The sequence below is a fragment of the Shewanella psychrophila genome, assembly GCF_002005305.1.
GTDB lineage: Bacteria > Pseudomonadota > Gammaproteobacteria > Enterobacterales > Shewanellaceae > Shewanella > Shewanella psychrophila.
On record NZ_CP014782.1, the window covers coordinates 1,557,130 to 1,614,800 of the forward strand.

The 57,671-nt window shown below is 42.8% G+C and carries 50 protein-coding genes and 3 pseudogenes (1 of these 53 running past the window's edge); 20 read left to right on the forward strand and 33 right to left on the reverse strand.

The annotated features are described in order from the left end of the window. On the reverse strand, window positions 1–603 hold the beginning of the coding sequence (ushA, locus tag sps_RS06950) for a bifunctional UDP-sugar hydrolase/5'-nucleotidase UshA (protein WP_077751873.1). The gene continues 1,134 nt to the left of window position 1, outside the view; only the first 603 of its 1,737 coding nucleotides appear in the window; the start codon lies at window positions 601–603; its stop codon lies off the left edge, out of view. Window positions 604–952: 349 nt separating this feature from the next. Beyond that, the gene (locus tag sps_RS06955; RefSeq protein ID WP_077751874.1) at window positions 953–1,624 is read right to left on the reverse strand and encodes an alpha/beta hydrolase; all 672 of its coding nucleotides are present in this window, start codon (window positions 1,622–1,624) and stop codon (window positions 953–955) included. Window positions 1,625–1,836: 212 nt separating this feature from the next. Here sps_RS06955 and sps_RS06960 point away from each other — a divergent pair, with 212 nt between their 5' ends. Next, window positions 1,837–2,847, forward strand: a complete 1,011-nt coding sequence (locus sps_RS06960) for a glutathione S-transferase family protein (RefSeq protein ID WP_077751875.1) — start codon at window positions 1,837–1,839, stop codon at window positions 2,845–2,847. Window positions 2,848–2,876: 29 nt separating this feature from the next. On the opposite strand, the gene sps_RS06965 is transcribed toward sps_RS06960, so the two are convergent. From sps_RS06965 to sps_RS06980, 4 genes are all read right to left on the reverse strand, one after another. Then, the gene (locus tag sps_RS06965) at window positions 2,877–3,095 is read right to left on the reverse strand and encodes a DUF3389 domain-containing protein (RefSeq protein ID WP_077751876.1); all 219 of its coding nucleotides are present in this window, start codon (window positions 3,093–3,095) and stop codon (window positions 2,877–2,879) included. Between the two features lie 122 nt (window positions 3,096–3,217). Further along, complete coding sequence (locus sps_RS06970) at window positions 3,218–3,700, reverse strand: FKBP-type peptidyl-prolyl cis-trans isomerase (protein WP_077751877.1); 483 nt, start codon at window positions 3,698–3,700, stop codon at window positions 3,218–3,220. A 183-nt stretch (window positions 3,701–3,883) separates the two neighbouring features. Continuing rightward, complete coding sequence (locus sps_RS06975; protein ID WP_077751878.1) at window positions 3,884–4,759, reverse strand: WYL domain-containing protein; 876 nt, start codon at window positions 4,757–4,759, stop codon at window positions 3,884–3,886. Between the two features lie 176 nt (window positions 4,760–4,935). Continuing rightward, a complete protein-coding gene (locus tag sps_RS06980; RefSeq protein WP_077751879.1) occupies window positions 4,936–6,123 on the reverse strand; it encodes a lytic murein transglycosylase in 1,188 nt (395 codons plus the stop codon). A 263-nt stretch (window positions 6,124–6,386) separates the two neighbouring features. Between sps_RS06980 and sps_RS06985 the strand changes: the two genes are divergently transcribed. Then, on the forward strand, window positions 6,387–6,746 hold the full coding sequence (locus sps_RS06985) for a DUF2750 domain-containing protein (protein WP_077751880.1): 360 nt from the start codon (window positions 6,387–6,389) through the stop codon (window positions 6,744–6,746). Window positions 6,747–6,824: 78 nt separating this feature from the next. Then, window positions 6,825–7,493 (forward strand): hypothetical protein, encoded by a 669-nt coding sequence (locus tag sps_RS06990; protein WP_077751881.1) that lies wholly within the window; start codon window positions 6,825–6,827, stop codon window positions 7,491–7,493. A gap of 8 nt (window positions 7,494–7,501) precedes the next feature. On the opposite strand, the gene sps_RS06995 is transcribed toward sps_RS06990, so the two are convergent. Both sps_RS06995 and sps_RS07000 read right to left on the reverse strand, forming a co-directional pair. Continuing rightward, a complete protein-coding gene (locus sps_RS06995) occupies window positions 7,502–8,443 on the reverse strand; it encodes a chemotaxis protein CheV (RefSeq protein WP_077751882.1) in 942 nt (313 codons plus the stop codon). Between the two features lie 160 nt (window positions 8,444–8,603). Continuing rightward, window positions 8,604–10,217: a mechanosensitive ion channel family protein gene (locus tag sps_RS07000; RefSeq protein ID WP_077751883.1), complete on the reverse strand. Its 1,614-nt coding sequence runs from the start codon at window positions 10,215–10,217 to the stop codon at window positions 8,604–8,606. A 488-nt stretch (window positions 10,218–10,705) separates the two neighbouring features. Between sps_RS07000 and sps_RS28035 the strand changes: the two genes are divergently transcribed. Then, a complete protein-coding gene (locus sps_RS28035) occupies window positions 10,706–10,879 on the forward strand; it encodes a hypothetical protein (RefSeq protein WP_144046954.1) in 174 nt (57 codons plus the stop codon). Window positions 10,880–11,150: 271 nt separating this feature from the next. Here sps_RS28035 and sps_RS07005 read toward each other — a convergent pair whose 3' ends face one another. After that, a complete protein-coding gene (locus tag sps_RS07005) occupies window positions 11,151–12,092 on the reverse strand; it encodes a pyridoxal-phosphate dependent enzyme (RefSeq protein WP_077751884.1) in 942 nt (313 codons plus the stop codon). A 214-nt stretch (window positions 12,093–12,306) separates the two neighbouring features. Here sps_RS07005 and sps_RS07010 point away from each other — a divergent pair, with 214 nt between their 5' ends. Next, entirely contained in the window at window positions 12,307–12,714 is a 408-nt protein-coding gene (locus tag sps_RS07010) for a YccF domain-containing protein (RefSeq protein ID WP_077751885.1), read from the forward strand. A gap of 69 nt (window positions 12,715–12,783) precedes the next feature. On the opposite strand, the gene sps_RS07015 is transcribed toward sps_RS07010, so the two are convergent. Beyond that, window positions 12,784–13,515: a substrate-binding periplasmic protein gene (locus tag sps_RS07015; protein WP_077751886.1), complete on the reverse strand. Its 732-nt coding sequence runs from the start codon at window positions 13,513–13,515 to the stop codon at window positions 12,784–12,786. Window positions 13,516–13,746: 231 nt separating this feature from the next. On the opposite strand from sps_RS07015, the gene sps_RS07020 reads away from it, so the two are divergent. Together sps_RS07020 and sps_RS07025 are read left to right on the forward strand one after the other, a co-directional pair. Continuing rightward, entirely contained in the window at window positions 13,747–13,977 is a 231-nt protein-coding gene (locus tag sps_RS07020; RefSeq protein WP_077751887.1) for a PGPGW domain-containing protein, read from the forward strand. A 250-nt stretch (window positions 13,978–14,227) separates the two neighbouring features. Next, window positions 14,228–15,217: a cytochrome-c peroxidase gene (locus sps_RS07025; protein WP_077751888.1), complete on the forward strand. Its 990-nt coding sequence runs from the start codon at window positions 14,228–14,230 to the stop codon at window positions 15,215–15,217. A 197-nt stretch (window positions 15,218–15,414) separates the two neighbouring features. Here sps_RS07025 and sps_RS07030 read toward each other — a convergent pair whose 3' ends face one another. Further along, complete coding sequence (locus tag sps_RS07030; protein WP_077751889.1) at window positions 15,415–15,771, reverse strand: DUF6508 domain-containing protein; 357 nt, start codon at window positions 15,769–15,771, stop codon at window positions 15,415–15,417. Between the two features lie 617 nt (window positions 15,772–16,388). Next, a complete protein-coding gene (locus sps_RS07035) occupies window positions 16,389–17,282 on the reverse strand; it encodes a LysR family transcriptional regulator (protein WP_077751890.1) in 894 nt (297 codons plus the stop codon). A gap of 218 nt (window positions 17,283–17,500) precedes the next feature. Here sps_RS07035 and hppD point away from each other — a divergent pair, with 218 nt between their 5' ends. Together hppD and sps_RS07045 are read left to right on the forward strand one after the other, a co-directional pair. Then, complete coding sequence (gene hppD, locus sps_RS07040) at window positions 17,501–18,541, forward strand: 4-hydroxyphenylpyruvate dioxygenase (RefSeq protein ID WP_077751891.1); 1,041 nt, start codon at window positions 17,501–17,503, stop codon at window positions 18,539–18,541. A 145-nt stretch (window positions 18,542–18,686) separates the two neighbouring features. Further along, window positions 18,687–19,304: a LysE family translocator gene (locus sps_RS07045; protein ID WP_077751892.1), complete on the forward strand. Its 618-nt coding sequence runs from the start codon at window positions 18,687–18,689 to the stop codon at window positions 19,302–19,304. A gap of 49 nt (window positions 19,305–19,353) precedes the next feature. Here the strand turns inward: sps_RS07045 and sps_RS07050 are convergent, their stop codons facing one another. Then, window positions 19,354–20,697 carry a GNAT family N-acetyltransferase gene (locus tag sps_RS07050; RefSeq protein ID WP_077755579.1) on the reverse strand — a complete coding sequence of 448 codons (1,344 nt, stop codon included), beginning with the start codon at window positions 20,695–20,697 and terminating at the stop codon, window positions 19,354–19,356. A gap of 102 nt (window positions 20,698–20,799) precedes the next feature. Here sps_RS07050 and ggt point away from each other — a divergent pair, with 102 nt between their 5' ends. The 3 genes and pseudogenes from ggt to sps_RS29295 form a co-directional block, all read left to right on the forward strand. Further along, the gene (gene ggt / locus sps_RS07055; RefSeq protein ID WP_077751893.1) at window positions 20,800–22,548 is read left to right on the forward strand and encodes a gamma-glutamyltransferase; all 1,749 of its coding nucleotides are present in this window, start codon (window positions 20,800–20,802) and stop codon (window positions 22,546–22,548) included. Between the two features lie 465 nt (window positions 22,549–23,013). After that, window positions 23,014–25,194 (forward strand): M3 family metallopeptidase, encoded by a 2,181-nt coding sequence (locus sps_RS07060; protein WP_077751894.1) that lies wholly within the window; start codon window positions 23,014–23,016, stop codon window positions 25,192–25,194. A gap of 459 nt (window positions 25,195–25,653) precedes the next feature. After that, window positions 25,654–26,069, forward strand: a pseudogene (locus tag sps_RS29295) (transposase family protein); the annotation flags it as partial. 554 nt (window positions 26,070–26,623) lie between these two features. On the opposite strand, the gene sps_RS07070 reads toward sps_RS29295, so the two are convergent. The 4 genes from sps_RS07070 to ospF form a co-directional block, all read right to left on the reverse strand. Next, window positions 26,624–27,832 (reverse strand): IS256 family transposase, encoded by a 1,209-nt coding sequence (locus sps_RS07070; RefSeq protein ID WP_077751464.1) that lies wholly within the window; start codon window positions 27,830–27,832, stop codon window positions 26,624–26,626. 207 nt (window positions 27,833–28,039) lie between these two features. Further along, the gene (locus sps_RS07075; RefSeq protein WP_077751896.1) at window positions 28,040–28,474 is read right to left on the reverse strand and encodes a hypothetical protein; all 435 of its coding nucleotides are present in this window, start codon (window positions 28,472–28,474) and stop codon (window positions 28,040–28,042) included. A 623-nt stretch (window positions 28,475–29,097) separates the two neighbouring features. Next, window positions 29,098–29,298: a transposase gene (locus sps_RS07080; RefSeq protein ID WP_077751897.1), complete on the reverse strand. Its 201-nt coding sequence runs from the start codon at window positions 29,296–29,298 to the stop codon at window positions 29,098–29,100. Between the two features lie 161 nt (window positions 29,299–29,459). Next, window positions 29,460–30,314 (reverse strand): type III secretion system effector phosphothreonine lyase, encoded by an 855-nt coding sequence (gene ospF / locus sps_RS07085; protein ID WP_237158011.1) that lies wholly within the window; start codon window positions 30,312–30,314, stop codon window positions 29,460–29,462. Window positions 30,315–30,331: 17 nt separating this feature from the next. Here ospF and sps_RS28765 point away from each other — a divergent pair, with 17 nt between their 5' ends. Next, window positions 30,332–30,769: a site-specific integrase gene (locus sps_RS28765; protein ID WP_077751898.1), complete on the forward strand. Its 438-nt coding sequence runs from the start codon at window positions 30,332–30,334 to the stop codon at window positions 30,767–30,769. A gap of 612 nt (window positions 30,770–31,381) precedes the next feature. Here sps_RS28765 and sps_RS28435 read toward each other — a convergent pair. The 7 genes from sps_RS28435 to sps_RS07125 all read right to left on the reverse strand — a co-directional run bounded on the left by sps_RS28435 (window position 31,382) and on the right by sps_RS07125 (window position 34,931). Further along, entirely contained in the window at window positions 31,382–31,528 is a 147-nt protein-coding gene (locus sps_RS28435; RefSeq protein WP_169915696.1) for a hypothetical protein, read from the reverse strand. Between the two features lie 24 nt (window positions 31,529–31,552). Beyond that, window positions 31,553–31,852 carry a DUF2913 family protein gene (locus tag sps_RS07095; protein ID WP_077751899.1) on the reverse strand — a complete coding sequence of 100 codons (300 nt, stop codon included), beginning with the start codon at window positions 31,850–31,852 and terminating at the stop codon, window positions 31,553–31,555. A 911-nt stretch (window positions 31,853–32,763) separates the two neighbouring features. Further along, window positions 32,764–33,081 carry a hypothetical protein gene (locus sps_RS07105; RefSeq protein WP_077751901.1) on the reverse strand — a complete coding sequence of 106 codons (318 nt, stop codon included), beginning with the start codon at window positions 33,079–33,081 and terminating at the stop codon, window positions 32,764–32,766. A gap of 63 nt (window positions 33,082–33,144) precedes the next feature. Then, window positions 33,145–33,627 carry a M15 family metallopeptidase domain-containing protein gene (locus sps_RS07110; RefSeq protein WP_149027235.1) on the reverse strand — a complete coding sequence of 161 codons (483 nt, stop codon included), beginning with the start codon at window positions 33,625–33,627 and terminating at the stop codon, window positions 33,145–33,147. Continuing rightward, window positions 33,587–33,811 carry a hypothetical protein gene (locus tag sps_RS07115; protein ID WP_077751903.1) on the reverse strand — a complete coding sequence of 75 codons (225 nt, stop codon included), beginning with the start codon at window positions 33,809–33,811 and terminating at the stop codon, window positions 33,587–33,589. Before sps_RS07115 ends, sps_RS07110 begins: the two co-directional genes overlap by 41 nt. A 3-nt stretch (window positions 33,812–33,814) precedes the next feature. After that, window positions 33,815–34,000, reverse strand: coding sequence for a hypothetical protein (locus sps_RS07120; RefSeq protein ID WP_077751904.1), 186 nt, complete (start codon window positions 33,998–34,000; stop codon window positions 33,815–33,817). A gap of 529 nt (window positions 34,001–34,529) precedes the next feature. Continuing rightward, window positions 34,530–34,931: a transposase gene (locus sps_RS07125; RefSeq protein WP_077751905.1), complete on the reverse strand. Its 402-nt coding sequence runs from the start codon at window positions 34,929–34,931 to the stop codon at window positions 34,530–34,532. A 318-nt stretch (window positions 34,932–35,249) separates the two neighbouring features. Between sps_RS07125 and tnpA the strand changes: the two genes are divergently transcribed. Further along, window positions 35,250–35,420 (forward strand): IS66 family insertion sequence element accessory protein TnpA, encoded by a 171-nt coding sequence (gene tnpA, locus sps_RS07130; RefSeq protein ID WP_237158012.1) that lies wholly within the window; start codon window positions 35,250–35,252, stop codon window positions 35,418–35,420. A 234-nt stretch (window positions 35,421–35,654) separates the two neighbouring features. Here tnpA and sps_RS07135 read toward each other — a convergent pair whose 3' ends face one another. Continuing rightward, window positions 35,655–36,344, reverse strand: a complete 690-nt coding sequence (locus sps_RS07135) for a hypothetical protein (protein ID WP_218919634.1) — start codon at window positions 36,342–36,344, stop codon at window positions 35,655–35,657. A gap of 27 nt (window positions 36,345–36,371) precedes the next feature. Between sps_RS07135 and sps_RS07140 the strand changes: the two genes are divergently transcribed. Then, window positions 36,372–37,514: an IS4 family transposase gene (locus sps_RS07140; RefSeq protein ID WP_077751384.1), complete on the forward strand. Its 1,143-nt coding sequence runs from the start codon at window positions 36,372–36,374 to the stop codon at window positions 37,512–37,514. A 1,032-nt stretch (window positions 37,515–38,546) separates the two neighbouring features. Here sps_RS07140 and sps_RS28440 read toward each other — a convergent pair. Continuing rightward, complete coding sequence (locus sps_RS28440; protein WP_077751906.1) at window positions 38,547–41,240, reverse strand: hypothetical protein; 2,694 nt, start codon at window positions 41,238–41,240, stop codon at window positions 38,547–38,549. A 271-nt stretch (window positions 41,241–41,511) separates the two neighbouring features. Between sps_RS28440 and tnpC the strand changes: the two genes are divergently transcribed. Next, the gene (tnpC, locus tag sps_RS28665) at window positions 41,512–42,258 is read left to right on the forward strand and encodes an IS66 family transposase (RefSeq protein WP_335695448.1); all 747 of its coding nucleotides are present in this window, start codon (window positions 41,512–41,514) and stop codon (window positions 42,256–42,258) included. Window positions 42,259–42,455: 197 nt separating this feature from the next. On the opposite strand, the pseudogene sps_RS07155 reads toward tnpC, so the two are convergent. Further along, window positions 42,456–43,211 (reverse strand): annotated as a pseudogene (locus sps_RS07155) (IS110 family RNA-guided transposase); the annotation flags it as partial. Window positions 43,212–43,469: 258 nt separating this feature from the next. Next, the gene (locus sps_RS07160; protein WP_149027236.1) at window positions 43,470–47,825 is read right to left on the reverse strand and encodes a hypothetical protein; all 4,356 of its coding nucleotides are present in this window, start codon (window positions 47,823–47,825) and stop codon (window positions 43,470–43,472) included. A 267-nt stretch (window positions 47,826–48,092) separates the two neighbouring features. Here sps_RS07160 and sps_RS07165 point away from each other — a divergent pair, with 267 nt between their 5' ends. From sps_RS07165 to sps_RS07175, 3 genes are all read left to right on the forward strand, one after another. Next, window positions 48,093–48,452 (forward strand): hypothetical protein, encoded by a 360-nt coding sequence (locus sps_RS07165; RefSeq protein WP_077751909.1) that lies wholly within the window; start codon window positions 48,093–48,095, stop codon window positions 48,450–48,452. Continuing rightward, window positions 48,449–48,778, forward strand: a complete 330-nt coding sequence (gene tnpB, locus sps_RS07170; RefSeq protein WP_077751910.1) for an IS66 family insertion sequence element accessory protein TnpB — start codon at window positions 48,449–48,451, stop codon at window positions 48,776–48,778. The genes sps_RS07165 and tnpB overlap by 4 nt, the downstream gene beginning before the upstream one ends. A gap of 83 nt (window positions 48,779–48,861) precedes the next feature. Then, entirely contained in the window at window positions 48,862–50,466 is a 1,605-nt protein-coding gene (locus sps_RS07175; RefSeq protein WP_077751911.1) for an IS66 family transposase, read from the forward strand. A gap of 214 nt (window positions 50,467–50,680) precedes the next feature. Here sps_RS07175 and sps_RS07180 read toward each other — a convergent pair whose 3' ends face one another. Next, entirely contained in the window at window positions 50,681–51,982 is a 1,302-nt protein-coding gene (locus sps_RS07180; RefSeq protein ID WP_077751912.1) for an IS4 family transposase, read from the reverse strand. 431 nt (window positions 51,983–52,413) lie between these two features. After that, complete coding sequence (locus sps_RS07190; RefSeq protein ID WP_077751914.1) at window positions 52,414–54,771, reverse strand: glycosyl hydrolase family 18 protein; 2,358 nt, start codon at window positions 54,769–54,771, stop codon at window positions 52,414–52,416. A gap of 658 nt (window positions 54,772–55,429) precedes the next feature. Here sps_RS07190 and sps_RS28050 point away from each other — a divergent pair. After that, window positions 55,430–55,534, forward strand: a pseudogene (locus sps_RS28050) (IS5/IS1182 family transposase); the annotation flags it as partial. Between the two features lie 483 nt (window positions 55,535–56,017). Here the strand turns inward: sps_RS28050 and sps_RS07200 are convergent. The 3 genes from sps_RS07200 to sps_RS07210 are packed head-to-tail and all read right to left on the reverse strand — an operon-like array spanning window position 56,018 to window position 57,332. Further along, a complete protein-coding gene (locus sps_RS07200) occupies window positions 56,018–56,587 on the reverse strand; it encodes a hypothetical protein (RefSeq protein WP_077751916.1) in 570 nt (189 codons plus the stop codon). Continuing rightward, window positions 56,584–57,138 (reverse strand): pesticin C-terminus-like muramidase, encoded by a 555-nt coding sequence (locus tag sps_RS07205; protein ID WP_077751917.1) that lies wholly within the window; start codon window positions 57,136–57,138, stop codon window positions 56,584–56,586. Before sps_RS07205 ends, sps_RS07200 begins: the two co-directional genes overlap by 4 nt. Beyond that, window positions 57,135–57,332: a TraR/DksA C4-type zinc finger protein gene (locus sps_RS07210; RefSeq protein ID WP_077751918.1), complete on the reverse strand. Its 198-nt coding sequence runs from the start codon at window positions 57,330–57,332 to the stop codon at window positions 57,135–57,137. The genes sps_RS07205 and sps_RS07210 overlap by 4 nt, the downstream gene beginning before the upstream one ends. Window positions 57,333–57,671: the final 339 nt, after the last annotated feature.

Genomic DNA, 57,671 nt, shown 5'->3' on the forward strand with positions numbered 1-57,671 from the left:
AGGGTCGGTGAAATCCAGACTGGCCACATTATCAGGGCTAACCACTTTAGGTGTATCGACCGTGGTGAAGCCTATGATAGCCACTTTTAAACCATTAATATCGAATACACGATATGGCTGGAAATAACGCTCATCACTGTCCTTGTGGTATATGTTAGCCGCTAGCATAGGAAATTGAGCAATATTGGCCTGCATATCGAGTACAGTTAACGAGTTATCAAACTCATGATTCCCCACAGCCATGGCGTCATAACGTAAAATATTCATTCCCATAAAGTCAGGTACGGCATTTTGCATATCAGATTCCGGCACACCTGTGTTGATATCACCACCAGATAACAAAATAGTTTCTCCCCCCCAGCCCTCGACTTCAGAGCGGATCTGATCGATCACAGTCTTACGCGCCGCCATACCATACTCGCCGTCACTGTTTTGCCAGAAACGACCATGGTTATCATTGGTGTGGATCACGGTAAACCTAGTACAGGCATCACCTGCAGCTTCACACGCTGTCAGTGGTGTATCGTCATCACTAGAATTACAGCCTGCCAATGCAGCTAAAACTGCAGTTGCTACTAGGCCTTTTATTAACTTATTTGTCATTACATCAACCCCTAGGTTTTAATTATTAATACTCGGACTCTTTGATCCAGAGGCTGCAATGATATCAAAGCAAGGGCGATACCTGTGTTACCCAGATAGTAAACTTGTTAGCAAATATCAATATTTACAGTGACTTATTGATGAATCTCGTTTGCTATAAAGGAAGATGAACGTCTGTTAGAGGGGGGAATAGAACCAGTATTTCATTTCTAGACTTAGGGAGTGCTTGTATCAAGTTATTTTTCAACAGCTTAACCTTTCTTGTCGTAACCTCTGACTTTGCTAAATACAAAACAAACCTCAGAGGTGACAACTTGTACCCTTGTGAATTAATTCACAAAAGATTCATCTAGATCAATCTGCTGACTAGCCATGTTCCAATATCTTGCAGTTGATGTGGTAACACACTGTGTCCCATGGCATAGGTTTTCCATTCGGTTTGATAATCGGCTTGCAGCAACAGAGCATTAGCCATCTTACCGGCAAACAGTGGCACCACATCATCTTGCTCACCATGGTGCTGAAGTATGCTCGTCTGCTTATTTGCTTCACTTAATTGAGCTGGCAATTCATCAGCCGTAGGTAAGTAGCAAGACAGCGCCATTATGCCAGCTAAGGTTTGTGGATATCTTAACCCGCTAAACAGACTCATGACTCCACCTTGGCTAAAACCTGCCAGTACGATTTTATCTGCAGGTATTCCTGAATCGATCTGCTCCTGTATCAGTGCAATGACTGATTGCTCTGAGTCCATGACCCCTGGCATATCAGCACGATTATGCAGATCCATGCTCTTAATGTCGTACCAGCTTCGCATCACATAACCTTGGTTGATCGTCACCGCTTGCTCGGGAGCATGAGGGAAGATAAAACGAATGCTGTGATCATCTGGCAGACCTAGCACCGGTACTACAGGGGCAAATCCGGCTCCGGAATCACCTAAGCCGTGTAACCAGATCACACATGCTGTTGCACTGGTGTTTGGCTCTATGGTTATTCGCTCTAATGCTGCTACTGACATCTATTTCCCTTTATGTTTAATGAACTTTTACCGCCGACATCATATCAGGATCATCATAACCTAAGCTAGCTAGCATATAGATGCGTAAACATTCGATTAAATTGGATATTAAGAGCCAAATTATGGCCTTTTAATCCATTTAATTGAGAGTTAAATTGGATAATAGACATTCATAGTGCAGACACAGTACAGAAACAGTGCAGAGGAATAAAATGGGCTTACTTCAAGATGGAAAATGGGTCGACCAATGGTACTCGACCAAAGAGAATGGCGGTAAATTTGTACGTGAGGATGCACGTTTCAGAAATTGGATCACCACCGACGGGCAAGCTTACCCCGAAAAAACCAATAAACAAGGGTTCAAGGCTGAAGCGAACAGGTATCATCTATACGTCTCTCTTGCTTGTCCTTGGGCACACAGGACACTAATTTTCCGTGAACTTAAGTCATTACAAAATATTATCGATGTCACTGTCGTCGAACCTCACATGCTGCACAATGGCTGGGAGTTTGCGGGAGCTAGCCAAAGCCAAGATGCTGTCCATATAACAGGGGCTGATGAAGACGCTCTGAACAATAAAGCATTCCTCTATCAAATATATCAACTGGCAGCCCACGACTACAGCGGACGCGTCACAGTGCCTGTACTCTGGGATAAGCAAACTCAAACCATAGTCAGTAATGAGTCAGCTGAGATCATTCGTATGTTTAATTCAGCGTTCAATCACCTGACCGATAATCAGATGAATTTTTATCCTAAAGCCTTACGAGAAGAGATTGATACGCTCAATGAATATATCTATTCAAGCATCAATAACGGTGTTTATCGAGCGGGCTTCGCCACTTCCCAAGCTGCATACAGCGAAGCGTTTAATGAGATTTTTACGGCACTAGATAAACTGGAATCAACACTAACCAAGAAGCGATATCTCACAGGAAACAAGATAACAGAAGCCGATTGGAGGCTGTTTACTACCTTAATTCGTTTCGATGCCGTCTATGTCGGCCACTTCAAGACCAATAAGCAACGCATTCAGGATTACCCAGCAATATCCGGCTATCTAAGAGAGCTGTATCAGGTCGAAGGGATTGCAGCCACAGTGAGTTTTGAACACATTAAGCAGCACTATTACTTCAGCCATGCCAATATCAATCCAAGCAGAATTGTGCCAAATGGCCCGATATTGGATTATTTAGCCCCCCATAACAGACAAGACTTATAACCACAATTGGTATAAACCAGAGGCGTCTGCTAGACGCCTAACTCCTCGCGGATGGCCGCTAATTGCTCAGCAGAATCTAATTTTAAGCTCCACCTTACGGCCCCAGCGTCGGCGTGCATAATGAGAGCATCATCGATGAATTTAATGTCTTCAACCATGGCATACATGGTTATACCTGAGGTACTAAATCGTACTTGCACCTCAAACTGAGACAAGATCACCTTCCCCTGAGAAAAATCGATAACCATATGCTTGCTAACTATTCCTAATATCAGTTCAATTAAATTTGGCAAAAAACCAAATAAGAGACCAAAATAAAAAACCAGCAATAATGCTGGTTTTATCTGCCTCTAGCTAATCGCTAAAGCGATTAGTGGTGATGTCCGCCTTTACCGTGGGCATGACCGTGGGCAACCTCTTCATCAGTTGCATCACGCGCTTCGATTATCTCGATATCGAATGTGAGCTCACGACCCGCCAAAGGGTGATTGACATCAACTGTTGCCATAAACTTACCCATCTTGACAATAGTGACCTGACGTTGGCCTTGATCTGTATCGATCAATGCGCGCATGCCCGCTTTCCATTTTTTAGCACCTTGTAGGTGCTTAACAGAAACACGTTGAATCGCATCTTCATTTCTAACACCGTAGGTAGTTTCCGGCGCCAGTGTGACAGAGAAGCTTGCGCCAACCTCTTTACCTTCAATTGAATCTTCAACACCAGGCATCATGTTGTTATGGCCGTGCAGATACGCGATAGGGTCCAGATCTTTATTTGTCTCTAACACTTCACCCTGCTCATCGCGCAGTGTGTATTTAAACTGAACAACCATATCATTTTTAATGCTCATCAAATGTCCTTAACTCTATACCTGACTGTATTTTGGTGACGAAGTTTAACAAAAGTCCCTGACGCACTCTAGTGTTAATAGTCGTCGGCAGAAATAGCCACCAATTCAGGATTGACGATTATACCCAACAGGGAAAATAACGAGTTGTTCAATCTGCTCTAGCATCTCTAATTCTTGCTGTTATCAGCGATTGGAGGCACCAGGAATAATCGCTAATTGTTCAATGTGCTTGAGTATCTCGTGATTAGCCAAGGCAAGCTGACACACGCCAGTGGTGATCTGGTGCTTAGCAGAACAATCGACGCTCCACTGTCTTAACAGATATCCGGCTAAAGCTGCTCGAGTCTGAACTTCTATTTTATTGTCCTGCATCTGATAATCCAGTGCGATGGCCTCCGGGTGTTTCAGACTTGGATGTGGGATTAAGCGTAAGGTGATCATCAGATCCCAATGGGTATCTTTAACCTGTGTTTCATTAAAAGCTGGCACGCTAGTGGCACCAGAGATCATCTTAATTCGGGTGACAACAAAGTCGGTAAACACTTGGTGATCACGATCAAAAGCTCGCACATGCCAACGCTGACCATTATTGACTAAGGCATGGGGCACGATTTCACGTTCTTTCTCTCCTGATGAGACAGACACATATTTTATTTTAATTGCCAGCTTATTTTGAATCGCACGCATTAAGGCGGCAATGATCTCCGTGTCTGGGTGAATGAGTTGCACCGCATCGATACAAACTTCGCTCGGGGAGATGGGATGAGACAGTCCATCACCGAAGCCTTTGGCTAAACCGTGCAATATTCCTTCCGGCTCATGCTGGAATAGGGCTCTAAACTCAGGGTTTCTATGATAGCTTTTAGTCTGGTGTACCAAGGTCATGTTATCTGGAGCCAAGCCACGGTAACTGGAAAAATCACGGGTCGCAGCCGCCAAGCCGGTAGCAAATTTTTTAATCAGATCCTGACGGGAGACTTGACCGAAATATTGTAGGCTGAAATCGATAAAAGCGAGTCGCTGCTTTTGAGCATGTGAAAGGTTATCCATAATATTCATACACTTTTATCTCTTTTATTGATACAGCATGTAGAAACTACCGGACTCACACCGAGTTTCAGGAATAGGTAATCTAAAGGATAAAAACAAAAGGTGCAATCAATGTGATTACACCTTTAAAGGGAAATGAATAATAATTAGCAGTGCTTATACCAATCGGTATTAGGAGTAACTGACTAGTTAACCCCGATTGCCTTAAACGTCGCTTCATCGGGAAATCCATCGGCAACTAGGCCAGCACTTTGCTGATAGGCACGTAAGCCAGCCTTAGAGTTTCTTCCCATCACACCGTCAGGTTTGCCCACATCGAAACCCTTATCATTTAACTTAGCTTGTAAGGCTTTCACCCGTGCACGGCTTAAATTATCTTGCTTAGGTGGCGCAATGACTAATCCAACGCCGCCATTAATTCTATCGGCTAGATGGCCGACGGCGATGGCATAAAACTCAGAACGGTTCCAGCGCATGATCACATCGAAATTCTTATAACCTAAGAATGCCGGGCCAGTATGCCCCGCGGGAAGATAGAGCTTGGCATTCATGTCGGGGGTCGATAGAGCAGCGCCATTGCTCTGGGTCAATCCAAGCTTTTTCCACTCGACTAAAGCTTGAGCCTTGGGCTGACCGAGATAATCATAATTGAAATTAGCAGGTAATTTCACTTCCCTGCCCCAACGCTCGTCTCTCTGCCAACCGAGTTGATTGAGGAAATTCGCCGCCGATGACAAAGCATCAGCTGTGCTATTCCATAGGTCTGCTTTGCCATCACCGTCACCGTCGACGGCGTAGTGAGTATATGCACTCGGCATAAACTGGGTATGTCCCATGGCTCCAGCCCAAGAGCCCACCATGGTAGAGGGATCAAAATTATACTTCTCTTTAAGCTTTAGTGCTTTCATCAACTCGCCGGTAAAATACTGACTACGACGAGGGTCACAGGCCAAAGTAGCTAATGAGTCTAGTACTGGCATCTTGCCCTTATATGAGCCAAAATTGGTTTCGAGCCCCCAAAATGCCATCAGATATTGCGGTGGAATACCATAGGTTTCTTGTAATTTCTCTAATAAAACCTTGTGCTCTCGCAGCATCTTCCGGCCTTGATTTACACGCCAGTCTGTCACCCGTTTACTAAAATAATTATCGAAGGTCTGACTAAACTCTGGTTGCTTCTTATCGAGTTCAATCACTCTGGGGACATATTTAACATTGGCTAACGCGTTATCGATTGTCTCCTTCGAAAGACCCTCTTGTTGGGCTTTTTCCTGCAGATTAACGACACAAGCAGCGAAATCATCAGCGCTAGCTGGCAACGCCCAGAGAGAGGATACAAAGAGTACTGATGCTAATGGGACATTTTTAATCAAAACGACAACTCCAAGAATGCAAAAAAATATTTTGACTAGAATGATAAAAGAAAATTCTCAAGGCCGTAAAAACGACATAGATCTGAGCCATAATAACTATAGGAACAAGATAGTTTAAGTCTTAATCCCACTTTTTCGACAGAAAAAAGGTTATTTTTACTTAATGTTTCATCCAACAGGCGTTAATCCGCAAGATTTCCTTGGAGAAAACGTCACCTGGCGTATAATGACCCGGTTTAAATTACACACTTAAGAGATCTATCATGAGCGAAATTACCCCTGAACTAGCCAGCTTTATCGAGAATGTAAAACAACATCAAGTTGTCTGGGGATTACAAGATGAAACCGGTGAAGGCTGGGTTGTATGCGATTCATCTGAATACGAACATACTGACGTAATGCCACTGTGGTCTTCTGAAGCAAATGCCAAGGTTCACTGCAGCGAAGAGTGGTCTGATTATCAACCTGTGTCTATCACCTTAGTTGAGTTCCTTGAATTTTGGGTATCGGACCTAAATGATGATGGCGTACTTGTTGGTACCGATTGGTTAGCCGATCATGAATGTTTAGAGACCGACCCTATCGAACTTGCAAAATCTTTAGTCAATGTGGAAGAAGAATAGATAGTTATTCCAATTAGCTGAACATTATTTGATGAATATCAGCAAGCTGTATTGCGTCACGCCTATTTTGGAGGCGAAATGACGCAATCCGCTTTCCTCATCGATGTCCCTTTCGAATTTCGTCATACTTGTTGGTTCTGTAATGAGCCCAGTAACTGCGTGTTCGAGTATCATGCAACTGTGCACACCCCACATCCCAGCCTAGGGATCCCAGCCTGTAAAGAATGCCTGAAACTAGCAAAGAAAAGCCCACTCACTTCGATTTGGGATTGCCAGCTCGCAGTCAAAGATGAATTGATGCGTATCTATGCGAAACATCTTGCCATAGGGGTCAATTGGACTGAGCAGGAATTAATCGACTCTGAGTTTTCCTGTAAAGTGTTCGAGGGCTTCAAGAAAAGCGCCTGGATGATGTACCTAATTGCCAGAGACAGAGTCAATGCCACTGGCTGGCCGCTGAGTTTAGATGGCATAGACATAGATAATAGCGATTTTGTCGTAGGGTTTGAATTTGACGGAGTGAAATATAGTTCATTGTCAAAAGCTGTGTCTCATTACAGTCAAGCCTTGGGCTTAGATAGACTTTTTTTCGAAGCGATCTTGTCCCAGGTTGGCCGCCAAAGGTTTAGCTACGCAGTCAGAATAGCCCGTATCAACATAGCCTCACCCAAACGGGTAAAACAAGAGGTGGTAAAAGACATAGCTATTGAACAAGGCACTCCTCTAGCCGATAAAACCTGGTTCTGAGCCTACTCCTATTTAACTATTTCTCTTAGCCTCTGCTGCACCACATCGACTAACAAGTCAGGCTGAAACTTAGAGATGAAACGATCACATCCGACCTTCTCTACCATGGCCTTATTAAAGCTACCACTTAATGAAGTGTTCAATGTGATATAGAGATCATTCATTCGCTTATCGCTACGGATTTCATGGGTTAACTTATAACCATCCATCTCAGGCATTTCCGCATCGGTGATCAACATTAAAATCTCATCCTGCACAGATTTACCTTCATCACACCAACGCTGTAGCGTCCTCAGAGCCTGTAATCCATCTGAGACTTCTAAGATCTCAATACCTAATGGTTCCAGCGTTTCTTTTATCTGTCTTCGCGCCGTTGAAGAATCATCGGCAATTAAAATCTTACGCCCCTGCATCTCATTAACCAGTGTCTCATCGAGTACACCTTCAGACAAAGTGATGTCGTAATGAATAATCTCTGCCAGCACCTTTTCCACATCGATAATAGAAACGAGTTGGCCCACGCCATCAATTTCTATGCGAGTGATCGCCGTTAAATAGTTATGACTGCCTGCTGTTTTAGGTGGAGGTAAGATATCTCCCCAAGTCATATTGACGATATGCTCGACTTTACCCACCTTGAAACCCTGAACACTGCGATTGTATTCAGTGATAATCATATTTGCTTCATGATCGCCTGTGATGGATTTATAGCCAATAGCACCACGAAGATCGATCACCGGAATGGAAGTTCCACGAATATTGGCCACACCGCTGATATGGGGGTGGCTACCCGGAACTGCACTCAATTGAGGCAGTTTAACCACCTCTTTCACTTTAAACACATTTATGGCAAAAAGCTGAGTGGCATTGATTCGAAACAATAACAATTCAAGCCGGTTTTCTCCTACAAGCTTCGTGCGTTGGTCAACCGAGTCGAGTACTTTTGCCATTATGCTGCTCTCAAAATAAAAAATCTCAAAATAAAGGAACAAAAATAATAAAGGACATCCCGATAATATTTTTCTTAATTATAGACTTTATCGCTCTCTTCGAACTGATAGAAATCAAGTTAATCTCAAAATAATAACTTATGTTCGAGATTAATTATGCCTATAATTTTGCCGCTATAGGAGCTACAGGAATGATGCGTGACCCATGATTCACCACAATATCCATGATGCCGAGATGCAACTCTTCCGCTACCAGTTGATAGGTCGGAAAACTGGTGGTCCCCACATAAGCAAACACGTTAACTTGCAAACCGTGTAAACCAAACCCTTGAAACGTTACCCGCAGTGGACTCTCATCCACCTCTTTATGGTGCTCAAGCATAGCCGTGATATCGGCGATAATGCCTTTCAACTGCTCGGAAGAGGTCTCATAATCCAATCTGATATCGGCCTTGAAGCGGATTTTCTCACGCTCGGAAATATTTTCTATCTCCATCTCAGCTAATTTTGCATTGGGCACATGGATCAAAGTTCTGTCTAAGGTTCTTATCTGAGTACACCTTAAACCAATCTGCTCCACTGTCCCTTTAATAGCACCAAACTGACAAAGCTGACCCACCCGAATCGGAGCTGCTGAGTATAAGGTAATTGTACCGATGAAGTTTTCTATGGATTGTTTAGAAGCCAAGGCTATGGCGACGCCACCGATCCCCATTCCCGCCAGAATGGCACTGGCACTGAACCCCAAATGTTCTAACCATACAAGGCCTGCAAGGGCAACAAAGATAACTCTAACAAAATTAGTTAAGGGTCCTAACAGAGAAGCCCCTTGTTGGTTGTCTTGTGCAAGCCAACGCCGTTTAAGACTCGCTTGAAAAATACCTAACGAAGACCAGACTAACCATACGACAGCGATAAACAACAAAAAACCAGTGTTAACCATCTCCAGCGCCATGGCTGAAATACTACTGTGAGCCATCCAAGCTCTGTCTAACAGCACAGCGATAAAGAAACGTAATGGCCCGGCAACGATATAGCCTAACTCCTCTTTAAGCGCATAATTACTTTTCAAAATTATGAATTTAATTATCCAGGTAATTGGGATAACAACGATAAAAGCGGCAACCAGGTACACTAAGAGTAAAGTTAGCTCCCAAAGATTCACTTTGAACAAACGCCCTTCAGGTATGTTATCAACAAACCACTCCACCACAGGCCCGTAGCCTAACTGCTCATAAAGCGATGGGATCTTGGCCACGGTGGCATTAGATATCTTCCAAATTGAGCCCTGTTTCCCAGGAACACGCTGTAATAATAAGGAGACTTCACTACTTTCAAGCTTTATTCGCCCAAAAGCATCTCTGTAGGCCGGCAACATATCATTGTCTTTACCACGGGGAGAGTCATTGATCTGATCGAGATCGACCCAGACATTGCGGTCAATAATCGCTTGAAGCTTTGAGGCATATTCAGCCCCCTTATCTTTCACCATTCCCTCAGGAAGATAACGAAGATCTAAGTATTTCGCTGCCAAGACGTAATCTTGTTCATAGGCCGCTTGGGTAAATCCTTCCAGCGTCCCCCTAGGAGTATCGCGTTTGAATTCATCCTTATACTGATACTTTTGATGCACAGAAAGTGAAGCCGCGTCAGCTTGTTCATTTGACGCACCTTTGAGCACTCCCACCATGCTTGGCACGCCTGCAGCATTGGCATTTGAAAATAAAATAAGTGAACATAAGAAAAGAAGGAAAAAACGATTACTCAAACGCATACTTACCGACCATCAGCTAACAAAACACCCACAAATTCTATCACTTATTATCATAAACAACAGTTTTACAACTTAATTATATCGACAACGAAAAAGCGGATAATAATGTTAGAAGAGTATTGACAAGTCCATGTTCGTCGATATAATGACCGTTAGATTTGAGACACCTTTATTTAATTTTCTTTGTTAGTCCGACTCCATATCGTCACTGCCTCGCAAAAATATTATATCTCCGGTTCAACTACTCAACTATAGTCATCTAGCTGTCATACATCTGTGTTTAACTCGAAGCCAATCGGTTTAGTGGTTATCTCACAGATTACAAATATTAACATTTATTGATAACTAGTTTACTTGATTAAACCGTCGAAGGTGGGTAATCTCAAAGCGAACTTAATGCTCATCTTTTGCTAATTGCTAAGGATTTTATTATTAAATACAAACTGCTACCGATTAATGCTAGCAGTAAAACATAAGGAGTATGACCTATGTCGTACAATGTAAATGGTCACCAGATCACAGTTAATTTTCCAGTAGATTCTATTTCAGTTAATAAATCTTCTATCGCTTTCACCGATAGCCAAGGAAAAAACCGACAGACTTTCTCAAAGCGCACCGAAGCGTTAAAATTTATGAACTGGCTATTATCTGGCAGTAAATAAATTTAAGTTAGCTCTCGTCAAACCTCTCACTAGGCTGCTAGTTAGAGTTAGTTAAAACAATCAACAGATGCTAATCGATACACTCCTCTCACTGGTATCGAATGTTTCCCCGCTAATAACAGGAAACAGATAGGACCGGCACCATAAGTCGGCTATTAAGCAATAAAGCAACCTCCTACCTTTGGTTCAGGCTGTATCACTTTCACAGATACTTAGCCTGACCAAACGGTAAATACACTCCTCCACTTACTCTCTTCCCCAATACTCACTTTTAGTTCGAACAATTAACCATTTCATCACCGTATTTTCTCGTGTATCTCGGCAACATAGTTTCATTACCTAATAATCCCCCTTGATGAAGGTACAAGATAGGCACATCTTCTGCGCTCAAGTTTAGATAGTGCTCCAGTGCCAGCCAACCCAGAGGGTCATAAAGTAACTCAAAAGCGATACCGCTGAGTGAGAGCGTTTTCCACATCTCATAAAACTCAGGGTACAACTTCCCGAAGTGATATTTTTTTTCAAGAGTCACAATCTCAGGATGATGTTTGGGATTGTCAGACAGCTCGGTAAATTGCTGAGTTAAGTAAGCACTTCCCCCAACCGCAGCGCAGGTAAGTACCCGAATACTTATCCCCTGCTCAACAAAGTACTTATTAATATATAGAGCTGTTGTGCCGGTACCCGACGGCAGGAAAACGACAAGATGATGTAATTCATTCTCATCTGCCCACTGCACTATTTCCTCAGCCAGTTTAGATACCCCGAACTCGGCATACTCACAGCGCCCTCCTTCAGGCACAAAAACCACATTTGCCTCATGGGGCTGCACGACTTCTTGTATATAGGTATATGTGTCCCGTCCTTCGCTATTATCCAGAGTGTCTAGTGATATGACACGTGCACCATTAGCTAATGCCGCGCCGTAGTTACCGCTGGGATTTTTTTTGATGTGAGAAGCGATGTGATCCACATAAAACTCTAAACTCCACCCCTTAAGTTTAGCTAGCGCCGACATAGAATAAAGTGAGTTTGCCTGGGGTGAGCCATAGCCGATGAGCTTACATACTCCCGGAAAATCATGCTCGAGGAAATAGGCAAATTTTCGCGCCTTATTACCCGAAAATTCGGGGTGGAGCAGATCATCTCGCTTCACAAAAATGTCTCTGTTAAACATCTCTATGGTATCGACAGGGGTGTGGCTTAACTTCATTTCAAGACAATAAACTGGAATAGACAGAGAGTGATGTTACCACCGGATACACCTTACAATCGACTAAAAGAACTAAAAGCTGATTAATCTCACTAACTTCCGCCCCACCACCACCGACAAGCAATTGAAACTAAAGGGTTTAAACAATTGGCACGGTACCTGCTTAATAGCATTAAGAATAAACATAAAAGACGCAGTTCCACTGGAGGCCTAAATGGCAGTATTACGGTTAATTTTTAACATAGCTTGGTTTGTGCTTGGCGGCTTCATCATGGGGTTAGCATGGTGGCTAGCTGGCCTACTTTGCTTCATCAGTATCATAGGGATCCCATTCGGACGCGCCTGTTTTGTCATAGGTGAAATGACATTTTGGCCATTCGGTCAAGAACAGATGAATAGAAGACATCTCTCAGGGCAAGAAGATATGGGAACAGGCGCTTTTGGCACAGTAGGTAACATTATCTGGTTCTTATTATTCGGGATCTGGCTCGCCATCGGACATATCACACATGCCTTAGCCTGTTTTGTAACGATTATTGGTATCCCTTTTGGCATTCAACATCTCAAGCTGGCCATGTTAAGCCTAACCCCAATCGGCCAAAGTGTCGTGTCGAAAGCCTAAAGTGATCATTAGGTAACGGTATACAGGTGGCTTAATCAAAGCGTTAAGCCATCGTGAAAGGTTTTGCCATTATTGACTAGCCGCCGTAACAGAAGCCATATAATCATCTAAAATAGATTTAGCATCTATTCTGGTTAAACCATGATTAACAATACTTCGCCACTTGTGGCCATCTGGCGTGTTTTTAAAGGCAACATAGAGTTGCTTCTCTTCGAGCAGCTTTTGATTCATCTGTAACTTATCGGCTAATGGCTTCAAATCTTCTCTCGCCAATATAAACCTGAGGACATGAACATCAATCACGGCGCCATCAACACGACCCGTTGCCACCTTCTTGATATTATGTTCATCAGAACTGACGACTTCTACAGGTTGAGCCCCCTGCTTAATCATAATATCCAGATCGGCAGTATTCACATAATCCCTGACCACACCTAATGTATACTCATTTAGATTGATAAGCTTTGGCCAGCGAATAGGATTAACTTGTCTCTCTACCAGGCCCAATGGGCTTACACCTAGTGATTCAGAAAAAATAAAAGCCTGTGTCGGATAAGAGTATTCGGGCAGGTATCCAAGATACATAGAATCATCCCGGCTAGCCAGCCTCACAGCTCGGCTCCATGGATAAAAATCGACCAAGAGTTCATGACCCATGGCATTGAGAGCTGCTCGAGTAATAGCAATCAATGCCCCTTGATCGACCAGAGTTTTTCCGGAATAAGGTGGCCAATGTAAAGACGTCAGCTTAAGGGTATCAGCTTTAGCGGACGAGCTTATCAATAGGGTTAAAAGTAACACAAACCTCAATCCGCACTTCACTGATGAGTGACTCAACCCAGAAAACGCCAATATAATTCTTAATCGGTTAATGAAGTTATCCTATCTAAAATTGATTTTACATAAGTATAGACAGTTTATACTTGCTGGTTATCCGGTATTCTAGTCAGCCTTTGTTACAATTGTCGACTAGCATGTATGGCCTTAATAATGAGACATTGGCTAACATATTATGATTAAGTAGGAACAGTTATGATCCGTAAAGTGCTTATCTCCATTATCGGAGGATTACTGACACTCGCCGGAATCGCTCTGTTGGCGCTGCCCGGTCCCGCTTGGCTTCTATTGCCAATAGGGCTTGCCATCTTAAGTCTGGAATACCCTTGGGCAAAGATTTGGCTGCGAAAGAGTCAGCGCCAGTTTTCAGCTTCAGCAGCTTGGCTAGATAGAAAGATCTTATTGAGAAAGATGAAGCGCTCATAGCAATTCTTAACCTCCTATCCCCTGAGACACTTAGAGCGCAAACATGGATCACAAACATAATCAGAACGTGACCTGAATGACCCTCCCTGCCTGAATCCCTAATGAGTATCTGAGATCTGCTTCACGATTACTTAATCCAAACATACGATAGACTCAATCTAAACAAAGTGTTACCCCATTTATTTGTGAAATATTAAGATGACCCCATTAAGTACCCACACAAAAAACAAGTATTAATGTGAGGTCAAGTATGAAGCGATTTTCTTCTGTTTCTCTCGCGATTATCACAATATTCAGCACAGCTGCCATGGCTCAGGAACCTATCGAGATTATTGAACCCGCAAAAATCACTGCACCGGAAAAAGTTGAATTAGGTAAGATGCTCTTTTTCGAACCAAGACTCTCCAAATCAGGCTTTATCTCATGTAACTCATGCCACAACCTGTCATTAGGTGGTGTCGATGCACTACCCACATCCATAGGTCACAACTGGCAAGAAGGTCCAATTAATTCGCCAACCGTACTCAATGCAGAATACGGTTTAGCCCAATTCTGGGATGGGCGAGCCAAAGATCTGAAAGAACAAGCAGGCGGTCCAATAGCTAACCCGGGGGAAATGGGATTTACCCATGAACTCGCCGTTACAACAGTCAACTCAATGCCTGATTATCAAGCCAGATTCGCAGCTATTTATGGCAAAGACTCAGTGAATATCGAAAATATTACCGATGCTATTGCTGAATTTGAAAAAACCTTGGTGACACCGAATAGCCCGTTTGACCAGTTCCTTAAAGGCGACAAATCAGCAATCAGTGCACAAGCAAAGTCAGGTTATCAACTGTTTAAAGACAAAGGTTGTACTAGCTGTCACAACGGACCAGCTGTTGGTGGCACCATGTATATGAAGATGGGCTTGGTCAAACCTTTCCACACCGATAACCCAGCTAAGGGGCGTATTGCTGTAACAGGTAATTCAGCAGATAAGTTTGTATTTAAGGTACCGACACTTAGAAATATCGAGTTAACCTATCCCTACTTCCATGACGGCGCAACTTGGACACTGGAAGAAGCTGTGAATACCATGGCAGATATTCAGCTCGGCCAGCAACTGTCAGAGACTGAAGTCAAAGAGATGGTTGCTTTCCTTAAGTCACTCACCGGCGATCAACCACAGATAGTTTTACCTATCTTACCGCCATCGAATGCGAACACACCGAGACCAGTACCATTTGGGGGCTAGACCAATCGGTAAAAGCTTCGGATACAAGAACGCCAGCTTAATGCTGGCGTTCTTGTATCCGGAACATTTATGCAAGCTTGCCATGGAAGGCTTGAAACTTGCTTTATGTCTGGCTTCTCTTAAATAAAGAGTATGCGCTCTTACTTACTATAAGAAGCTCATAAATAAACTAACGAGCTCTAGCCGTCTATCGGCGACTAGCAGGCAAGTTGCATAGAAACATTATTATAACGTTCTAGGATTGCAAGCAAGACACCTTGACGCCTCATATTATCCATTACGCCCGGGCTAAAGCGTTCGAGACGCGTCATGGCCGTGAGCAATAGCTGGCAATCATGCAAGCTAGCATCGGCAATGTACTCGGGCCTGTCAACTAAATGGCTATTTTGATACCAATCATCCCAGTTAAAGTCTGACAATAACAAGTGACTCTTGGCAAGATCATCCGTAAATTCCTGTATTTTACATACAGAGATGGGTTTATCACCACAGGCTAAAATACTCACATACTTAGCATAAAGATTCGATGTCTGATGGCTAAATGACTGTTTCATCTGATACCTCCTATCAACGGGGATAGAGTGAAGTGAATAACAGATAAACCTGTAAAACCACTTTATACATATGCTCGCTGAAATTGCTATTTCGACTTCTCAATAATCGACTTTCTCTAGTAAAGAATGTCTGCATATGTCGTACCACTCATTTAATATCCACATCATAGGATAAATCAACTGAACCTAAGCTTAACGGTATGCTATATCTTAAATATCGGCAGCTAAACAGATTTACTTTATAGATAAACAGGATATGGCAGGCTGCTATACACTCTTCAGATGGCTGAGAGACCTACCTTCCTCATTTGAGAGCTTACAGCTAAACATAATACCCTTTGGTTCTGATTCCTAATATGCAATGCCGCCATTGCCGATTGGTTATAGACAAGCCATGAATAACCAATATGCTATAAATAGGTAAGTCCAGCTCGAAAGTTTTAGCCAGCAGTGTAGCCAGAGCCTTAGATGAACTTCGGGATATTTATAAACATTTTTGTAAAGGTAGCTTTGGTTTCAAGAATTGGTTTCGGTAATTGGTTTTTGCACCGTCCACGCCCCATTTGATGCAAACGCTAAAAATGAGAAGAAAGATAAGAGTGAAAAGCACCACAAGATTAAAGCTCTGCACGATCGAACTCTTCCATAATGAGCTCAGTAAACAGACGTCCCGCCTTACCCAATGGACGCTCCATGGTCGACACTAGCTTAGGTGTGAAGCTGTGACGGCTACCACCACTAAATTCCACCTCTACTAGATCCCCACGCTTGAGTTCATCATGGATAAGAAAGTCAGGCATCCAACCAAAACCCAGACCCATCTCTAAGGCATTCTTCTTCATGATGAACCCCGACAGATAAAATACCTTATCACCACCAAATTGAAGCTCATCCTGATAGTTTATCTCGGGAGAGGAGTCCTCGATAGTGAGTTCAACATGCCTTTGCAACTCAAATAACGAGATGTTCTCTTCCACAGCCAAGGGATGGCTTGCCGCTACCACTAATATACTGGTGATGTCCGGCAGGGACTGAGGTCGATAATTGGGGCCAGTTCGATAGTCTTTCACAAGCATCAGATCGGCATTATCCCGCTCAAACCTATCTTGTACGCCTCCCAAAAACTCCATATTTAGCTGTATTTTGGTCGGGATCTGATGAGCGGCCATGCGTTTTAGTGCCTTCATGATCGGCTCCATCGGCAAGGCGCCGTCAATCACCAACTCTAATTTTGGCTCCCAGCCCTCACTGAACCTGCTCGCTAAATGTTCAATGTTTGCAAGGTACTGCAACAGTCTCTGGCCTTCGGCAAGTATAACTTTACCTTCTGGAGTTAATTCAGCTCGGTACTGCTCCCGACAAAAAAGATTTACACCTAAGTGTTGCTCTAGCTTCTTGACCTGATAGCTAACCGCAGACTGAGCCTTATGCAAACGCTCTGCAGCCTTAGCAAAGCTGCCTTCTTCGACCAAAACCTCAAGCACTTTAAATGCATCAACATCTATACGCATACATGCCTCATTAGTGTAAACATTAACATACCATCTAATTTATAGATTAACTCACGCCAATTATTATTCTTTTTTTTGTTCATCCTAGCAACTAAATTGATATTAAGATCACAATTAAAGTGAAACTGGCGTCTGGATCAAAACAAAAAGACATCACTTCGCCAAGTAGATAAAAAGCACATATCAAGGTGCATGAAAAATTGAACGAGGATAGAACAATGGCAAGCGAACAAAATCCACTGGGTTTATTGGGCATAGAATTCACTGAATTTTCCACCCCAGATCTTGAATTCATGCATAAAGTATTTATCGATTTCGGTTTCTCAAAACTGAAAAAGAGCAAGAACAAAGATATCAGTTACTACAAGCAAAATGACATCAACTTCCTGCTGAACAACGAGCGAAGTGGTTTCTCAGCCGAGTTTGCTAAGAGTCACGGTCCTGCTATCTGTTCTATGGGCTGGCGTGTAGAAGATGCACAGTTTGCCTTCGACGGTGCGGTAGCACGCGGTGCTAAGCCTGCCGATGATGCTAACAAAGATCATCCTTATCCGGCTATTTATGGCATAGGTGACAGCTTAATTTACTTTATCGACATTTTTGGCGAAGAGAAGAATATCTACCAAGATGATTTCGTCGATCTTGAAGAGCAAGTTATCACTCAGGAAAAAGGCTTTATCGAAGTCGATCATCTCACCAACAATGTCTACCAAGGCACTATGGAGTTCTGGTCTAACTTCTATAAAGATATCTTTGGTTTCACCGAAGTGCGCTATTTCGATATTAAAGGGGCTCAAACGGCCTTGATCTCTTACGCCCTACGCTCACCGGATGGAAGCTTCTGTATTCCTATCAACGAAGGTAAAGGCAGCGACAAGAATCAGATCGATGAATACCTGAAAGAGTATGATGGCCCAGGCGTACAACATCTGGCATTCAGAAGCCGTGATATCGTTGCTTCTCTCGATGCAATGGAAGGCTCATCGATTCAGACATTAGACATTATCCCTGAATACTACGATACCATCTTCGATAAGCTGCCTCAGGTCACCGAAGACAGAGCACGTATCAAGCATCATCAGATATTGATCGACGGCGATGACGATGGCTACCTGCTACAGATTTTCACTAAAAATCTGTTCGGCCCTATCTTTATCGAGATCATTCAACGTAAGAATAATCAGGGCTTCGGCGAAGGTAACTTTACCGCCCTATTTCAGTCAATCGAGCGTGATCAACAACGTCGCGGCGTACTCTAGCCTCCAGTCTCTAACGTTAACAAATTTGCCAATTTAGGTTAGCCCGATGTAAAACCAGCCTTAAAGGCTGGTTTTTTGTTTTCAGTGAGCAAAATATTCTCTAGACTGAGCCTCCTTATAACAAAAACTAAGAAGCTTATTACAGATGCCAGATATCGCCCTACTCGCTGTTTTTTTACCCACCTTCTTTTTTGTCGCAATCACACCCGGCATGTGCATGACGCTCGCCATGACTTTAGGCATGAGCATAGGTGTGCGTCGCACCCTATGGATGATGGGAGGGGAATTGATTGGCGTGGCTATCGTTGCTATTGCAGCCGTCATGGGCGTTGCAAGCATCATGCTCAACTATCCTCAGGCCTTCTCGGTGATCAAGTATGCCGGTGGTGCTTACCTTATCTATATAGGTATCCAAATGTGGTTATCTAAAGGGAAAATGACCATAACCACAGAGGCACAGACAGAAGTAAGTCGCATGACACTGTTCAACCAAGGCCTACTAACAGCCCTATCAAATCCTAAGAGTTGGGCTTTCATGATATCCCTGTTACCGCCATTCATCAGCGCTGATAAAGCGGTGGTGCCTCAGCTCTTCTGGTTATTGTCTATCATCTTGTTCTCTGAAGCCGTTGCTATGCTCGCCTATGCCACAGGCGGGAAAAGCTTAAGGGTGTTTTTGTCTAAGGGTGACAACATTAAACTAATGAATCGTATCGCAGGTTCCTTGATGATAGGCGTCGGTTTCTGGCTGGCATTAGGTTAAATGTGATTCCTAGGCTCTAGCTCTTAGCTTCTACAAGCTAGAGCCTCATTTATTCCATCGCTTTAAACGGCAGTAACTTCGCTGCCTCTATCATGTAAAGCCGATTTTGTTCGGCTTCCTGCAAAGTGAAATTCTCAATGGCGTCTCTAAAAGCGGGATGAGCTATCTCGTGGTTTGAGTAGGTCTCCACTGGCTCAAATCCCCTGGAAATCTTATGCTCCCCCTGAGCCCCCGCATCGAATGTCTCTAAACCATGCTTGATGCAGAATTCAATTCCCTGGTAATAACATGCCTCGAAATGTAATGCATCGGCCTCTTCCAAACAGCCCCAGTATCGGCCATAGAGATGAGTATCGCTATTGAAATAGAGCGCTGCAGCGACGATCCGGGATTCGCCGTTCTCCTCTTTTGAGTCTATATGGTCATCTAAGCTCTCTGGAGTATCCGAACTATCGGGCTGTAGTAAGGGCTTTTCGACAACCAGCAACTGCACTTGGCCCGCCATGGTTTTTCCAATTAACTTAAAAAAATCTAAATTGAGATAGCCGTAATGTCCCGAGCGTTTGGCATAAGTAATTTGGTAACAGTAATAGAAAGATTGCCACTGAACCTCTGTCACATCAACACCCGCAATAAACCTACATGTATACCCTTTACTTTGAGCCTTACTCCTCTCTTTGAGGATATTTTTGCGTTTACGGGAACTCATAACAGACAAAAAATCATCAAATCCTTGATAATCTTGGTTACGCCAATGAAACTGAGTGCCCGTTCTCTTAAGGGGCCTTGGCGCTACATTTAGAGCTGCTGGTGCTGATGATGCTGAGCCTAGCTCTAACAGTGGATCTAAATGGGACTCTTGTGATTGTGATTGGGAAATAAGCCTATGTTGCCCCTCGGGCATAAATAGGCAATGCCAACTGGAATAGCTCCCACGTCTCATCTCATGATTTAAAGCTTCCATCATCAAGGAGACAACAGACTGAGACTCTTGCTCACTTAATTGCCTATCTATGCCTAACCTATTACCTGTGACTGGCGTAAAAGGCACAGCGCTCAATAACTTAGGATAATACTCAATATTGTTCCTTTCATAAGCCTCGGCCCAGGCCCAATCAAACACATATTCTCCATAGGAATGACTTTTACTATACAGGGGCATTACCGCAATCCGCTTGCCTTGGCGCAATACCGACATATGCATAGGAGTCCAGCCGGATTTCGGGCACACACATCCGCTTTGCTCTAACGCCAATAAATATTCATAACGAGTAAAGGGGTTTCCTCCCTTACCGCTCTCCTTAACATTTCCCTGCATCAAGCTATTCCATTCATCGGCCCGTATCGCGGAAATGGATGGCGAAAACTCAAACTTTATCTCAGCTCCGAACAAGTACTTCTCCCATTTTTTGTCTTGCAATTTTATATGATTAACGTCACATTGCAGCATCAAATATATAACTATAACTTTCTAGTATAAGAAAAGGGGATCTCAATGCGCTCGCTGAAACGCTTATTCGTCGCCATGTCTGTGGCCGTACCTTTACTGGGTTTATCCTCGGCATTTCATGTTGCCCCCGTACACGCCGCCGAGTCTTCAATATACAGCCACATGGCAACCGTGCAACCCGTTTGGGCTAAGCATGGCATGGTGTCGAGTCAAGAAACATTGGCGACTAAAGCTGGTGTAGAGATTTTAAAGCAAGGCGGTAACGCCGTCGATGCAGCCGTTGCAGTTGGCTTTGCACTGGCAGTCACCTTGCCTCGTGCAGGCAACATAGGCGGCGGTGGCTTTATGTTGGTTCATCTCGCCGAGCCCAACAAGACTATCGCTATCGATTACCGCGAGATGGCGCCATCGAAAGCCCATAGAGACATGTACCTCAATGAGCATGGAGACGCCGTTGCTAAGCTGAGCCGCGAACACGGCTTGGCAGTCGGTGTGCCAGGCACAGTGATGGGCATGGAACTGGCCCTCGAGAAATATGGCACCATGACCATGAAGCAAGTGATGGCCGCATCGATAAAAATGGCGGGTGAAGGCATAACTGTCACACCAGATCTCTCTACCTCATTAATTGGCCTAAAAAGACGTATCGCCCAATGGCCAAGCTCTGCCGAGATATTTTATAAAGCAGATGGCAGTAATTATCAAGTCGGTGAAGTGCTAAAACAACCTGAGCTTGCCCATTCTTTATCCTTAATCGCCAAGCAAGGCAGCAAGGGCTTCTACCAAGGTGAAACGGCCCAAAAGCTAGTAGCTGCGGTTCAAGGGGCTGGCGGGATCATGACATTGGATGATCTAAAACACTATAAAGTTGTCGAGCGTAAGCCAGTAACTGGTGATTATCGTGGTTATAAAGTCGTGTCTATGCCACCACCATCATCAGGCGGTGTCCACATCGTCGAAATGCTCAACATATTAGAAAACTTTCCAATCGACAAGCTTGGCCATAATACCGCTGCGACCCTACACCTGATGACCGAGGCCATGCAACGCGCTTATGCAGATCGCAGTGAATACCTCGGCGATCCAGATTTCTATAAAGTACCGGTACAGGCCTTGACCAGTAAAGATTATGCCAAAAAGTTAGCCAGTCAAATCACAATTAACAAAGCGACGCCAAGTAGCGAAATTAAGCCAGGTAAGCTTGCACCTTATGAGAGTAACCAAACCACTCACTACTCTGTAGTCGACAAATGGGGCAACGCGGTATCAAATACCTACACCCTCAATTTCAGCTATGGATCTGGCTTAGTGGCAAAAGGCACTGGCATCTTACTCAACAATGAAATGGATGACTTTTCCGCAAAACCCGGTACTCCCAATGGTTATGGACTGGTAGGCGGTGAAGCAAACTCAGTAGAGGGCCATAAACGCCCACTCAGCTCCATGAGCCCAACCATAGTAATGAAAGATGGCAAACCGTTTATCGTCACTGGCAGCCCGGGTGGATCACGCATCATCACCACCACGATGCAGATCATCATGAATGTCATTGACCATGATCTTAATATCGCCGAAGCGACTGCAGCGCCTCGCATACATCATCAGTGGTTACCCGATGTACTGCGTGTCGAGCAAAGCTTAAATCGTGACACCATTGAGTTGCTCGAAGCTAAGGGACATAAAGTCAGTGTCGGCAATGCCATCGGCTCGACTCAATCGATAATGGTCACAGAGCAAGGCGTATTTGGTTCATCAGATCCTCGCCGAGCCGGAGCACTGACCTTAGGTTATTAATTCCGGATACACCTCTTTGGATTCAATGCCCAAAAGGGAAGCCAGTGGCTTCCCTTTGTTAAATGCTTCCCCCCTTCCCCTCCCCGAAAAAGTCGTCAGAAAGAAACTAAAACGAGCCTGAAACAAATTAACTCATTTCTAACAACTTAAGCGCTGCAGGCACTAGCCTTACCGATATTTGAATTCACCTATAATCAAGCTTGTGGTTAATAACCTATCAAAAAGTGCCAGGTAATGTATAAAAACAGGGCACTCAAAACATTTGTTACAAACAAAACATTATTTTGATAGATTTAACACCTTTAAGCATGATACTTAAAAGCTCTTAACGTCAGTTTAAGGCTTTTGACGTATAAATTGTCATGATAACTTTTTGTCTCACTTAAACTGCACGCGTTCGCTCGTAATGGGCTGGACGATAATATTTTCAACACAAGCAAATAAAAATAAATCGGGGATATAAATATGAAGGGATTAACCCTCAAACCACTGGTAACCGCTATGGCACTCACCTTTGCATTAGGTGCTTGTAGCTCATCTACTACAGGAAGCAGCGACACGAACGTGGCACCAAACGTCGTAGCGCAGCAGATCATCGACAACAATGCAGGTAACCCTTTCTTTAAGCCTTACGATACTTACCTAGGTATTCCTGATTTCGATAAGATTAAACCTGAACACTACCTACCTGCATTCAAGGCGGGCATTGCTCAACATCAAGCCGAAATGCAAGCCATCATAGATAACCCGGAAGCACCTAACTTCGCTAATACTATCGAAGCTATGGAGTTTTCAGGTGAGTTAACTTCAAAGGTTGCCAGTGTTTTCTATAACCTAACGGGCGCCGACACTAACGATGCACTACAGAAGATCTCAAAAGAGGTCTCACCTATGCTTTCATCTGCCAGCGATGATGTATTGCTCAATGACCAATTGTTCCAGAAAGTAAAAGCAGTTTATGACTCACGTGATAGCCTGAATCTAAATACCGCTCAGTCTAAGCTACTCGATGACACTTATAAGTCTTTCACTCGTGGCGGCGCTAACCTAAACGAAGCAGACAAGACTAAGCTTCGTGGTCTTAACGATCAGATTGGCAAGCTCAGTTTAGAATTTGGTGACAACCTACTGGCCGAAACTAACGCATTTGAACTCGTGATCGATAGCAAGGCCGATCTTTCAGGTCTGCCGCAAGATGTGATTAACACAGCAGCAGAAACTGCAGCAAAGCGTGGTCATGAAGGTAAGTGGGTGTTCACCACTTCACGTCCCTCTATCACGCCATTTTTGACCTATGCCGACAGTCGCGAACTACGCGAAAAAATCTACAACGGCTATATCATGCGTGGTAATAACGACAACGCTAATGATAACAAGCAGATTTTGGCTAAGATGTCGGCGCTACGTGCAGAGCGCGCCCAGCTGATGGGTTACAAGACCCACGCTCACTTCGTACTGGAAGAGCGCACCGCTAAGACACCTGAAAATGTCTATGAGTTACTCAACAAGGTTTGGCCTGCAGCCCTCGCTCAGGCAGAGGCCGAAGTGGATGTGATGCAAGAGCTTATCGATTCTGAAGGCGGCGACTTCAAACTTGCTGGCTGGGATTGGTGGTACTACTCAGACAAGATCCGCGTGGCTAAGTACAGCTTTAATGAGCAACAGACTCGCCCATACTTTTCACTTGAAAATACCCTTAAAGGTGTATTCTATACGGCAAATCGTTTATTTGGCATCACAGTCAAGGAACGTACCGACCTGCCTAAGTACAACGATGAAGTGCGTACCTGGGAAGTCTATGACAAAGACGGCTCTCTGATGGCCATCTTCATGGGTGACTACTACGTACGCGACAGCAAGCGTGGTGGTGCATGGATGAACTCATACCGTCAGCAGTACAATATGAATGGCGTCGACTCTAAGCCTATTATCGTTAACGTACTTAACTACCCTCGCCCAGCAGCAGGTGAGCCTTCACTACTGACCTTTGATGAAGCCAGCACTCTGTTCCATGAGTTTGGTCACGCCCTTCATGGCATGTTGTCAGATGTTCAGTATCGCTCTCAAGCTGGGACTTCAGTACCACGTGATTACGTCGAGTTCCCATCACAGGTGATGGAAAACTGGATGACTCAACCAGAAGTATTGGCTCAGTTCGCTAAGCACTACAAGACAGGTGAAGTGATCCCTCAGGCGCTGGTAAAGAAAATTCAGGCTGCAAGCAAGTTCAACCAAGGCTTTGCCACCGTTGAATACATGGCGGCGACTAAGCTAGATCTTGATTGGCACACAGTAACCGACTTTACCCCGAAAGATGCGGCTAAGTTTGAAGCTGAGTCACTTAACAAGATGGGGCTTATCAATGAGATAGCACCTCGTTACCGCAGTACTTACTTCTCCCACATTTTCTCTGGTGGATACTCAGCAGGTTACTACAGCTACCTTTGGTCTGATATCTTAGGCGCCGATGCTTTCGAAGCCTTCAAAGAAAACGGTATTTTCGACCAAACTACAGCAGAAGCCTTCAGAAACAACATCTTGTCTCAGGGGGGCAGTGAAGATCCTATGCTACTTTACAAGCAGTTCCGTGGCAAAGAAGCGGGTATCGACCCACTACTTCGCAGTCGTGGTTTGCTTGCAAAATAACTGCGCCCACAAACATAAAGTTTGTCCATGCTTAGATTAAAATAAATAAGAGCCCTTTTTAGGGTAATGCCGATCACTTAGTCACTATTTTGCATACATAATCACTTTTTATTCACTTTCTGAATTAACGGAATTTGTGTAGCAATCATTGACTAACAGCAGAACGAGTAAGGGCTACAGCCAGATTTAGATTAAATCCCCTGTAGCCCTTATTTTATCAATATTTTTTCTTAACTTACCGGCATTACCCTTTTTAGGGCTCTTATTATTTACTCGCCCTTTTAAATCCCTCTTCTTATTTTTATGCAGACTTAGTTCAATGCATACGTATTCAACTCTTCCCTCAATGACCCAGTATTATTTTTGAGCAATGATGAATCAGTTCTTGAGGTGTAATACCAATCAAGAAAATGGAATTTAAAATGAACATTGGAAAAAAGAATATTGTAGGTGCGATATAGTAATCGACGGTTTCCTTCAGATTTTAGAGAAAACGTACTTCAAATAGTCAAAGAAAAGTATGCTGACCTCAAGCCCACCCTCACTTGTGAAAAACTCGCTGAGCTCCACGCATTCGCCTTTCGTGTGAAACGCTTCGACAATGGATGATTGCAGCTCGCCAGTGGACAGTCCGTAAACGTCAAAAGATACAGGTTTACCAACCCCGATATCATCATGATTATGTTGGTAAGCTGATCCAGATAGATGGCTCTCACCATGACTGGTTCGAAGGACGCTCAGAGAAATGCTGCCTATTGATATTTATCGATGATGCAACAAGCCAGCTTATATCTCTTTATTCCTGCGAGCCAGAGAATACCTTTGACGATATGAAGGCAACCCGCAAGTACGTTGAAAACCCTGGTGAAGTGGTTAACCATAAGCGATGAGGAGCAGCGCTAGCGGCTGTCAAGTCAGGATGAAAGAGCCTGCGAACCTCATAGGAATAGGAGAGTGGCAAGCCGTAAGACGTCTAGGCGAACAATGAGTCCTATTTATCTCTCTGAGGTAGAGTTTAAACCGAGTTCTTCCAGAGACTAAATCAGTCCCAAATACCTTAAAACTGGTACTGGAGATCCGAGTGTAATAAATAAAGAGGCTCTGGATAAAGAGTTTAAAACGACATAGTCAGCGACACCGCATGGCATGGGAGCGCTTCAAGTACTACATCGAATATTGGTTACCGAAGCAGAGCAGCGCTTTTACGCCAAACACCCGTGGTAGGAGCCGGATGCGTTAGTAGCGCACGTCCGGATCTGCGCGGGTAGTCGTCACCAATGAATTCCTACCGCGACCAAAGGATAAGTAACTTTGGTCGCTTGACGGTGATCTTCAATTAATTCGAACTGATTGGTAAGGGCAAGGAGGCTCATGATAGTGTCTCAACAAAAGGGAGGACCCTGTAGCAGATTCTGTGTAACTACCTAAATTATATATAGTCTGCTATTCGATCTTCAAATTCAATAATAAAACGATTGAGTGCTGGTTTCCAGTTTCTTATCGGCATGGTCCACTTCTTCGAAGCTTGCATAATCGCCAAGTAAACGACTTTCTTCGCTGAGTCATCATTTGGGAAGAGCTTACGATTCTTGATTGCTTTCCTAATCACACTGTTTAATGACTCGATAGCATTAGTTGTATAGATGGCTTTCCGGATGTCTTGAGGGTAATTAAATAGCGTATTAAGATTAGTCCAGTGCCTGTGCCAGGATGCTGAGATACTAGGATATTTAGCGTCCCATTGCTCGCCAAAACGTTCCAAATTAAGCAACGCTTCCTCTTCGGTCACTGACTGGTAAATCCTCTTTAAATCAGCTGTCACCGCCTTGTAATCTTTGTACGGCACAAACTTCATCGAGTTTCGAACCATATGGACGATGCAGAGCTGGATTTGAGTGTTTGGGAACACGGTATTTATGGCATCAGGAAAACCTTTTAGACCGTCAATGCAGGCGATGAGGATATCTTTGAGTCCACGATTTTGAAGCTCTGTCAGTACATTTAACCAAAACTTAGCGCCCTCGTTCTCTGCTATCCACATGCCAAGTAACTCTTTATGGCCTTCGAGGTTAACGCCAAGCGCGAGGAAAATAGCTTTGTTGATGACCTTACTGTTCTCCCTGATTTTAACCACAATACAGTCAAGGTAAACGATAGGATACACGGGTTCTAGCGGACGAGATTGCCATTCGACGACACGCTCAAGGACTGAGTTAGTGACGCGAGAAATTAGCGTTGGTGATATCTCTGCGCCATACATCTCATCAAAGGTATCGACAATATCTCGTGTCGTCATTCCTTTCGCATAAAGATGTAAAATTTTGTCATCCATCGAGGTGAAGCGGCTTTGGTTCTTTTTAACAATCTCAGGCTCAAAGCTACCATTTCGGTCACGGGGAGTGTCTAACTCGAAGCATCCATCTTCGGTCTTTATTTGTTTGTGGGAGTAGCCATTGCGGTTATTACCAGCCGCGACCTTCTCGTTTTTTTGATAGCCTAAGTGATAATCGAGTTCAGCATTTAATGCGGCCTCAACAGTGACTTTGGTTAACATAGCCCTGAAGTCATTTAAATCGGCTTCGGTTTTAATGCCTTTAGCGGCTTGTTTAGCGAATGCTTCTAGTTCTTTTTTATTCATACTCTACCTTCCATTGACCCACATAGGGTACTGATTGAAAGGTAGTTACACAAAATTATTTACAGGCTCAAAGGGAGTGCAATATCACAACATCATCAAATTGAAAAGCTTTTCCTCTCTTAATTGACTGAAATTTGTTCGCGATTTCGCCCTGATAAAGTAAGCTATTGACGAACCAACTAGCTTTCACTGTAACACGGACTTATGTTAGCTTACCTGTACAAATTTATTGCTATTAGTGAATGTTCCGGTTCCTGTGTATGTAGTAATAGGATCATCTAATGAAGCCGGCTCAGGAGTTTTTGCCGCAGTATCTACTTCTAATATTGCGTGAAACTTACTCCCTACAATAATCACTTGTGCATCACTAAGCACATAACTTGCCTTTTGGTCATCATCCAGACTCTTAATGGTTAAGGTAGCCGTACCTGGAACACTATGGGTTTTGGTACTATAAGAAACCCCCGGTAATGACACATTTTCTTCATCTCCAAGAATGCACATGTTCTTTTCTCCTATATGAGCGTGCCCAGTCCCAGTTATGGTAGTAATTAAAGGTGGTACAGCTGTCGCTACTCCAGCTTCTCCAAAAGCAGTATCGAATGTAACTACGTCACTATTGGTAACTATATATTTACTCATATTTCATCTCACTTTTTATAATGTAGAATTAAAAAATACCCCACCAAAGTGGGCAGAGCCTCAACTAGCTTGTTCGGTTGATGGCATTAATAATTATTCTCGTTTTAGTACTTGTCTTCTTCGTATAGCTTTCTCCTTACAGAGTAAATTCTTCTCGTAATAAACAAGACTAAGAGTTTTATTGTTGTAGCGAATAAGCCTAAGGGGCTCTTTAGGATTTGATTGGGAGATCTCACCACCGATACAAAGGAGTCAAATTAGAGAACAAGATCCCTTAATGACGTTCAAATAACGGGTAATAAGCAAGCAGTCGCTCGGGTCATTTGCACCAAGAAAAAAGGCAGGACATCCAAAATTAGAATGGCTTAGGCTTAGGCTACGCTTAAAAAGACGTTTTGCCGTTCGGTATAAATCAAACTTTCATTCGCTAATAATTTTAGCGGGCCTAGCTAACCAATCATAAGATGCACTGCGACTCACTTGCAGAGCATTTTTATCGGGAATCGAGGGTAATGCTCTCGAATAAACCGAAACTTTACTTCATTTTTCTCGCGAAGAAGGCACCCTGGCCTTTTTTTAAATGTCTTTCTTCACCGGCAATTGCTCAACCTCTTTTAGAAGCGCTAAAAACTCTGCTTTTTCATCTGGCTAACGGTTGAGGTCTCTAACTCTTCAGCCTTCTGTTTCCAGATATAAAGCAGGTTTGACGGTACTCCTAGCACATCTGCAGCTTGTGGGATTGTGTAGCCCTGCTCAGTGATTAAGCCGATGGTCTCTTCTTTGAATTCTTTGGTATAAGTTCGATACTGACGTTTTATATTCATGTTCACCTCGATTGATTATCGTATTATCCAAAATCAAGGTGTCCGGAGCCATTAGACCAGATTAATTTTAAGGGGTGAAAACAATCCTGACACAGGGGGCCCCAGATATTATATGATTAGTTAATAACCTATTCTAGAGGATTTATAAACTTTAAAAATCACTAATTTGATATAACTTGGAAAAATGGCTCCTCATAAAGTAGGTGTGAAGCACCTCCTTCGCGATCACTTCTATTTTCATTCCGGTAAGAGATAAAGTTCCAATTCGCAGCAGAGACATCTGATTGAGGCTTCTCACCAGGTAAAGTACTACTTTGGCTTAATGTAAGCTCAATTTCTTCCAGAAAGTCTTTCACTTTTTTTAACTCTGCCGGGACGTAACCTGACTCTTTATCAGCTTTAACGTAGAGGGTTAACTGTGCTCCAACCGCGACACGAGAATCTGGTGGGCAACGATTCAAGTCGGTCACTTTCCATTTATCTATCGGACTATCTTCAGACAGTAGAATAGGTAGAATACTATCAAAACCAGCACTAAGCTGAGTTCTATCTATACTGATATGGATTTTATCTCCCAAATACTTCCGTGATTCATTTTCTTTATTTGCATGAATAAATACATCGCCAAATGGAACATTAGATAGTTTATAACCGGAACACTGATTCTCATAATCTCCTTGAGATAGCGTTTGATAACTACCATGAAAATCTGCATTTTTGAAACTTGATTTAGGCTGTGTATCCATCTCTTTTAATAAATTTGCCACATCTTCATTTTTGATCTCTTTAGAAACTTTGGGAGTAGGTAGTGGAATATGCTGTGGAACAATAAGAGGTGGTAAGTTTAGCTTTAATCTAGGCATCTTTAGTCGATTTTCCCGATTTTTGTTGGATAACGTCCGATTAGTCTCCGGGAGTGTACTTGTACGGCGATCAGGGCTTGCTGCTACCTCATGACTCTTCAATCCAAGGTTAGATTGAACCGGTGTTTCAGACTCTTTTTTAAATATTGGCATAAAATGTCCTTACATAATTGAATGGATCAAGTAAAGCTGATCACGAACTTGAATTCCCCCGTCCGCAAGATGAAGGTTTATATATTCAACAGGGAAAAATAGGCAAGAAGCAGATAAAGGCTTGGTCCGATAGACTAAGAAAAGTGATCTCTGAAGCTAAATCACTGCAGGGGAATGTTGCCAGCATATTCGTGATTAACAAGACCGGCGGAGGCAAACTCACAGGCGATGGCTTTAGGTCTTCGTGGAAAAGGGCAATAACTAAAATGAAAGAAGAATACCCACAGCTAGCCACTGATTTTACTTTTCACGATATCAAAGCAAAATCACTTAGTGATTTCGAAGGGACACTGGCTGAGAAGCAACAATTTAGTGGTCATAAAAACATGGGGCAAGTGAATACATATGAAAGAAAGGTAGTTTTAGTGCCTAGTTTAGGTAGCAAGAGGAAGTGAATAGATAACCACTTCCCTAGTAATCATATTCTAAAAAAGGCTTTAAAAAAAATAAAAAAGGCACTAGAAAGTGCCTTAGTGATGTCTCTATTTCGAGTTAGTTAAACGCATTATTTCCGATGAGGCGGTAAGCCCCCGCCACGAAACGAGGGCCTTCTGCAGACTCCAACTGGGAATTATTGTAGGTTGCGGCGGTATTTGAAATAATTAAGAGTTACGGCTGTCCTATTCTTCCTATCTTTTTATAACTTTGCGAGTTCAGGATTAACCTCTTTGAGCCTCATTGACCAGTAACTAAACTACTGCAGTGAACTCTAAAGGTTGAACACAAGGTGTCGACACTGTAGCTCTCTTGACCTTTTAAATTATTTCAAACCGTTGAGCGGTGGTGAATTCAAGGGGTCAGCGCAACATGGCATTAAATCATAGCACCAGATGTTAGATAGGTCAGTATTCTTCGAGGCCGCATATTCAACTTATCTGCAATAATATCAAGGTAGCCTTGGTCTACCACTTACATTTAAGTGTCCAAATTCACTATGCCACTTCAGTCTCCCCCTAAAAAGTCATTGAGAGATAATGACCTTTTATAACTACATCAGTTAACCCATGTTAGTGTTTGAGTGTAAGTTGTTTCATTACCCGCTGTTGCATCCAGCTCGGTTTGGTTGATAGCCATTGAATCAATAATCCCGCAGGAAACTGGGGCAAGTCGATTAGACGCGATTTTTCAATTTCGGTATACTGTTTTTTAAGCATATGTTTTTCCTTGTATATGTTCATCTAGTAGAGGTTGTTTGGCGTAACCTCTACTAGATGAACATCGATCAATTCAGCTTCTAAATCCCCCTTCGCACTTCGGCCTGTAGACAACAATCTGCGTAGCTCACTTTTCACGCGTCGATAACGACGGTCCTTAAGCATTGGTTTCAAGTGACGTACCAAGATCTCATTACGCTTATGAACCGGCACAATGCGAGGAGTTTCAGCTACGGTGAGATAGAGATGCAGCAGCGAGTTATCGACCAGACTTTTCATTACGTCCTGGTAAGGAGGTTCACTCAAATGTACATGTATAGGCATAATATCTACTCTTTAGGGTTATTTAACTAAAAAAACTGAGGCAACAGGCTGAAATTTTAACCTAGTGGGCCCCGTTCGTAATACGTGCAGCCAGGTGTCACAGAGGTGTATGCTTACCCCCGTCCGCCACATGAAATGCAACACTCATGGAACTCTTTGATTTATAATCACTAGAGCATAGTTATTCATGCATTTCACATAATAAGATGGGGTCATAGGACGAAGGACTACACCGCCGAGGCGGAAGCTTCCAAGCGTTGTGCTCCGCTAACATCAAACCTACGGTTTAATTAATCATCCCATTGATTTGAGCTATACCCTCTTTTTGTAGCTTTGTAATCTAAAGCATCAGCCTTACCAATATTTGTGATTACTAATTGGTGCCAGCTTTTATATGGCTGAAATTCACAAGAACACTTGGGCGCAGAAGATAAGCAAGGACATGTGATACTTCATGCGCAAAAACCTAGCCCTTAATTAGCTAACTTTAATATTTTGTGAGATAGAGTCACCTGTTGATCAGCAACCTTCTTACTTTGATTAAGTCGATCTCTGATTGTTTTCAGAAAGTCTCGTTCACAGTTACTGAGCTTTTGGTGCTTTAGTAATGAGGTGTCATCAATATCGAACATGAGTAGGATTTTATTTGCCGTCATAGCACAAGTTACTCCTTCTGTAGTCGCATACGTGATTTTATGGATCAACCATTATTATTTGATCTTGCTACCTTCACGTAACCTCTTTGCACACGCCTAGCGCACTCATCGGTAAAATATTCATAAACTTGGTGCTTACTCTCAAATGGCACCGTGTGTATGTGACCCATAGGAGAATCTATACGGCCATTGACGCGCACAACAACCCAGTCTCCTAGTGAATCCTTGTGCAGGACAGGATAAGCAGGCTCGCCTTTACCCACCCCATTTTTTAAGATGTTCTGGGCTATTGCTTGAGGCGTTTCCGGCCTTCCCTTTGTTTGCGGCTAACAGTTCCAGGTACCAAATAAGCCACCCAGGCAGCTTGGCCATATACTCGGCCGGTATCAATTGCCTAAGCTGTGCCCAGACAAAGCCAATGATCGATACAATCACAATGACTGCAGTGGCCTTATCACCTAATAAGGCGGTGATGATTGGCACCAGGTCGATGGCTGGCTCTGTGACCAATGGCTCAACGCTGAACGCCGAAACACTCACCAGGACACAACATAAAATAATTAACAGTTTCACGGCTATATACTCCTAAAAGAAAGGGCCAGCAACATGCCAGCCCCTCGATGCAACACGCATGGTTTACAACTCTTTAAAATAGGTTTCGACAGACACAAAGCCACGCTGTGGACTCCAGCACCTTAGCGGGACACCGTTGGCATTATCGCGACAGTCAATGTGCAGCCAACCGATATCGATCTCTATAAAGCGAATGTGTGGGTATAGATCTGGATTCTCTAAAATGTGCTTATGTATCACCTTAATAGGTATCTGGCTTACTCCATCTAGGGCACAGCCTCGCGTGTGCTGGCTGGTTTCTGAATAATCAGGGCTTTCTGGGGGTCTAAATCCTGAATACTGGCGATTACCGCCCCAACACCAATTGTTAATGGTTATCGGGTGGTCATAACCAATACCTATCAAATTACGGCGAAGATCCTCGGCGCTTATCACAATACGACGATCAATTAGTTCGATGGCAGCCTCACCACGGCGCAAATAGATGGCCTCTGGCACCAACTCTTTAACGGTAAAGTAGCGCATTAAATCTAAGGTACTGCTCATTGTTCTGGCTCCTGTTGCTGCTGGCATTTATGTCGGCTTGGTCGAAATATTTAAATACATCAAAGGCAAAACGAGCCAGTCGGGCTTTGGCGGCCACTTCATTGCTAAACACCCACAAGCCGGTGCCGCCGTAAGCTATCAAACGACCATGGGCCTCACTTGCTGCAGTAATCACACATTTCATAATTCACCAAGCATAAAATTCGCTACTCACTTCAGTTGTTTCTATTTCAGCTGCGTATGTTGTTTTTGGGAAGTTGGGAATCTTCGCTGCGTAGTCATAAATGTATTGCAGCTTGTCTTTCACTGTGCGGTTATCGAGTTGAAAGCTTGTATCGTCATCGATACTGGCTAATTCGCTGGTATTCACCATAAAAAAGGTATCCATGATTGACTGACGCATCACAAAGCTGGATGCGTAGGGAATAAACTAGATATTAAGTGGAATAAATAGATCAAGGTCTCTTCGCAAAAGCTAAATTAGCTATTGCGAATTGGTGGGGAATAAAGGGATTTTTATAGGCAATCAATTCAGTTATTATTGACTGAATTGATTGCAAAATTTTGCATTGATAAATTCACAAACAAACTTAATACTTAGCCTGTTTTTATTAATAAAACACAAAAAACACCATAACAACTGGCGCTGTTATGGTTTGTTTGGTTATCTTGATGTTATTACTGCACAGCAAGGTAACCGAGTTTGTCTGGTAAAGAGCGAGGAACTGAATTCGAAGTATACTGCAACAAGTGAACAAGTCAAAGGGAAAATATATCATAGAAAATCCCTCTATCAGGATGATATAGCCAAACTAATTGCATATTATCACCACAAAATGCACAAATAAGTGGGTTTCTACCTGCTACCTTCTAAACAAATAACGATATTTCAGACGACTAACCTAGCTAATCATACCATCAACTAAATCTCCAGCTGTCTTAGCAATGATTTCAACCCATTTCTTAAAGCTCGCTGTCGCTTGTAACCCATAATAACGAATTCGCTGGAATCCTTTAGGGAGGATATGTTGTACCATGCGGCCAATAAACACCTCTGCTTCAACGCATTCATATTCACGTTGCTTATTATATGCTTGATAATAACTAACATATCCATCAGAAACACAGGTTATCCTCGATACTCCTATTGGTGGGGTAGCTAAGTACTTAGTCAGATATTTGAGTAACCCTCGATAATGCTTCGTCGGGACTTTACCGTTTCCGGGGTGTGCATAGAATCCATCAGGGTGTTTAACCCAGAGTGCCTTAATGATACCGTTTAAGTCTTCAATACGGGCTGTCATAAACTTAAGTAAATACGCTTGCCATTTCAGACGTAACTGACTTAAAGGTCAGTAACTTATTGTAAGCCATTGATTTACCTCTGAGTTCAACCTTTCACTTCCTAATAAGATATGACGATGGGGTTATAGCCACGTTTTTTTTATGAACACTCTTCGACCGAAAATAAGTCTTAAAACATTGATTTTTCCATGAAAAAAATAGGTCGTCAGTTAAATAACGGCTGCTGGTGTAAATTCAGTAAGCGTCCGGGCAAATACATCTTCAACAGCTTTCATTGATCCCTTATTTTAACTCCTGACTATAAATCAGGAGTTAATATGGCTAAACGTTCTCATGAAGATTGGGCTGCTTTGATAAAACAGCAGCCCGCTAGCGGCTTAACTATCACGGCTTTCTGTCATCAACATAAGTGCAGTACAAGTACCTTTTATGCCCGTAAAGCCAACAAGGCTAAAAGTACAGGGTACTTGATTAGTCTTTTCGATTAGATAATAATGAAAGGACTTAGTGGTGCTAAGTATTCCGATTAAACCGCCTGCCAGGGCGGTTTTTTCACATCTGGGGCAAGAGGCTAACGCTGAATGCCTCAGATCGCAACGATCCATTCAACCTATTTATAGCCTTCCAAAGAAAAAATACTTCGAAAGGTTGGATTTCCCTTTCTAAAACCAATGAACATTACGTTTAATTAGGCAACTTCTATTCCTTCGCCATAACTAAAATCAGTCACTAGATATGGCGATATTTTTAATTCCAAAATCACCTTCCTTAAAGTATTCAACCAGTGAATTTCGCCACTGAATAGGCATTTGAGCACCAGTAGGAACAAAACCAGAAACGTTAATAGATGTAGCTCGCGAGAAACTATGATTAATAAAATGATCTGGCTTATCACCATTTAAAGAAGTAGACGTGGTTTTTATTTGGGCAAAATCATCATTAATTTTAATCAATGTAAATCCTAATGAACTTTCTTTAGAAAACCCCGATTCCAAAACAACAGCTAGATGATGCGTCATTCCTGCCGGTCTATACTTTAAAAAACTCGGCATAATAGAATTCCCATCCCTTTCCCCCAGAGAGCCTGAAGCATAACGATTCATTCCCTGTTGTGATGTATTTGTTAATGTTTGTTCATTTAAAATCCCCATAGAACGATCGAATACATTCACCGGCACAAGTGAAACTGATTTTTCTGATGTATCAAGAACACCCATAAACCATTGCCCAGGCTTGGCTGACTTCCAATCATCTAGGCTATTGCCTACATAGTCCAATCGTGAAATGGCCTCAGCTGAATATTGTGAAGGAAGACTTGGACAATTCCTAACGGATTTAATATCGGAGGAGAGCCTTAAGCATCCCCTCATAATAACCAGAGGCAGCAAGGCTTCCAGAGTATAATAAGCCAAATCACTCTATGTTCTAAAATTTATAACATGATAAATAAAGCCCTTATTCATAATCACATCGATGAACTCTTTGGCCATGACATGCATGCTAAAAGGGTCACCTCACTTGCTAATGCCGCTCACGGAGTGATTGAAAAGGGGTCACTCGCTATTCATGCCATTGGCGCTGGCTTAGCCCAAGCCAATAAACTTAAGCGTAAGTCTGCTATTAAACAAGTAGACCGATTACTCAGTAATACAAAGTTAAACGTCTGGCAATTACTGGACTCCTGGGGGCCTTATATTATCGGTGCACGCAAAGAGATAGTGGTCTCTCTCGATTGGACTGAATTTGATTCAGACGACCATTCAACCATCGTACTGAGTATGCAAACAACCCATGGACGTAACACGCCACTGCTATGGAAAACCCATCGTAAACATGCTTTAAAAGGTAATAGAAACAACCATGAAGATGAGTTGTTGGTTAAGTTAAGGTCGATCGTTGCAGAGGATGTTAAAGTGACAATTGTTGCTGATAGAGGCTTTAGTGATACGGCACTATTTAACTTCATTGAACATGAGCTGGGTTTTGACTTCATCATTAGAATTAAGGCTAATATCAAAGTCACCGATGCGGTAGGAGAGCTGTTTCCAGTAAAGGACTGGCTATTACCCAGCGGCATAACAAGAACCCTTAAGGACGTTCAAATAACGGGTAATAAGCAAGCAGTCGCTCGGGTCATTTGCACCAAGAAAAAAGGCATGAAAGAAGCTTGGTATTTAGCATCAAGTCGACGTGACCTAGTGAGTAGCAAGATGTTGACTTTATATGGGAAACGTTGGGGGATAGAGACGACTTTTCGTGACATTAAAGACTATCGTTTTGGCATGGGGATGAGTGCCACCTACACGCGTTCCCCGGTACGTAGAGACCGGTTGTTTTTGCTAAGCGCCTTGGCGATAGGCTTGCTGACGCTACTAGGAAAAGCGGGCGAGGATGCTGACTTGGAAAAGACAATAAAGGCAAATACCAGTAAAACTCGCTCATACTCTCTGTTTCGCCAAGGTTGTATTTACTATGAACTGTTACCAACGATGCGAGAAGAGTGGGCAGAACCTCTAATGGATAATTTTTATCGTTACCTTAAAAACCAGCCTATTTACCGTTCAATTTTCGGGATTATTTAAAATTGAAAAATGAGGGGATCTCTAAGGAGGAGAGCATACTTTTTAGAGGCTCCACCGAAGGTGTTGTTCGAACTGTAGTGGCATAATATTTACCTTTTACAGGTTAAGTGGAAGACTGATACTACAGTTTGGGCTAATTCACCTTAATTACATAAGGCCCTTCGCCACATGAAGTAGGGGTATGCGGTGCAACGGAACGGTGAGCTATGATAAGGAAACATGTTTATATAAAAACAATAACTTACAGTGAGGTCGAATTATATGCCCCACATAAAATTCATGCCACTACACTGAATAATATCTTTATTTGGTCTGTAGACTAATATCTATAGCCACAAAAGCCTAGAAAAAGCTTAAACCGAGCTACACCAAGCCTTCCAAGAGGAAATTCCTAGGTAGAATAAAACTCGCTCATACTCTCTGTTTCGCCAAGGTTGTATTTACTATGAACTGTTACCAACGATGCGAGAAGAGTGGGCAGGATCTCTAATGGATAATTTTTATCGTCACCTTAAAAATCAGCCTGTTTACCGTTCAATTTTCGGGAGTATTTAAGATTGAAAAATGAGGTAATCTCTAAGATGTAAACCACAATAATTTCTTAATCCCTTTTAAATAAATACAACTACACTGAATAATTTCATTATTTGGCCCGTAGACTAATATCTATAGCCACAAAAGCCAAGAAAATCTTAAATCCAGCTACACCAAGCCTTCCAAGAGGAAATTCCTAGGAATAATAAAAAGCAAGAACAAAGATTGAAGGGTCTCCACCAGCCCCTTAATTTTAGAGGCTTTCAGACAAATTCGAGGGGATACTTTAACCCACAATGAGTAGTTAAGTTCAAAGAATGGATTCCGGCCAACAAGCACACCGGAAAGATAGGCTCTTAATAAAACAGCCTTAATTAATAAAGCCACCCATTACTATTTGCCAAAACTCTCCCCCCTTGTTCAAAGCAGAAGTGCAATGCATCAAGAATTATGAGTGGCCGTGTTGTTATTTAATAATGACCTTAAAAACTAGTTAATTTAGGTTTCTAAACTAAATAGATCGAACCAATTTACTCGCTTTTGTTTTTCTCCTTCAAGCATGGCAGGTGTTTGCTGACCAAGCTTATTCAGATCGAGCTGTGAAGAGTCTCGATCATAAATCAGTTTTACCCACTCTTTTGCCCAGTCTTCAAGTTTATAAATGGTAGCGTTAGCCTGTGAAGCTTGGAGTTCTGGTTTTGAGTCCTGCTCAAGAGGACGGGTGATTTGAAAGTCAATCTCTGTCTTATCCAGTTTCCTAATTTGCATTCCTTCATCTGATTTACCTGTCACTAGGTACATTTGCGGGAATTGTTCTCCCACTTTCAGTTTCAGTAAATCGTATTTTTCGCAGGAATCGTACAGGGGTTGGTTGTCAGATATAAGTTGAACCACTTTTTTTTCATCGTACCGAAAGCCCACATCGTTACCATCTAGTTGCATACTAAAGGGACTTAACTCGTGTGTATGTGCTACGCCAGCCGATTCGATAAGTGTAGTCACCTGATAGTCATAGAACGGGATCATAAACCCTTTCCCCCCAAATGACAGGCCTTCGTTCATAGACCCTTCACCGGAATATACTGATGGAATATCTGCATGTTTCATAATGGCGTTGACGAGAGTATTGTCAAAAAATCCTTGTACGATCACAGCTTCCTTTCCGGACTGTGTTTTTAAATGGAATTGTTTGTAGTCACTCCCTCTCACGTTAAAGCTTGCTTTTGGTGTGAGCTCCAGACCTGCTTCACTTGCCTGCTCCGATAACGCTTCGATCTTTCCTGTTGCTAAAATGATGGGTATGTCGACGTTCGCTTGCTCTGTCATTGCTTTAAGAATATCAGCCAGAACACGCTTTCCTACGCTTAAATTTTGACCTTCATGTACATCATCGTAACGATAGAACTGTTGCTGATTAATCACCTGGGAATTTTCACGAGCCATCATAAGAGCGAAACGATTTTTAATAACTGAAACAAGGGGAGTGCCATTGGCAGGAGTTTCAGCTTGGCCGAGAGTATTCTGGATAATCCCCGAAAGTACATCTTTGATTTCCTGCTGGTTATCATCAACGTCAGCATTAGGAATGCCAAAACCTATACCGCCGCGAGATAAACCGGTGAAATACGCATCATCAACCATGCTCACTCCAGCCATTCCTCCAATTTCACCGACTCTCAACACGTTTTCGTCTTTGGGTACAGACTTAAAAACAGACCCAACATTGTACTGAATTTCAAATGTAGGTTTATGTTCTTTGGCAAGTTCCGAGACAATCTGATAGCTGAAGTTTGGATCCCATTGGCGATTAGCATTATGGTGCGTGACAACTTTAATGTCCTTATGGAGCAACTTGGCTATTGTGCTATTACCAATGGAGTATCGGTAATAATGCGCATATGCGTCGATACGTTCTTTTAACTCAGGATGCTTGGAAATAATTGTCTTATAGAGCATCTGGAAGTTCACGAGATCACCAAACCCAGCAATCGCATACCCAGTCATTAAAATTCGACCCTCGCTTTTTAAAAGCTTTTGACAAAATGCCCCAACGTTCTCCCGAAATTTCATGCTGAGTAATTCAGAGTCGACAGTATTAAAGTTATTTATACTGTACTTTTCCGCCATGAAATCTTGCTTCAGAGTCGCTGGCTTTTGGGTATCAAAAGCCAACGAAATTCCTTTGTGCGTGACTAGAATTTTCTCATCATCTAAGAGTGCCTTCTCTTTATTCCCTAGGCGTGTATTGATGTCTGATGGGGCATTGTGGTACTCAAAATACGGGCCTGTATTAGTGTAGTTTCCCAGTTTTTTGACCACTTCCTGATCCGTTGTTTCTGCATTGATACCAATTTTTTCAAGTGACTGGAGGAAAGATCCCAAGCGAAAGAAATTTGTTTTCTCTTGTTGATTGAAGTTCAGAAAAGCACCCGACAAGCTTGGTTCCATCTTCTTATCTTCCTGAGATCTCACTCCTGGGTATTCGTCTGTGCCATAGTGAACAACTTTGACAGTCGTACCAGATTTGTCGAGACGCAGCCCCGTGTATGTCCTGTCAGCATCTTTCAAGAAATTGAACAGTTTTCCTGTCCCCGATATGCCTTCAAATTTAAGCTGATCTTTAATATCATTTTGATATTTTTCGAACAAATCGTTGGACTTGATCACTGTGTTCGGCCCAATGTGATCATAACTGGGCATATTACTAAACTGTGCATGGGTAAAATTATTTACGTGATCATCTTCAAATTTACTTACATCAAGATTATGCGACTTTAATAACCGCTTCCACTCCTGCCGTGCCCCTTTTATGTTCTCTGGTGTCAAGTCGATACCGTTCATTATTGGCACCGTATTATTCCCTGCTGGAGCCTTGCGCGATAAATCCTCAAATTTATTTATTAAAGAGTTTACTTTTGTTTTTGATATGATGCCTTTCGTTATCGGTCCCGTATTATTCCTTGCTGAAGCCTTGTCCGATAAAGAATTAAATTTAGCTATTAAAGAGCTTACATTTCCTGTTGGCATTTGTCTCGAGGCTTCATGTCCACCATGATCGTCAGAAAAATTATCTGGAGGTAATTTAGCGTATTCTCTCTGTTCCTGAGGTTGTGCTTCGTGCATAAGAACCTCTTCAGAGTCATGATTATTTTGAGATATAAGCAGTTTTTTTTTAAATTTAGATTTGGGCATATTAATGCTCCTTGTATAAGTAAGGTCGTGAAATATTCAAAGACATTGATGCCTGCCTCGCTGGCACTGACTATCATTGACGTAATTATGTCTCCGATGGTCGCCCCGTGTAAGGTCTTATGGAACATCGCATTCTTCCTGTCTCGCACAATGATTTTCAGCATTGCTTCGATAAGATTGTTGTCCAGTTTTACTTGACCACTACAGATTACATCGAACACTGCCTGGAACAGCTGTCTTACGCTGACTGCGATCTCAACAGCCTCTTACCCTGGAACATGGCTCTAGCCAAGACGTAGTTCACCGGACGCTCACGTACGACTATCAAGATGGTAGCCGTGCAAGCACCTGTGTGAGTCATTTTCTTGCCACAGAACAAACAGTGTTTAAGGGATATCTACAAGTTGATGGTTATGCGGGTTATCAGCAGGCCAGTAATAAGCTTGTGGGCTGTTGGGCCCATGCTCGGCGTAAGTTTAAAGAAGCGATAGTGTCACAAGGAAAAAACAAAACTGGCCAAGTCAGCAAAGCTGACATGGCGCTAAATATGATAGCTAAGCTGTATCGTATAGAAACGCAGATACAATCACTGAGCCTTGAAGAGCGCTTGTACTTTAGGCGTACTCACTCACGTGCCCAGCTGGCGATTTTTAAGCAATGGCTGGAAAAATCAGCCCAACAAGTGTCAAATAAAAGTGCGCTGGGTGAAGCCATCTACTACAGCCTCAATCAATGGTCAAAACTCATTCGTTACACTGAGGATAGTCGGCTTAATATCGACAACAACCGTGCAGAACGTGCCGTAAAACCATTTGTGATAGGGCGAAAAAACTGGTTATTTAACCACAATCACCGTGGCGCTGAGGCGAGCGCTATTTTATACAGCATGATAGAAACCGCAAAAGCCAATGGCTTAACCCCGTTCGATTACATCGAACACTGCCTGAAACAGCTGTCTTACGCTGACTGCGATCTCAACAGCCTCTTACCCTGGAACATGGCTCTAGCCAAGACGTAGTTCACCGGACGCTCACGGATCAACTAAAGAATCAAGGTATTCAATCAACGGTTTGGGGGACATATTAAATACAGGTTGGTTAAGATCTCTACTGTATACAGGTTTGAGGATTAACTAACAACAAACAATGCTGACCCACATGCTCGACTGATCGATGTATGATCTAATTGCTCATAAAGTGATCATGCGTTAGCCCTGGGGGTAACACCTATGCAAGCTGATGCATCTCGACCTCGGCTAAATGTGCCTATATCAGCACAGCCAAGGGCAATATAGAGATTAATCGCGTTTATTGGCCCTACACCTTCAAGTTTTAATAACTTCTGACACTCAGGATGATCCTGAATTGACATCTCTAAACAACGGTCATAGGTTGAGACTGTTTCGGCTAATGAGGTTAATTGATTCATAGCCTCATTAAGGGCCTCTCTAAATTGAAATGACAACTTATTAGTAGCGTCTTCTAATATATCTTCAATTGAATTTGCCATACCAGAAATGCTCTTTGGCACTCTAAAGTTTAATTCAAGCAACAGGGATGCGACTTGCTTGTGAGAGGCATCCCTTTGTTTTATAGCCAATTCTCTCAATCGCTTAATTGATTGTAATTGTTGTTCAACACTTTTACCCGTTATAAAGTTCACATCTGGCAGCATTGTGGCTTGAATGACTGCTAACGCATCATTTTTATCTGTTTTTTGATTTTGCCTGACTGCCGATACTAATTTCGCTGAAATTAGGCGACCATCATGCCCCGACTCTATTGCTTTTTGTTTCCAATAATTGGATGTGCCACATGCTTCAAAAACGATTGTCGCTGGTGTTGATTCAAATAGCCAAGCTAGAAATTCATCCGGTGTCATTTCTGTATTAGACTGCACCTTTTTGTTTCTATAAACACAAACTTGAATAACATCTTTAGCCAAATCAACGCCAACGATAGTATTGCGCATGATAATACCCCCTGATTATATTTTCATTTTGATAATCATATTAACTTACTTTATTGGTGTGGGGAGTCCAATTATCTCACGATCTAACTAATCAATATCAAAAGACCTGCTGAGATAGCATTGCAACAAAGCCCCTCGACGAAAGGAGTCTTACATTAAATCCTTTAATTATCAGAAACGTGGAAGGAAGCATGTTTTTTAAGCCAAATACCCTTAATTCAATGGCAGTGATCCTGACTTTACCCCTATCTTACGTCATTATTTTAAAGCGTTGCGCCACTCGTCCAAGCTATAATGAACACTTACCGTTGGATAACGCAGACTATCAAAAGGACCAGAACTAACTTGCGAAAAAGAAACTTTTTGGGTTTCTCTTTTTGCTGGTTGAACACTTATGTGGCCTCTGCATTCTCTGAGGTTCCCTGGTACTATATACTCCATTATAACAGAACCGCTTGCACTGCTAGTTGAAGGCTCATCTCGCATCTTTAGGTCATCAACCTGGCTAATTTTAATATGTTGGCCCATATTTGTCATTAGTCTTCCCATTTCTTCTCCGCGCTCATTATAAACGACGACGCCACCTGCTTTGACTGTATGTTGCTCCTGATAAGTGATCGTTGGGTTTGTGGAAGCGGAGGTGGAAGAGGAAGCTAGCTGCTGATTGGCATCATCCATTGCAATAGCGGACCTATGGTGACTCGTTATTGCTTGCCTAGCAGATGGGTTACTCGGTCCACCGTTAGTAATAGCTTGTTGCCGTCGGGGACCATTCACAGCTCTACCAGATTGAGACGATTGTGCTTTCAACTCTCGCTGTTGTCTCTGAGCAAGCCCCGCCTGATATCTTTGAGCTTGCTCCGCCTGATATATTTCTTGATCTCGCCTTTGATGCTCAATCCTCGCACATTCGGACTCTCTCTCTTGTCTTATAGTGTTTTTTCTATTTGCTTCCTGAGTATACTCATTACGTCTTCTCTGAGTGTACTCCTGATCCATTTGTTCGGAGCCCAGAGCTCTTTCCTTATCTTCCACTACTTTTGATTCATGTTTAGCTATTGCCTGTTTTAAAATATCTGCCTGTTTATGAGGGTTACCGTAATAGGTGCTCGCATCATCGACTGCTTTTTCCGCGCCTGAACCAGTCAAGCCTCGCTCTTTTAAAGCCTGTAATTGGTTTCGTTTATCAGTCTCCCTTTTAATATTTTCAATACGCAAATCATCCAGTCTTTTTGCTTTTTGATTAATCATCTCTTCCATCTTGGTACGAGACAGAAAAATAGGTGGTAGCTTAGTTTCTAGTTCCAGACTTTTAAAAAGTGGCAGTGGCCTTTCTAGGTCTTGTTTTATTATTGGTTTGAGGTTTTTTTCTCCTAAGACAAACTGACTTAAAAACCTTGGTTTTCTATAGTAGTCTAAGAAACCCCTCTTGGCTTCCTTTGGTATCGAACGTAATAAGTATCGGGATGCTGGTGCATGACTTTGTTGGTAAACCATTCCAAGTGAATATTTTGTTAAATTCTGAGGATCACTGACAAACTGACCTAATAGACGAGTCATGTTATCGCGCATTTCTGTATCTTTTTCTTCTAAGGTACTGTTAATCAAACAATCAAAAACAGTTTTCTCATCACTAACACCTTGATGGCGCGATTGATTAAGAACTGAAGAGACTTCATCACGATAACCCTTTTCTAAAGCGTCACTAAGAACCTTTAAACCATAAAGTCTTAGCTCTTTTAACGCGGGACCTTGCTCTGGAAGATCAGAGGAATATTTAGACGATAGCATCGCATTGCGCATAGTTTGTTGGAAAACTTGTTTTTCTTCATCCGTAAGTGAACTATCCGAATGTGAGCTCAACGTTTCCTCAAAATACTGTAAGTTATCTCTGACTATAAAAGTTGTTTGTGCTCCTTTATTGAGTGTTCTAGCTCGGCTGATGGTTTCTGTTTTATGTTCTTTTGCAGCTATTCTCTTCCGCACACTGCTTGCTGAATTGTTGACAGTAGCTGATGCAGGAGAGCGGCCGTCTCTGTTATTACTCTCAGTACTATTTTTCCGAGAGAGTGGTTCAGAAGACGTAGTTTCTGGGTCGTCATTCTCTTTTGCAAACAGATTATGAAAGTAGTCTATATCCTTATCGGCTTCAGTGGCACTTTGTTCTTTGTTTAATAAACCTCTATGTTCAAATTGCTGATTGCCAAGGGGATAAGGTGTCATACCCGCATTTTGCCGTTTGAGCTTCTCAAGAAATTTATCCAGTGGCGTGCTGCTGTCATGAGGCATCACTTCCTCTTTCATAACGTCCGCCACAAAATCTATTGTCGCCTGAGTAAAGCCTACGCCTCCAGATTGTTGACGTCTGACTATCTCTCCTAGTGCTTTTTGATAAAGGTCGCGATCTTTATCACCAATCATTTGATTTTCTTTTATTATAATCAATATTTCACGAAGTTCTCCTCGGTCGGTACGTGTTAGTTTCTGCTTACTCACTGCCTTAATGAGCTCTTTTACTTTTTTATCTTTCTTTCCTCCTTTATCAGAAACATACTTAGCTTCAACCGCTGTCAGCCCTTTTTCAATTATTGCAAAATCATCATTGTCGAGTTCTTCCTCATCGCATAGCCTAAGCGCGTCATCAACATACCCACGCGTTGTAGCATTGAGGTACTTCTTCCCCGACGTCTGCAACACTTTTTGGTATAGCCTCTCTACAGCGCCATCAGGTACAGCGCCATTTGAATCATCTAACTGCGGGAATTCATTTTTCAACTCTTGCCATAAGTTATCAAGATTGGGGTGTTCTTTCCCATATTCATCCATTTTGATCTGAACGGAAGCTAAAATCCCCTTTGTAGTAAGAAATTCATTATTACGTAAGCTATAGAAATGTCCAAAATTTCGTACACCACTCGTCCCCATTTCCAATGGTGCTTCTTGAACAATATCCAATTGCGTTCTTGCCTCAACACGACTTATGCCCAGCTGACCCGTGCCTTGATATTCACTCAGGCTATACACGTTAGTCCTTGGCAGAATGGGGGCATCCTCGTTTACCCCTGATTGATGACCAATATAAGTGGTATTCTTATATCCTTCACATAGCGCATATAACACTTTTTTTTGTTGAATGCGGTTTAAATGATTTTCCTCGCTCACCATATCATTCAAGAAGTAAACCTTAACACCTTGATCGTTTTTATAGTTTTCCCAGTATGTTCTATCTTCAATGCTGATTTGACTACCTATGATACAAATATCTAATTTATCACCTCCAATCCTACCAAGCTGCTGTTGGACTTTAGGATCATTATTACTTCTCGCCTCCCTCAGACTATCTACCATGGATTTTAATGCCTGAGGATTGGTCGTATGACGGTATTCTCTTGGGTCCCATGTTTGGGAAGACTCACGAATATTAATGTTAAGTATAGCCAAACTGTTTTTACGTTTTTTATCGTTGCTAATAATTGGGGAATCTATGCCTTTACTGCTTAAATATCTCTTAATATTTACATCTGTCCCAATATCATCTTCAAACACCTCCTGTACTCGCTGACGGACCTCTGGGTTTGTCAGCACATTGTCAAAGCTTTTGTAGTGAGTTTTGTTTATGTCGCCTACACTTCCCTTAATTTCTAACCTTTCTGCGTTAGTACAGAAGACATAGTCTCTGCCTTCCTTGAACTGAGGGATTCCGGTCAGATGTTGTTTAATGGCGTTAACATTACGATTGAATCCCTTTTCTTCATCATTTTTAGGGTCATTAAAATATTCAAAAGAGGTTAATGGTCGCTTCTCCGCGCTAAGAAATATAGAATATTTGTAGTTATTCATATCGCCGCGCGCACTAGGATGATAGGGCACGAAAGGCCTATTTGTATCTTTACACTGTTCTTTAAACTCTTTTATGGCATCTCGCCCACTTGTTAAATCAAACCAGCTATTTTTTTTCTCATTTTCTTTAGCTTTAGAGTCAAAGTATTCAAGCTCATCCGTACCTTTAGCAAACAGACCATCTTGTTCTTCATAATAAATTTTTGCCTGTAAACCACCAACTAGTTGTTTCACCTTCTTCGCGGCTAATTTTTCCTTTGGCCCCAGCTCCGCTTTATTAAACATTTCAAGAGCAATAAAGTATTCTGTTCGGCATTCATTAAATGGCTCCAGCGCGCCTTTAACATCGAGTAAGCCGATGGCTTTGGGGGCTGTACGATAGTTGTCAATAAATTCTACCAGCGCTTGGGTCTTCTCTGGTGCTACTGTGGCCAGGTAGTTCTTTACAAGTTCGTATCCCTCGCCGGTGTTTTTTCCTCCTGACTGTGCTGAGGCTCCAGTGAGCTCATCTTTAGGGTTTGAGGGTATTTCATCAGTAAGTTCAGGACTTCGATGCCTAGAGTTAATTTTTCCATGTTTAGAAATGGCACCCGTAGATGCATCAGGAACGGTACTCGTAAATGAAGCTCTTGGTCGAACAGTTTGTAAGGATACATAAGGGGGGGCCCGCCTCTGGGTATCTTCGAGATGAACAATCGGTGATTCAAGACCATCACCCTTCGTGGATGTCAATTTACTTTTGGATTTAGGCAAACTTTTATGTACTGGCATCATAAACCTCTAATGTATCACCAACCTTTCTACTTTTGGCTAGCATATTATATAATAGTATATTGTCTAACTATAAAATGAAGCACAAACAGCAAAAGATCAAGGCGCAAAGATATCATAGAAAACCCCTCTGTCAGGATGATATAGCCGAACTAATTCCATGTCATCACCACAAAACGCACAAACCAATGTGAGCTTACGAGAGCATAGTGCAACTTCTCAAATTTAATCTGATTTAATAAATAACAGATTAAATTTGAGGTTCACTTAATGGATATTCCTGAGTCACTGTCCACGCTCGCTGCTGATTTCAATACTTGGCGTAAACAAAAAGCAAAAATCAGCACCCCGGTGCCTGATAGCTTGCGTCAGCGGGCAATTTCGTTACTCGACTACCATCAAACTGGCCAAGTCACTGCAGCACTGCGTATTACCACGCTTCAGCTTACTCAGTGGCGGCTGGCACTCCAGCTCGATGACCCCACCTCTTTTGTTGAAATAACGTCCCAAGCCTTTACCCCACAGCCGTCGGTTAGTCTTGAGCTTTGTTTTGTCTCCGGTGAGCAAATGAGCCTGCACGGCATCAATAATCAGACCCTGCTCTCTATCATTGGGGCACTTAAATCATGATACACCTCACCGCTAACACCAAAATATTCATTGCGACAGAGCCCGCTGATTTCCGTAAAGGCATCGATGGCCTGTCTGCTGTGTGTCGTCTGCAACTTGCCAAAGACCCTCGCTCTGGCACCGTGTTTGTGTTTATCAATCGCAGTAAAACCATGATACGGGCGTTAACCTATGATGGTACTGGCTTCTGGCTAATGACCAAGCGTCTATCCACCGGCAAGTTCAAGCGCTGGCCGCGGTCAACTATCCCTGTCACTGCCATGGTGGCCACCCAGCTACGTCAGTTGCTCAGTGGTGGTGTACCGCAGACTTTCATCGGGAAATAATGGATGCTTGAACTTTTATTTAATCGGATCATACTCTCGTCAATTGTTTCTATTACACCCAGTGTCATCGGAGTACCGCGTCTGTGAGCCAACCCTTTACTGACATCGACAGCAAAGCACTTGAGGCGTTAATCGCCCGAGTGACTGAAGCCAAAGATAATCACTTAGCGCTGAGTGCTTCAGACTGCCAGTTGCTGCTCAATGCCTTGGTAACGCTGTCTACCATGCAGTCTCGCTTAGCGAACCATGATGTGACAGTGCATAAATTACGTAAGTTGTTGGGCATAGAAAAATCGTCTGAGGGTCTCGGTAAGCTGCTGAAGAAAAGTAAGGCTGAGCAACAGCGGAAAAAGAAAAAAGGGCCCTCATCGAAGGGAGAGGACTTCACTCCCACAAAGCCCAAGGTGGTCATGCACTCTCATGCTGACCTGGCTAAAGGCGCACTCTGCCCTGAGTGTCAAATTGGCAGGATGTACAAGAGAGAGCCTGGAAGTCTGCTGCGTATCACCGGGCAAAGCCCGTTCACGCCAGAGCAGCATGTGATGGAGCGTTTACGCTGTAATGCTTGTGGCGCCTATGCCACAGCACCACTGCCTGCTGAAGTACTCAGTGATGGTGATAGCAATCAGAAATACGGTTACTCAGCTCGGGCCTTGATGGCCATTTACAAATACTTTGCCGGACTGCCTTTTTATCGTCAGGGCAGTATCCAAAAACTGCTGGGGGTGAACATCACGGCCTCAACCGTGTTTGACCAGGTGGAGTATGTGGCCAATGACATTTATCCGGTGTATCAAGCGTTAGTTAACTTGGCGGCGGATGCGGTCCACTATTATCTTGATGACACCACTCACCGTATTTTGGATGCTAAGCCGATAGAGAAAAAGGCGCGTAACAGTGACAAAATGAAAAGCCGGTGTGGGGTTTATACCTCAGGCATCATCGCCACGACCCTTGAGCATCACTCCATCGTGTTGTTTGAAACCAACATAGGTCATGCTGGTGAGTTTATCGACAGCATCTTGCAACATCGTCATAAGAATAGCCCTAAGCCCATCATCATGAGCGATGCACTCAGCAGTAACCGGCCCACAGTGAGAGTGGTTATCGGCTCACTGTGTAACAGCCATGCCAGACGGCAATTTGTGGATGTGATAACGCATTTCCCAGATGAAGTTGAACATATCCTGACGCGCTATGCTGAGATTTGGGTCAATGATGCACACACCCTAGAGCAGCAGATGCTACCCAGTGCCAGACAGGCTTACCATCAACAGCACTCCTTACCTATCATGGAAGAAATCAAGCTGTGGGGTGAAGAGCATTTAAGCTCTGGTAAGGTGGAGTCGAATAGCAGCTTGGGCTGCGCCTTGCGCTATTTTATCAAGCACTATGAAGGCTTGAGCTGTTTTTGTACCTTTGATGGGGTCAAGTTGGACAATAACCTTATCGAAGCGATGCTAAAAATCATTGTGCGAGACAGAAAGAATGCGATGTTCCATAAGACCTTACACGGGGCGACCATCGGAGACATCATTACGTCAATGATAGCAAGTGCCAGCGAGGCGGGCATCAATGTCTTTGAATATTTCACGACCTTGCAGCGAGAAAAGGTGCAGGTCAGAGCCAACCCAGAACGTTACCTCCCCTGGAACTATTTGGACCAGCCGGGCTCACTCGTAAACTAACTTAACCTAAAATCATCAGTCAGGGCTCACCGCCCTAGCTAGTCATGCCTGAAGAAAAGTCCAATGTCACGCTATGCTCTCGTAAGCTCACGACTAATATCTATAGCCACAAAAGCCTAGAAAAAGCTTAAACCGTGCTACACCAAGCCTTCCAAGAGGAAATTCCTAGGTAGAATAAAAAAGGCCCCGTAAAGGTAATGCCGGTAAGTTAAGCTTACTGGCATTTTTTATTTCTGGCATATTTCTGTGGTCTGCGCTTGACCGTTCTAGGAAAAGACCGAGTTCGTCGGGGCTCTAAAATCAGGCTTTCAGCCATTTCATAGAAATATTTAAGCTGACGAGGAATTGCACCTGGTGTCGAGTAGGGCAAACCCACTAATAGCCTCAATATATGAGCCAAAGAACCATTAAAACTCAACTGATAAGGGAGATAATCACCTTTGAGTTGATGGCACATTTTCACCATCTGATAACGCACTAGATTATAGGTGAGTAAAATCCCCCACAACTCCTGTTTTACAAGCTCTGGCAATCGACTTCTCAACGTTAAACGATTACCTAGCATGTATTGTTTTTGCTCTCGATAACCTAATTCTATTTCCCATCGATGCACGTATAAATCAGCTATGTCTGCAACGGGATAACGCATGGGATCTATCATTGATGTCAAAACCGAGTATTCCTTGCCATTAACCTTTCGACTTATGAGTCGTACTTCCAGCTCATTAGGCAGTTCTGGCCATCGTTTTCTAGCATGTGGATTACTTTTTAATTGGACTATTTTATCGTTGCGCCCCAAGCTGCGAAGCACCTCATATTGGACATTTTTTTTCAAAGGAATCAACCAGTGTCGCTCGTTACCAGTGGATTGCCACTGATAAAGTAGCCCTAGCGAATAAAAACCTCGGTCAAATAATGTCAGGCTATTATCCGGTGTGGAGTCGATGAGCTTTTCGGCCAAAATCATCTCATTAACGGCGTAATCATCGAAAGCACTGGCGGTAATAAGATGGCTACTCAATTCCATTTGGCAGACCATACGAACTTGAGGATATTGAGTCTCTTTTTGTCGAGAAAAGGCTTCTGCATTATCGGGAGTATCTTCCGCCCGCCAGACTACACCATCGACTCCCAGTAACGTCAGTCCATTCCAGTTTGGATGTAGAGCTTCACGATTCCAGTGAGCTTGAGTGCACTCAAACAGAGCTTTCATTGCCGCTTCACCGAGATTTTTTCGTCGTTGAGTTAATGCGCTCGGAGCAACAAATGGCTTGCCCTCTCTATCAACGATATCGAGCATGTTAATGATGTGAGCCATCGACTTATCATTATAGATAGCCATTCCAATAATAAGCCAAGCCATTGACTCTAGTGTTAATTTACGTTTTCTAATCGTGACTGTTTCAGTTAATGAATACGCTTCCTCTATCAACTCCAGAGGGAGTAAATCTGCGAGGGTTTCAACTTGATGGGGCTTGAGTTGGTTGATCATGTCAAAAGCTTGGGAAACTTGCATAAAAAATCCGAGACCTAGAGATAGGACTCGGATTCTGAAGCATCTAGAAGATCAGTCAACCGATCGATAAATCACTAAATGATCGGCATTACCCCCGTAAAGGACCTTTAAAGTTAAATGGAAAATTGAAGTTCTTTGTAAGATATGCCTACATCACACTCATTTTGAATTGCAGTAACGATTGCCTCAATGTCGTCTGTAGTGATCAATGACGACCAGCTATAACCTTGTTGTGACTCTGTTTGTAGCAATTCTTCATAGGTGTCAGCGTTACCGTTGTGTGAGGCCACTTTTGCAGGGTGCCACAATAAATATCTCTCATCGTGACACCATCGGTTAAAAGTCCGTGTAAAGCCCTGTCAGGCGCTCAAATAACATTGACTGTTCCACACCTGGCATTTGCCTTTAGTGCTTCCACCGTGTAAGTATTACTAAGCAGGTTTCCAAGCTCCATACTGATCAACACCAGGTTCCTCACCACGCGAAGGGGCCCACTTAGCAAACCAATAATTACTCTCAAACTCGACTGTTGACTGTGTGCCATATGACGAGTCTTTATCCCACTTTACTGGATTTTGGTCTTCTTGAACCATTGCTGTCCAAGCACTATCTGTTCCCGGCGCATGCTCTTCAATGTAATATTGTGCTTCCCATAAATGACCTTTGTAGATAACGCATTCGCCATTATTATAAACAACATCAGGCGACCAAGTATCTCCATAATCTGAATCGGCTATCACGGTAACAACCACAATGTTAGTGTCCATAGCCTTACCATCTGATACAGTTATCACAAGGTTAACACTGATATCTAAATCGACTACATCGGCGGTATAACTCACATCAGCCCCACTGCCTGTTGGTGTGACTTCCCCCTCTGAGGCAGAAAATGAAAGCATGTCATCATCAGCATCTGAAGCGCTCACTGAAAAGGTCACTGTTTGCCCACTTTTCACCTCAACACTAGATGGAGAGATTAAAACTGGGGCAGTGTTCCCTCCCAACCCTTTAACATACACAAGTACCTCTTGTGACACACTATCCAGGCCATCTGAAACCGTCACAGTCACACTTTCCTGCATATTATTTCCCGTATTGGGTGCAAGGTAAGTTATAGTCGCCTCTCCATTCTCTGTAGAGACCAGAGTCGCATTGTCGCTCACAACAAAGCGAAGATTGTCATCGTCAGCATCTGTAGCTTTAACCTGAAAAGAGATAGCTTGTCCTGCATCCACAGTCTGTGAATCAGGTACAAATAACTCAGGAATGTTGTTTTCTGGACTAGGATCAACATTAATACCTTTAAAATAAAAAGGTTCCATGTCAACCTTCTGCTCAATTGGCGAACAACCTAGACCTTCTCGAGCTGCATTGACTAAAAGTCCGTTTTCTTGGTCAATCGTCCATGTAAAGATACCACCAAGGTTTCTCTCAAGTGCGTAGGTGCCCTTATTTTTCACTGAACGAGGTGTATCTAACGACATAAACAGTTTAGATTCTGGGCTATATAGATAATCGGCATCAGCGACTTGATCAGTATAAAGTTCGAATCCATTTTTACCCGACTTTTTATTAAGGTCGAGATAGTTATAAATAATGTCATACCACTCAGAGGTACCTTCCTCAAAAGTACCAGTTGTGGATCCATCTCCAGGAGCATAACTTCCTTTTAGTGGAGAAAAAGTTTCTATTTCTGCGCCTTTAGCATTACGCGTGTAACCAGCATAACCAATGTTGATCATTTTTGGTTCTACACTGTTTTCAATCAAGTAATCGACGGCTTCACAAAGACTAAAATCTGATTCTTCATTTGGTTGTAAGTTAGTGTGGTGATTTAACCTATCAGCCCATGGAGTACCGAAGAAATCGTACGTCATTAAGTTTATGCCAGTAACACCAGCCTTGATTAATAGAGGAACCTGTGAGAGCTGCAACACTTCAATATTGGCACAAGCTGCAATACTGATTTTCACATCGCTTTTACCAGCTCGAATCAATGCCGCTTTTAGCTCTTTGATTAACTCAACGTAATATACGTAGTCATCTGCGCCATAGGCGTTACCTATTCCTTCTGCACCAGGGTATTCCCAGTCTAAGTCAAGTTCAGTGAACATAGGGAAACGATCCAGAAAATCTATTACACTGTTACAAAAATTGGTGCGTTTTTCTTGATCTCTAGAGGTATGATAAAAACCATCACTTAAGGTCCATCCACCGATGCTCAATGATATGATTAGGTCATGCCCTAGAGCCTTCGCCGCTACCTGCTTGTCACGTAATCCTCCTAGGATACCCCTAACGTCTTTCTGTTGGTAATCCCTCGGCAGTTGGATATCAGCATAACCATCAAAACCAACATTCTGGGAGCTTTGTGCATCTCCCCAAGGGTCTAGCAAAGTTACAGAACCCTCACCTGAAATTTTAAGTGTGTCCGCAGCCTTATTAAGAGTGTCAGATTTTGGCCCTGTATCACCTAAGATCCCTGCAAAACCTAAAATTATTTTATCAAACGCGAATGGATCTAATAGGGCGAGATCGACACCACGACCTCGCTGATCTCGTTGACAGTCAGGCCGAGGACTGCCTCCTACTATTCGGCCATCATATTGAGCCCAATCAGTATAATATCCAAACACTTTAGGCTTATCTGTGGTTTCGTAACGATTGAATAATGGATTAGCGACTCGCGCCGATGTATAACTTAATGCTTGTGTTTCTGTAGCTACAACAAAACCATCTGTTGCATAAGAAGCTTCAGTCATTGCATCTGTTTTAGTTAAATTAATCATGTTTTCCTTTAAAGATTTAATAAATAGATCGTAATAGAACAAGTATCATTTAGCGTGACCCAGGCTCTGTATTGGAGAAAAGTAAAATGGTTAACCCAGATAAAAGGAAGCACAGGCTTCACTCCCTCACTTTGGGCTAATATGCGTGGTAATATTTACATCATGTTTCCTCATACATTTTTAGAAAATAAAGCGGGGTAATTCATTGAAGATGCTAGTTACTCAAACAAAACACTTGATTTACTCTGCAATTAGCTCATGACATCCTCATGCGAAAAATAGATATCAAACATTGAAGAAAATCTCTTAAGGTCATGTGTTTGATAAATTAAGAGCAGTGAATGAAGCTGCCATCGTGAATAACAAACGTTTAGGTGCTGCGCTTAAATTTGCTAGAATCAACCAAGCCAAGCGAGAATTGGAAATAGAAAGAAACCTAAGTGACAAGCAAAAGCAGATAAGGCAGATAAGGCAGATAAGGCAGAGATTAAATCACTGAAGTGCGAGCTCAAGTATAAAGAAAAGGCGCTAGCAGAAACTGCAGCGTTATTGGTTCTCAGAAAAAACTCAATGCCTTGTGGGAGGACAACAGCGAGCTCATTGACTTAATCGATTGCAAAATTTTATATCGATAAATTCACAAACAAACTTAATACATAACCTACGTGATTATAATGCTCAAGTTGGTGAAGCGCTGGCAGGTGTAAAGGCAATGAACAAAGTCATAAGACTAGGAATACCAGTGAGGAAACAGGCTGCCTAGCTAGCTCAAACCCTCGAAGTTTCTGCGTTTCTAGCGAAGATTTGATCAACAACGCCCCTATCGTCCCCTACTTGATTAAGCGTCGCAGTTTTTGTCATCCACTTCACTACTCATTTAAAGAGCAAAACACCAAAATAAGCGCCGCCGGTTTCAGCTATTATCGACGAAAAACATTTGTTATAAATTCCGTTCATGTTTAGTCCCTGACATGCGACGGTTTTGCTCAGGCCTTGATTCCGCTCGCCCTTAACAACGGATTCACCAAGTTTCATTAAAAGCCAACGACTTCCACCTCCTTTTTCCTTAATACTCGTTTCGATATAGCCTTTAGCCTCGTTACCAATAAATTTCAGCTCAGATATTAATTAAACCCGCAACCAGTTGATAGTTAATTTAATTTCAAATTAGTTCATTAAGTTCTGCAATTTTGCATTATTAAAACTTGCATAATGTTTACGACTTTTAGCCAGGTGGCGATATCTGTCATTTACTTTTTCCTACGAGATTCAACAACCCTGAAAATACAGATTCAGGCGGGGTATTTGACACTGCTTGGTACTTCTGCTGCTTCTCTTTAGTTCGCATGCCAAAGTAAGCGCGTAAAAGTGCTGTAGGCGTACCGAGAATAGCTATCACTAACGGCCAGTTGTCACCAATTGCCGTAATGGTGGCCACATCTTTGTTGAACATGGCCACTGCGAGAAATGAAATCAGAATCACCACTGAAAATGCCACAATTTGCGACATCATCATGGCGATGGCCGGCCGTGTGGATAGTCCCGTTTTATCAACATCTCCCAAAGCCTTTACGACATTGGTATACTCTTTAATCTCGGTGATCTCAACATCAAACTGTTTGGCCAAAACTTGAACCTGTATTTCAGCAGGCAATGACGAAACAACATTTTGTATTTCTGCCCCCGTAGCCCTATCACCGAGTTTGATGTCATCAGGAAGAAACTCATTGATCACCTTTATAATCGTATTGCCACCAGGGATCACGTCGGCCAGTATCGAGGCGCCAACTTTCCCTAAAATGCTCAATAAGTTCATGCCTTTCCCCTTAGCACTAAATAATCAGCTTCTTGGTTGCGTCTTGTGGGGTATCTATCACCAAAGTCACGAAGCTCTTGTACTAGTCCTATCCAGTCCTGGCTCATTGATTTTTGCCAAAACTTAGGGCAACGATTAGCTAAATTACCATACTGAAACGACACCGAAGCCACAACCGTTTGGCAGCGTTCTGGTAACCGATTAAAAGACACATTTGACACGCGGTTATATCGATACTGCAGCTGTTCGAGTAATTGGCTTTTAACGCACAAATCAATCAAGTCAGCTTCATCGATACTGATTTCAAGAGGCGCTAATACCAAGTAAGCAACTGCATCTTGTTTAGTCATGCCACAGTAAGGTGACAGTATTGGCACCAATGATTGCGGTAGTAAGTTTTGCAAATCGTTATGGGAACGCTGACCAAGGTCAAAACCCGTTGCGATAGTAACTCCCGAGTTTGAGTGTTCAGGATCCGGCACATAGCCTTTACAAACTGGTCCACCTTCTAACCTTGAGATAAAACCAAAGTTCACCATCGTATTTTTCATAGCCCCCCCTTGTCTCTGAAAGTGTCTGACAGACTCTGTAAATCAACACCTAGCACGGCTTCACGCCTTACAGCCACTATGGCATCGTCATATTCAATACAGTGACTAACGCTAGGTTTAGCTAACAGGCGCCGCGACCTTGTTGTTACTTCTGCCCGTTCTTCGGGTTTTACCGTTAAATCAGCATCATCCATTAGCAACTCCTTATTTTCTGATCTATTTATTAAACTATGTTGCCTATTTCGTCGAGGCCCAGATATACAACAGCACAAAGCTTCGACCTTCATTTAACCTTCCGGCTTTTTGGCATAAAATATGAATTTGGTCTCTTAAATGGGAGAAACTTTGCTGCTTGATGATTTTGTGAACTGTTTTGTTAAAACTATATAATGAGCCTCTCGCTCCTCCCCTGTAGAATGAATTATAATTCTAAGACAGATGCTTCCGTTGAATTGACGCCCACTCAAAGGCTATACTGTTGACAATCTTGCGCAATAGGACAAAATATACCAGCTTTGCTTCAGATATAAATT

Excerpts from the sequence above, each read along its gene's own strand:
- sps_RS06970 (WP_077751877.1), bottom strand. The coding sequence starts at position 3,700 with ATGAGCATTAAAAATGATATGGTTGTTCAGTTTAAATACACACTGCGC.
- sps_RS07180 (WP_077751912.1), bottom strand. The coding sequence starts at position 51,982 with ATGCAAGTTTCCCAAGCTTTTGACATGATCAACCAACTCAAGCCCCAT.
- sps_RS07210 (WP_077751918.1), bottom strand. The coding sequence starts at position 57,332 with ATGGATGATGCTGATTTAACGGTAAAACCCGAAGAACGGGCAGAAGTA.
- sps_RS07030 (WP_077751889.1), bottom strand. The coding sequence starts at position 15,771 with ATGAAACAGTCATTTAGCCATCAGACATCGAATCTTTATGCTAAGTAT.
- sps_RS07025 (WP_077751888.1), top strand. The coding sequence starts at position 14,228 with ATGAAGCGATTTTCTTCTGTTTCTCTCGCGATTATCACAATATTCAGC.
- sps_RS07005 (WP_077751884.1), bottom strand. The coding sequence starts at position 12,092 with ATGAAGTTAAGCCACACCCCTGTCGATACCATAGAGATGTTTAACAGA.
- sps_RS07110 (WP_149027235.1), bottom strand. The coding sequence starts at position 33,627 with ATGAGCAGTACCTTAGATTTAATGCGCTACTTTACCGTTAAAGAGTTG.
- sps_RS07000 (WP_077751883.1), bottom strand. The coding sequence starts at position 10,217 with ATGCGTTTGAGTAATCGTTTTTTCCTTCTTTTCTTATGTTCACTTATT.
- sps_RS07190 (WP_077751914.1), bottom strand. The coding sequence starts at position 54,771 with ATGATTAATTTAACTAAAACAGATGCAATGACTGAAGCTTCTTATGCA.
- sps_RS07095 (WP_077751899.1), bottom strand. The coding sequence starts at position 31,852 with ATGCCTATACATGTACATTTGAGTGAACCTCCTTACCAGGACGTAATG.
- sps_RS07120 (WP_077751904.1), bottom strand. The coding sequence starts at position 34,000 with ATGGTGAATACCAGCGAATTAGCCAGTATCGATGACGATACAAGCTTT.
- sps_RS07160 (WP_149027236.1), bottom strand. The coding sequence starts at position 47,825 with ATGATGCCAGTACATAAAAGTTTGCCTAAATCCAAAAGTAAATTGACA.
- sps_RS07070 (WP_077751464.1), bottom strand. The coding sequence starts at position 27,832 with ATGAATAAAAAAGAACTAGAAGCATTCGCTAAACAAGCCGCTAAAGGC.
- sps_RS06960 (WP_077751875.1), top strand. The coding sequence starts at position 1,837 with ATGGGCTTACTTCAAGATGGAAAATGGGTCGACCAATGGTACTCGACC.
- sps_RS07045 (WP_077751892.1), top strand. The coding sequence starts at position 18,687 with ATGCCAGATATCGCCCTACTCGCTGTTTTTTTACCCACCTTCTTTTTT.
- ggt (WP_077751893.1), top strand. The coding sequence starts at position 20,800 with ATGCGCTCGCTGAAACGCTTATTCGTCGCCATGTCTGTGGCCGTACCT.
- hppD (WP_077751891.1), top strand. The coding sequence starts at position 17,501 with ATGGCAAGCGAACAAAATCCACTGGGTTTATTGGGCATAGAATTCACT.
- sps_RS06975 (WP_077751878.1), bottom strand. The coding sequence starts at position 4,759 with ATGAATATTATGGATAACCTTTCACATGCTCAAAAGCAGCGACTCGCT.
- tnpA (WP_237158012.1), top strand. The coding sequence starts at position 35,250 with ATGGCTAAACGTTCTCATGAAGATTGGGCTGCTTTGATAAAACAGCAG.
- sps_RS06985 (WP_077751880.1), top strand. The coding sequence starts at position 6,387 with ATGAGCGAAATTACCCCTGAACTAGCCAGCTTTATCGAGAATGTAAAA.
- sps_RS07020 (WP_077751887.1), top strand. The coding sequence starts at position 13,747 with ATGATCCGTAAAGTGCTTATCTCCATTATCGGAGGATTACTGACACTC.
- sps_RS07035 (WP_077751890.1), bottom strand. The coding sequence starts at position 17,282 with ATGCGTATAGATGTTGATGCATTTAAAGTGCTTGAGGTTTTGGTCGAA.
- sps_RS07165 (WP_077751909.1), top strand. The coding sequence starts at position 48,093 with ATGGATATTCCTGAGTCACTGTCCACGCTCGCTGCTGATTTCAATACT.
- tnpB (WP_077751910.1), top strand. The coding sequence starts at position 48,449 with ATGATACACCTCACCGCTAACACCAAAATATTCATTGCGACAGAGCCC.
- sps_RS06955 (WP_077751874.1), bottom strand. The coding sequence starts at position 1,624 with ATGTCAGTAGCAGCATTAGAGCGAATAACCATAGAGCCAAACACCAGT.
- sps_RS07075 (WP_077751896.1), bottom strand. The coding sequence starts at position 28,474 with ATGAGTAAATATATAGTTACCAATAGTGACGTAGTTACATTCGATACT.
- sps_RS28440 (WP_077751906.1), bottom strand. The coding sequence starts at position 41,240 with ATGCCCAAATCTAAATTTAAAAAAAAACTGCTTATATCTCAAAATAAT.
- sps_RS07080 (WP_077751897.1), bottom strand. The coding sequence starts at position 29,298 with ATGAATATAAAACGTCAGTATCGAACTTATACCAAAGAATTCAAAGAA.
- sps_RS07115 (WP_077751903.1), bottom strand. The coding sequence starts at position 33,811 with ATGAAATGTGTGATTACTGCAGCAAGTGAGGCCCATGGTCGTTTGATA.
- sps_RS07140 (WP_077751384.1), top strand. The coding sequence starts at position 36,372 with ATGATAAATAAAGCCCTTATTCATAATCACATCGATGAACTCTTTGGC.
- sps_RS28035 (WP_144046954.1), top strand. The coding sequence starts at position 10,706 with ATGTCGTACAATGTAAATGGTCACCAGATCACAGTTAATTTTCCAGTA.
- sps_RS28435 (WP_169915696.1), bottom strand. The coding sequence starts at position 31,528 with ATGCTTAAAAAACAGTATACCGAAATTGAAAAATCGCGTCTAATCGAC.
- sps_RS06995 (WP_077751882.1), bottom strand. The coding sequence starts at position 8,443 with ATGGCAAAAGTACTCGACTCGGTTGACCAACGCACGAAGCTTGTAGGA.
- sps_RS07125 (WP_077751905.1), bottom strand. The coding sequence starts at position 34,931 with ATGACAGCCCGTATTGAAGACTTAAACGGTATCATTAAGGCACTCTGG.
- sps_RS06990 (WP_077751881.1), top strand. The coding sequence starts at position 6,825 with ATGACGCAATCCGCTTTCCTCATCGATGTCCCTTTCGAATTTCGTCAT.
- sps_RS07010 (WP_077751885.1), top strand. The coding sequence starts at position 12,307 with ATGGCAGTATTACGGTTAATTTTTAACATAGCTTGGTTTGTGCTTGGC.
- sps_RS06965 (WP_077751876.1), bottom strand. The coding sequence starts at position 3,095 with ATGGTTATCGATTTTTCTCAGGGGAAGGTGATCTTGTCTCAGTTTGAG.
- sps_RS07200 (WP_077751916.1), bottom strand. The coding sequence starts at position 56,587 with ATGAACTTATTGAGCATTTTAGGGAAAGTTGGCGCCTCGATACTGGCC.
- ospF (WP_237158011.1), bottom strand. The coding sequence starts at position 30,314 with ATGCCAATATTTAAAAAAGAGTCTGAAACACCGGTTCAATCTAACCTT.
- sps_RS07205 (WP_077751917.1), bottom strand. The coding sequence starts at position 57,138 with ATGAAAAATACGATGGTGAACTTTGGTTTTATCTCAAGGTTAGAAGGT.
- sps_RS07060 (WP_077751894.1), top strand. The coding sequence starts at position 23,014 with ATGAAGGGATTAACCCTCAAACCACTGGTAACCGCTATGGCACTCACC.